This is a genomic window from Vibrio sp. D3 (assembly GCF_043995865.1).
Classification (GTDB): Bacteria; Pseudomonadota; Gammaproteobacteria; order Enterobacterales; family Vibrionaceae; genus Vibrio; species Vibrio diabolicus.
Window position 1 is genome coordinate 1,037,833 of sequence record NZ_CP171887.1, and the last position, 57,671, is coordinate 1,095,503.

Consider the following 57,671-nt stretch of genomic DNA (forward strand, 5'->3'; position numbering starts at 1 on the left):
AAGCAGCATGTTGAGCTCACGGTAGCCTTGTTGCTTTTCAGAAAGCTCCACATCAAGTTTTTGCTCTTTGCGGCATGTGGTTGCAAGGTAGTTAAGAGTCGCTAAGCCTGGACCAAGCTCAAGCGCATTTGAGGCCCAGCGTTCACCAAGTTCATACAGTTTTTTATCAAGAAGAGGAGGTAAATCAACGTGGTGGAACTCGCCGCGTGCGCCGAAGATAGTGAGGTAGTCAGCAATCGTAATGTGGTCTTCGACTTGAGTATCTTCTTTGCCATCTGGGTATAACCAGCAAAGCTTATCGCTACTTGGCTCAACCACAAAAATTGGCCAGCGATAGGTACGGAAAACCTCGTAAACAGACAATAAGCGATGACGAAGACCGCAACTGGCGTTCAATTTCACATCTTCGCCGCGTTCATGGAGATCTTTTGCCAGTTTTTGAATCGCTTGTTTGATCAGCGAAGTATTGACGGCGGATGGGATTTCAAAAAATTCGGAAGTAATGTCTCGTTGCTCTAAAACGGCACTCAGTCGGTCAAATATATCTAACTGGCTCTTGTCTCCGATGAAGACGATATGTGTGCTTAGCGTACGATTATCTAATAGAGGAGTGACCAATCTCACTGGGTCTTGGTCGATAATACCAACATGAACAGCCATAGATTTTCCTTTTTATGAGGCCGCTCGAAAAGAGATGTGCAAGGGGATGAGCTGGCCATATTAATCATATGTAGACATGGCTGATAAAAAACAAGGGCGACTTAACAAAAAGTCGCCCTTATATAGTTGATTGCACTGATTAATGCTCAAATTTATAAATTATTTATAACTTAAAGCGGTGAACCAATTCATTCTGTTGATGAGCCAAGTGAGTCAGGGATTCACTGGTCTGTGCGATGCTCGACATAGCTTGGAAGCTTTCATCGGCGATACTATTGATATCTTCAATACTGCGTGCAATGTCTGCTGAGGTTTCACTTTGCTCTGCTGCCGCTTGCGAAATATGCGTACTCATTTGGCTGATTTCGATGATTAGCGCTTGAATCTCTTCCATTGAGCTGTTCGCTTTTGATGCTTGCTCAACAGACATCTCCATATCGCTCATACAGCTTTGTATTACTTGATTTGCTGACTGAGAGCTGGATTGCAGATTACTGATCATCGATTCAATTTCAGTGGTGGACTGAGTGGTTCTGGATGCAAGCACACGCACCTCATCGGCCACTACCGCAAAGCCGCGACCTTGCTCGCCAGCGCGAGCCGCTTCAATTGCTGCATTCAATGCCAGTAGGTTAGTTTGTTCAGCAATATTACGAATCACATCGAGGATAGAACCAATTTGACCACTCATTTTTTGAAGTTCAGAGACAGCGGAAACGGATTCGTTCAAACGCGTTTCCAGTTGATTTATGGTCGAGATATTGCTGCTCATGACATTTCTGCCTTCTTCAGAGGCAGATTCGACACGCTGCACCATTTCTAGTGAACCTTGTGCACTTTGAGCGACTTCTTGCACTGAGTGAGACATTTCCGTCATTGCGGTCGCAACGTTTGCTGTTTGCTCGCGTTGTGAGCTTAATTTGCTTTGCGCTTGCGAAGACGTGCTTTCGTTTGTTGCTGCGGTCGAAGATAGGTTCTCTGACGCTTCGTTGAGTTTCACTAAGATCTCGTGAAGGCTGTCGGCGAGTGAGTTAATGTGTCCACTCACTCGGCTGAACTCGTTGTTATAGCGAATATCGATACGTTGTGTCATGTCACCTTCAGTCAGGCTTTCAAGCACTTTTAGAATACGAGTCAATGGTTCGCGAACGCTATGCGCGATGTGGTAGCCAATCGCTGTGGCAAGTAACACGACAACAACGCCAATGATGATTGCTTTCGTCACACCCGCAGAATAAATGTCACCAGCGTCTGCTAACGATTCATTAAGTTTATCCGTTGCGGTTGTCGTAAATTGCTCAAGAATCGCCATGGTTGAATCAACTTTATTCGCTAGGTTGGCGATGTTGTTGTATAGCGCTGCACGAGCATTGAGGTAATTATTGTGCTGGTCTAAGACACCTCCACGCATTCCCACATCGCGTGTGAATTGTTCTACCGACTCACCAAACGCTGTTTTTAGTTCAGGTAATTGAGTAACTAAACCACGGAAAGCATAGTTCAAATGAGTCACTGCTTTGCGGTTTTTGGTCACGGCTTGTGTAACAAACTCAGGATCAGAGCTGGCGAGGGCATCAGAGGTTATAACTTCGGCATCTTTTAGCTTAATGAAGTAACTCTTCGCCATGACTTTGACAGAAATGCTGGTTTGATCTGCCACATATTCTTTAAGGCCGACCGACAACTCGGTATTCAGCTTTTGGAAGCGACGTGACGATTTTTGCACTTTTTCTTGCGCAGCGAACATCGCTTCGTAGTTGTCCATGGCTTCAAGAGCTTCAGTAAAATAGCTCTGCTCTAACGTTTTTAATTGTGAAAACGGTTTGGCAAGAGAAGGGTAGATTTGGCTTGCTGTTTCCAATTGAGCCAAAGTGGATTCGAAACGTTGTTGAGATCTAGCAAATTCCTGACGCATTTCATCCATGCGTTGTTTATTCTCTGTCGTCAGAAAATCTTTAAACGATTTGTCGGCAGAAAGCAATTCAACACTGGTTTGGTTAGATAACGATACCAGTGGTAGAGATGATTTAGACACGGTGCCAAACTTCCCGTGAATATCACTCATTCCTCCCATCATAATGGCAATTGTGACGGCAAATAGGATGATGATCAGAGCAAAGCCTGCATACATCCTTTTAATAACTGAACCTCGCATAAGTGAGCTTCCTCTCCCAAAATAGACAAGCTACCCAAGAATTTTGAGCTTACTTGGGTATAAAAATAATAATTGTCTTAAAAAAGTAACAAAATTCATTGGATTGTATTGAGTTTGTGACGCGCATTTTATGACGCACACGACAAAAAAAGCTTCGTTAATTAGCGTTTGATTAATAATGTTAAGTGAACACTGTTTTTATTGAGCTCCGCTTTTGGTTGGCGCATACTAATTGGGGTCTAATTACCTTTATAAAATGGAGTCCTCATGGCGGAAGAAACGATCTTTAGTAAAATTATTCGTAAGGAAATCCCTGCCGATATTCTTTATCAAGATGAGTTGGTGACTGCGTTTCGCGATATTAACCCGCGCACACCGAGCCATATTCTCATTATTCCGAATAAATTGATCCCAACAACGAATGATGTTGAAGCTGAAGATGAAGCAATGATGGGGCGTTTGTTCACTGTTGCTAAAAAACTGGCGAAAGAGGAAGGCATTGCGGAAGACGGCTATCGCCTGATCGTTAATTGTAACCCGCACGGTGGCCAAGAGGTTTACCATATTCACATGCACCTATTAGGCGGTCGTCCTCTAGGTCCAATGGTATTGAGCTAAGCTTTAAAAAGTGGGTGGCGCAGTTCACCCACTTCTTTTTCCTGTCGAATGACACATTTGTGGAGATAAATGTGAAACTAGGTGTAAAGCTGTTAGGGCTGATGAGCTGGGCTTTAATGGCCTCTGGCTGCGCGAATTTGTCTGCGGGCAATCTGTTTAGTCACTACAGCAACCAGAATCAAGAAGTTTATCAAGCCGTTGTTGCAGGGGAATATGCGAAAGCGAAACAACTTCAATCGAGCGAAGTGGGTGGCGAGATACTTGGCAACTTTGAAAAGGGCCGTATTTCTTTTCTTGCTGAAGATTACCCGACAAGTTTGAAAGCACTGGAAAATGGTGAGCGTGCCGTTCGTGTTCAGCAAGATCGCGCGACTATTTCTGTGTCAGAGACGGCAACGAGCGTCGGCTCCCTCGCAGTGAACGACAATCTCCAAGATTATCATCCCGCCGATTATGAACTTGGCTTTCTGCACCTTTATCTCGGGCTAAACTATTTACAGAAAAACGATTTGGAAGGGGCGCTTGTTGAAGTGCGTCGAGCCAATCAAGTTCAGGAAGCGGCAAGAAAGGCGCGTGAAAAAGAACTAAAAGCAGCAGAAAAAGACCTGAAAAAGCAAGGCATGTCTGCCAATTTAGGCAGTGTGTTGGCGAGCTACCCTGATGCTGGTAAAAAACTAAGCGCAGTACAAAACGGCTATTTGTTCTATCTTTCTGGCTTGTTATATGAAGCGTCACGAGATTTAAACAGTGCTTATGTTGATTACCGACGAGCACTCGCTGTGATGCCAGACAACAAACAAGTTGTTGAAAGCACGTTGTACGCCGCTAAGAAACTAGGCATGCGTGAAGACTTACGCATGCTAGAGAGACGGTATGGTAAAGCACCTTCTGGGTTAGCTCAGTCTCAAGGTCGAGTCATCATTATTGATGAACAAGGCGTAGTGGAGGCTTTGAAAGGTTGGCGTATTGATCTACCGATTTACGACAGTCGCGATAATGGGGCCATTTATTCGTTGGCGCTTCCTTATTATCCGAATCGGGGTGCTCAACGTTTTAGCGATGTGGTTTTAAATGGTCAGGTATTGCCTTCTAGCACGCTGACTGATGTTAATGCGATGGCACAAAACGATCTTAATGAACGTCTGACTACAATGGTGATCCGTCAAGCTCTTCGCGTTTGGGCAAAAGATCGAATCCGAAAAGAGGCGGCGAAAAAAGGCGATGATGTGGGTAACATACTTTTCAATGTATGGAACACATTGACCGAGCAACCGGATACGAGAAGTTGGCAAACATTACCAGCGCAAGTGAAAACGGCATCAAAAGTCGTGAAACCGGGAACACAAAGTTTAAACTTGGGTGATCAAACCTATCAGTTTGAAGTGCCTGCACAGCAGACTACATTGGTATGGGTATCTCGTCAGGGAACACACTCAACCGTGTGGCATAAACAGCTAGGGAGACTGTAATGAAAGCATGGCTTATTTGTTTAGCAATGGCTATTGGTTTAGTTGGATGCGCCGAAAACACGGCTGGTATTCGAATTGATGGTCAAACGCAAAAAGTATTTTTTAATGATAACGTTTTGGGTAGTCGCTTATTAGTTGACAACATCACCACCACTTACGTTGATGATCGTCCACGTGGAGTGGTGCAACTAAGCAGTAACTATAAAGGTGACCAGCACATTCTTTACCGCTTCTATTGGTATGACAATAATGGTTTAGAAGTGAATACCAAGCCTGGCCCATGGCGCAAAATGATTGTGCGAGGGTTTGAGCAAGTCACGTTATCTGAAGTTACTGTGAATCCAAATGGCACCAAATTCCGTGTTCAAATTAGAGAAGCACAAGACAATTAATCTTAACGGCTTTGCCGAAGTTGCCGCGCTAACGATGCGCTGGTATTGAAAAACTAAGGAACTCTCATGAAAAAAAGTATTATTGCTCTTTTAGGTCTTGCCGTCATTTTGGGTGGCTGTTCTAACAAAGTCTCTTACGGCGATGCGCAAGCAACAGAAACCACAACTATCGATTTTGGCTCAACAGATTTACAAAAAATCGCGGCTGAAATGGTGGATAGCATGATGATGTCGGGTTCTGTAGCAGCAATTACTCGTGATCAACGTCCTATCGTTTTTGTTGAGCGAATTAAGAACAAGACCAGTGAACACATTGACACTGAATCCATTACCGACACTATTTCTACTAAGATGCTGAACTCTGGTAAGTTCCGCTTTGTTGATATGGACCGTGTTGAGTCTGTGCGTGAACAGCTTAACTTCCAAAACACGGATGAGCTGGTTAACCAAAGCACAGCGATCCAATTTGGTAAAATGGTGGGTGCGCAATACATGCTTTACGGTAACCTATCTAGCATCGTCAAAAATGCAGGTAGCGATAAAGATGTATACTACAAGATGACCATGCGCCTAATGGATCTAGAAACAGGTTTGATTGAGTGGGCGGATGAAACGGAAATTCGTAAAGCGCAATCGAAGAGCTTATTCGGTCTTTAATCGATACTGATGGAGAAGTCATCAATGGCATGGTTTTCTTGGCAACAAGCAAAACAGTTAGATCCGAGTCTTAATGCTCTCGATGGCTTCTTTACTGAGCCTCCGGTAAAAGTTCAAACCGTTACCGGGGGGCTAACCAACCGTTGTTGGCGGTTGGAATCCTCTCAAGGCCTTGTATACATCTGGCGACCGACCAGTAATGTTTGCAAGGCTTTTTCAATTTCTCGCCACAATGAATATCAAGTTCTGAATGCTATCTCTTCATTAGAAATTGGTCCTAAGCCAGTGTTTATCCACGAGCAAGGTTTACTGGTGGAATGGATCGAAGGGCAAGCACTTTCGGATGTAGGGCTACCAGTAAGAGATTTATTATCCATTGCGGCGACCATTCATCAGCACCCGATCAGCGCGCTCCCTTTGGTTCCATTTTCTTATATTTCTCGCATCGATCATTATTGGCTTGAGCTTGATGGTCAGTATGCGGATACGGAATTTGAGGCTCTATACATGAAGTGGCGCACGGAACCGAGTGTAGCGCCGGTTCCACTAGCTCTTTGTCACTTTGACCTGGGGTGTTACAACCTCGTTCGGGGAGATAGTGGGGTGAAAGTCATTGATTGGGAGTATGCTGGTATTGCTGACCCTAGGCTTGATTTGACCTTGACTATTCAAGTCGCGGATGCGCCTGTGGAAGAGGCGGTGAAACAGTATTGCCAAATTCGAGGTATCGACGATACGTCTCTTTGGTTAAGTGGTGTACAGGCGTGGCAGCCAAGAACCCTAGTGATGGCGATGCTTTGGTATCTACTGGCCTATAAATTGTGGGGAGATGAACAATACTTAAACAGTGCGCATGAGTTGAAAGGCTCATTGTGTATGGAAGATCACTGTTTTGAGAACTCGTGATATTTTCCCCTTTAACAGTAAGGAAATAGTGGTAGTTTTAATAAAAGTACCAGATACACACAGGGAGAGGTACACATGATTATTTACTTACACGGCTTTGACAGTACAAGCCCGGGTAACCACGAAAAAGTTCTTCAACTGCAATTCATCGACGACGACGTTCGTTTTATCAATTACAGCACCCTTCACCCAAAGCACGACATGCAACACTTGTTAAAAGAGGTGTCTAAAGTTATCGATCAATCGGCTGATCCAAACCCGTTAATCTGTGGGGTTGGTTTAGGTGGTTATTGGTCTGAACGAATTGGTTTTCTATGCGGTATCAAGCAAGTGATGTTTAACCCGAACTTGCACCCAGAAAAAACGATGGCTGGTCGAATCGATCGCCCAGAAGAGTACGAAGATATCGCAACAAAATGTGTTGATCAGTTTCGAGCGAAAAATCAGGCGCACTGCTTGGTGATTTTATCCAAAGATGATGAAGTGCATGACAATGCGAAAACTGCAGCTGAGTTAGAAAAATACTATCAAATCATTTGGGACGAAACGCAGTCCCACAAGTTCAAAAAGATCTCTCACCATTTACAAGCGATGAAGGCATTTAAAAATACTTAAGAGTGTTTGAGTGTGAACAGTAAAGCGGCATTTTTTATCGGCTGCTTTGCTGCGACCCCCTCTTGTGAGTATGCCGAGTCACTTTCTCTTTAAAGGCCTCATTTTCTTGGTTTAGCGCTCAGAATATTGTGTTCTCCTTACCGTTTTCTTACTTCCATCCTATGTGGCACGAATACCTTGTTGTAGAGTAGTCGAAAAGTAGTCAATCCGTACTCGTCACACGGATTTTGGTTGCCTTCAAAGTACGTCTCTATATAATGAACCAGACTAAAATAATTTGATAAATATCAAAAAAAATTGAGAGCGAGTAATAAACTTGCCCAAAAATCTCTGGCGTCGTATGCGTACCAGACAAATATGCTGATTCCTAACAAGTTATTGATAGATAAAGAATAAAATTAGGCAGCAGTTTTTAATCCAAATAAATTGAGACACCTCTAAGAACCAAGAATTCATCGGTTGGATGTATGGCACAGCATGTCTGTGAACCATGCATCGAGCTGAACCCCATATATTCATTTTTGTAGAGGAAAATCATTGTGACACGCATTATCGTTGTAGGCGGCGGTGCTGGTGGTCTTGAGTTGGCAACTAAGCTTGGCCGAACTCTAGGTCGCAAGAACCGTGCGCAAATTACGCTAGTAGATCGTAAAGCGAGCCACTTGTGGAAGCCATTATTGCATGAAGTTGCAACTGGCTCTTTGGACGAAGGGGTGGATGCTCTGAGTTATCGAGCTCATGCAAAAAACCACAGCTTCGACTTCCAAATGGGTAGCCTTCAAGACATCGACCGCGAACGTAAAGTGATCATCTTAAGTGAGCTTAAAGATGAGCATGGTGAGCTTCTGATGCCAAGCCGCGAGCTAGAATACGACATTCTGGTCATGGCGATTGGTTCAACATCAAACGACTTCAACACTCCTGGCGTTCGTGAGAACTGTATTTTCCTAGACAGTCCAGAACAAGCGCACCGTTTCCGCACAGAAATGAACAATGAGTTCCTAAAACTGCACGCGAAAAACGGCAACGGTACGGTGGATATCGCCATTGTTGGTGCTGGTGCAACTGGCGTTGAGCTATCTGCAGAACTACACAATGCCGTTAAAGAGCTGCGTACTTACGGCTTTGGCGATCTTGACTCTAGCAAGCTGAACGTCAACCTGATTGAAGCGGGTGAGCGTATTCTACCTGCGCTTCCTCCACGTATTTCGGCTGCTGCTCATCAGGAGCTGGTGAAGTTGGGCGTAAATGTACGCACGGCAACCATGGTGACTAAAGCTGAAAAAGATGGCCTCACCACGAAAGATGGTGAGAAGATCCCGGCACAAATCATGGTTTGGGCTGCGGGTATTAAAGCACCAGATTTTATTAAAGATATCGCTGGTTTAGAAACGAACCGTATCAACCAGCTGGTAGTGAAAAATACACTACAAACGACGCGTGATGATGACATTTTCGTTATTGGTGACTTAGCACAATGTACTCAGGCTGATGGTTCGTTTGTTCCACCACGTGCGCAAGCTGCGCACCAAATGGCAAGCCAAGCATTCAGCAACATCGTTGCGAAGATCAACGGACGTGAGCTGAAAGACTATGTGTATAAAGATCACGGCTCATTGGTGTCTCTAAGCCGTTTCTCTACCGTTGGTAGCTTGATGGGCAACCTAACCAAAGGGTCGATGATGGTAGAAGGCCGTATTGCACGTGTCGTTTATATCTCATTATATCGAATGCACCTGATGGCGTTGCACGGCGTATTTAAAACCGGACTGATGATGCTCGTGGGCCGTATCAACCGAGTACTGCGTCCAAACCTTAAGCTTCACTAAGACGCCAAATTCACATCTACGCGGATTGCGCGGATGCTGTATCTTCGAAATATAAAAAGCCACCGCAAGTCGGTGGCTTTTTATTTATGTTAGATCTGCCGGTAAAAGTGAGTACACAACGCCATCCTTAGGCTTACCATGAAAAATAAACCGATTTCTGGCGATGGTTTCTTTTTGTGCACCGACTGACTCAATTAAGGTTTGGCTTGCTTCGTTGTCGGGGTCACAGACAATTTCCAGTCGAGTTAAACTCAGCTTTGCGAAGCAGAATTCAGCCAAGGCTCTAACCGCTTCTTGAGCATAGCCCTGTCGTTGATAGCGGTCAGCAACCCAGTAGCCAATACTTGCCATATTAAACGTGTGATATAACTCGTTTACGGCGGCCATTCCTACTAGAGTGTTACTTTGTCGCTCATAGATACCGAAACCGAAAGCTTCTGTTTTTACCCAGTTAAGTCGGGTTGCCAACAGGAAGTCCTGTGCATCTTTCAACGTAATGTTTTGATTACACCAATCTAGCCACTGGTGTAGGGAAGGGGATTCTGCAAGCAAACGTTGTAGTAAGTGAGCTTCTTCAGAAGGGATGAGCTTGAGCGCTAAGCGGGGCGCAATGATTTCAAAATCTGGACTCATGAACTGATACGACTTCCATGTTGAGTGTAAGTAATTTGAAAACTGTCTATTTCATACTGTAACGCAGTTATTTTCCTTGCTCTGCGTTGGTTAGGAATAACTGAGGACATAACAGATAAAAACAAAGCGCAGCAAATGCTGCGCTTTGTTGAATCACTCGTGCTTATCGAACGCGACGAACTTGAATGATCATGCCCATCAATGGGTTGTCTAGGTAATGAGTCTCACTACTACGCATACGGCGTTTTTGATCCATTCGGTAGCTCTTGAGAAACTTTTCTTCTGTTATTGTAGGGGAGATTTCCGCTAAGTTACCCACTTGAACATTACCATCGACCTCACCTAAATCATCCGCCAATTGATCGGTTGAAGTTGGTTCAAAACGCACTTCTCTAACACTTGGCTCGCGCAGGTCTAGTGTCGTTTCAGCGAATAGATAATGCTGCACGTAAATTTGGAATCGACCGTCTAGTTCATACAAAGGACCGTTGACTGTCTCCTCACTGTAACCGTCAGTGGAAAATGTCTGAGTACTGCCATTGATTGGACTACCATCTGCGTGATAAGAATCAGAGAAATCTCGTCCACCAACAATACGGAAAATTGGGGCGCTAGATTTGCCTCGGTCACCTTGACGCCATGCAACGTGTTTAAGCACTTTAAACCCAGCATGGTTGTTTAATGCCGCTTCTTGCGCATTCAGGCGGAAAGATGAGCGTGGCAGTAGTGTTACACCTTTAGAGCGACGGTATGATTCACTCTCTAAGCTGCCGACATTTTCCATATCGATTTTTGGCAGTTGATTCGGCCAAGATTCAGTGGTGCTTTCAGCGTCGACTGCTCGCTTGAAAATGATCACTTCAATATCAAATTGACGCTGTGCCCAGGAAGGCATTGAGACACATAGAAGCAATAACGGGATCAGTATTCTCATTCGACTATTAGCTCGTTGGTAATAAATTCTGTTTAAAATCATTCAGTAAGTCTTGAACAAACTGAATGCGTTTACGTCGGTCCGCCAATGGTACGCTAAACTTGAACTTAGTTGGACCTTCCATTGCAAATTTTTGCGGCTGTGATTGCAGCAGTTTAACCAAATACGCTGGATTTATGTCAGCATCAGGGTAAAACTCGATAAATCCACCCTTATCATGGGCTTCTATCTTTTTCGCTTTTAGGCTACCAGCCGAAATTTTCAATTCTGAGACAGCAAGTAAGTTCTTCGTCGCGTCTGGAAGCAGTCCAAATCGATCGATAAGTTCCACTTTGAGCTCTGAGAGTTCTTCACCACTCGTAACGCTCGCAATACGTTTGTACATCGACAGTCGTGTATTCACATCCGGGATGTAATCGTCTGGCAAGAGCGCTGGGATTCGCATTTCAACTTCAGTTTGTTCACGAAGCAGCTCGTCCAAAGAAGGTTCTTTACCTTCTTTCAATGCTTGGACTGCTTGTTCCAGCATTTCCATGTACAGTGTAAAACCAACCGATTGAATTTGCCCACTTTGCTCGTCACCAAGCAGTTCACCAGCCCCACGGATTTCCAAGTCGTGAGTTGCTAGAGTAAAGCCTGCGCCTAAGTCTTCCAGTGAAGCAATCGCATCAAGACGCTTGATAGCATCTTTGGTCATGGCTTTTGGATGTGGCGTTAATAAGTAAGCATAGGCTTGATGATGAGAGCGTCCAACACGGCCACGCAATTGGTGCAGTTGCGCTAAACCAAGGTTGTCTGCACGATCCATAATAATGGTATTCGCCGTTGGTACGTCGATACCGGTCTCGATAATAGTTGTACACACCAACACATTAAAGCGCTGATGGTAGAAATCATTCATGATGCGCTCCAGTTCGCGCTCACGCATTTGACCATGTGCCACGGTAATTCGTGCTTCAGGAATCAGCTTTTGCAAGTCTTCCGCGGTTTTCTCGATAGTCTCTACCTGATTGTGCAGGAAGTAAACCTGACCACCACGCATGATTTCACGCAGTACCGCCTCACGGACCACAGATTCTTCTCTTTGACGAACAAAGGTTTTGATGGCTAAACGACGCGCTGGAGGTGTCGCGATGATCGACAGATCGCGCATGCCACTCATGGCCATATTAAGAGTACGTGGAATTGGTGTTGCGGTGAGGGTAAGAATATCCACATCCGCACGCATTGCTTTGACTTTTTCTTTTTGACGAACTCCGAAGCGGTGTTCCTCGTCAACGATCAACAAACCTAAATCTTTGAATTTAATATCGCTTGAAAGCAGTTTATGCGTACCGACGACAATATCGACTTTACCATCTGCAACGTCTTGCAAAATGACTTTTTGTTCTTTGGCAGACTTAAAGCGAGACAGTACTTCAACTCGGATTGGTAAGTTGGCAAAACGGTCACGGAAGTTTTCGAAATGCTGCTGAGCAAGCAGGGTTGTCGGTACGAGTACGGCGACCTGTTTACTGTTATCCGTTGCGACAAATGCTGCGCGCATAGCGACTTCCGTTTTACCAAAGCCCACGTCACCACACACTAGGCGATCCATCGCTTTTGCTTGGCACATGTCAGACAAGACAGCATTGATGGCCATCGCTTGGTCATCCGTTTCTTCAAATGGGAACGTTGCTTTAAACGTTGCGTATTGCCCACGATCTAGCTCAAATTTGAAGCCCGGTTTTAATTCTCGTTTAGCGTAAACATCCAGTAACTCAGCCGCGACATCACGCACTTTTTCTGCCGCTTTACGACGTGCTTTTGCCCAAGCCTCGCCACCCAATTTATGCAGTGGTGCACTTTCTTCAGCACCGCCTGAATAACGGCTAATAAGGTTTAGTGATGAAACTGGTACGTAGAGCTTGGCATCGTTTTGATACTCAAGGGTGACGTATTCCGTTTTCATGCCACCGGCTTCAAGTGTTTGTAAACCGATGTAGCGGCCAATACCGTGATCAATATGAACCACGGGTTGACCGGGTTTCAATTCCGCAAGGTGGCGAATAACGGTGTCACTGTTGACTGCTTTTTTATCTTTGCGGCGTCGCTGGATAACGCGGTCACCGAGAAGATCACTTTCACAGATCAGAGCGAAGTTCAGCTCTTCGTGAATGAAACCATGCTCTGCAGCGCCTAAGATCAAACTGAAGCGATCACCCGAATCTAGAGCTTGGTAAAGTGAACCATGTACGACTGGGCGAACTTTGATGCCTTGCAACAGTTCCGTTAGTGCTTCGCGACGACCTTCTGACTCTACCGAGAAAACAATTTTGCCGCTGAATTGCTCACTGAATTGACGAAGACGCGAAAGCGGTTCTTTATTTTGTTGCTGAACGCCAAGCTCGGCTAACGATTGTACTGGTAGGTTTTGACGACCAGCACGCTTAACCACTTTCTCTAGGCTCAATTGAGCCATAGGGAGCTGTTTTAGTTGGCTGAAGAGTTCGTCTTTTTTCAGCCAAAGTTGTTCAGGAGTCAAAAGAGGACGTAGTGGATCAACTTTTTTCTGGTCGTACCGATATTCGACATCGGTTAAGAAAGTATCGACCGCAGATTCAATATCACCATATGTGATGACTTGAGAGTCTTCTGGCAAATATTCAAATAAAGTCTCGGTATGGTCAAAAAACAGCGGTTGCCAATACTCAATACCCGCGGGCCAAGTGCCTTTGGTCACTTGCATGTAGATCGACTCTGGCTCTCGGCGTGCTTCAAATTGGGTGCGCCAACGTGTACGAAAATCCTCAATCGCTTCTTTAGTGGTTGGGAACTCATGCGCAGGCAGCAATTGAATTTGCTGAATATCGTCGATAGAGCGTTGGTTCTCTGGATCAAACGTGCGAATGGTATCTATCTCATCATCAAAGAAGTCGATGCGATACGGGTCATCGCTGCCCATAGGAAAGAGATCCAGAATCGACCCACGGCTCGCGTATTCACCTGGCCCAAATACTTGGTCTACGTGGCGGTAGCCCGAATTTTCAAGTTGTACACGTAGCTTCTCAAGCGAGAGTCGATCACCAGTTTTCACCATTAAAGTGTGTTGCAACAGAAAATCACGTGGCGATTGGCGTTGCAATACTGTACTGACCGGGACGATGGTTATGCCATCACGTTGGCTTGGCAGTTGGTATAGGCGCGCGATACGTTCAGAGATGATTTCTTGATGCGGAGAAAAGTTATCGTAAGGCAGCGTTTCCCAATCAGGGAACAGGCTTACTGTTTGGTCGGTGAATTGTTCAATCTCCGCTTGAAGTTTTAAAGCGATTTGCGGGTCAGGCACGACGAGTAGCGAGTGACTCGAATGCTGCTTGGCTAGCTCAGCAATAGCTAGAGGTAGAGCCGCGCCCGGTAAATTACCTAGCTGTTTTTTGTCGCCACGCTCAGAAGGATTGGTGACGGAAAGAATCGTTGCTTTTGTCATAGGAGTTATTTTTTATCTCGCTCCATCGAGCGCTGACGTAAAAGTTTTTGTTGTTGATATAGTGCCGCTTTTATCAGCAAATCTTGGTCAGATTCACGTAGCATCTTATATCTAAGAGTGATAATGAAATCTTGCTCTGAAGCCTCACATTCTTCTACTTGAGCGTAACCGTAAATCGCTGCAGCAGGATGATCGAGAAACAGTTTAACACGAACGAGTTGTTGGGCAGATAGCGCTGTATCTGAACGGTAACTGAGTTGGCTGGCGCCAAACTTTGTGGTTTGGTATCGAATGGAGGCGTCATCTTGTTGTGAAAGCATAAAGCTCAACAAGAGGTTAAGTTTCGCGTTTTGCGTATCAAGCAAGTTAATCACATGCTTTAAATCTTTGTTTTTTAGCTCTAGACGTGCATTGTCTGCCAACATATCTAGATGGCTAAATTCGCTGGCAACAATAAACGGTGCTGGAATTTCGGAGACAAAGGTTTCTTCATCTGGCAAAGCAAAATCCGCACTCAACGTTTCGACGTTGATAGTGAGATTATGATGGACGGTAAAGTATTCTTGCTCTGTCATATAGTCGGTCCTTTTGCCAGCGAGCGCTCCCTGTTCACTCAACAAACAAAGAGAAGTAGGGCACTGATTATCGCTAACTGAATGAAGTTATCAAGTTTACCTGATTTGTCCTTGAACTTTTTGCCCTAAATACAGACTTATTGCATGTCGTTGACAAATTTAGCGATTCTCTTGTCTTCTTAATGAGAAGAGTAAGGTAAGATAATCTGCTAAAGCTTTATATCAAAACAACCAGTTGGTTTGTCTTATATGTATCATCCTATCTCATTATTTATTGGTTTGAGATATCTTCGGGGACGCTCTGGAGATAGGTTCAGCCGATTTGTTTCTTATATGTCGACGGCGGGTATTACGATCGGTGTAATGGCGTTGGTGACGGTTCTTTCTGTGATGAATGGGTTCGAATCGCAGTTAAAAGAGCGCATTTTAGGTGTGCTGCCTCACGCTGTTGTTTCACAACATGATGGAAAAACGCCGTTGACCGAGTCTGCCCCTTCATTTGTTCAAGCGATGTCGAGTGAATCTGAACCGGAGCCTATCGTGCGTGGAGAGGCTGTAATTCAGAGTTCTGCGCAACTGACGGCAGGTTACCTCATTGGCATTGAACCAAAGAAAGGCGACCCGATTAGCAACCATTTGATTGCTGGGCGATTATCGTCACTTCAAGCGGGCGATTACAATGTCTTTTTAGGTCATAGTTTGGCGCGCTCTCTAAAGGTATCAATGGGGGATAAAGTGCGCTTAATGGTGACCAACGCGACGCAGTTTACCCCACTTGGCCGTATTCCTAGCCAGCGCAATTTTACTGTCGCTGGTATTTTCAATACGGGATCGGACGTTGATGGTCAATTAATGATTGTTAACATGACGGATGCATCTAAGCTGATGCGTTTTCCGAAAGACACGGTTTCTGGTTGGCGTGTCTTTTTCTCTGATCCATTTATGGTGACGGATTTTGCTGATCAACCCATGCCTGACGGGTGGCAATGGAGTGATTGGCGCGAACAGCGTGGTGAGCTTTTCCAAGCGGTGAAAATGGAAAAGAACATGATGGGACTCATGCTAGGTCTGATAGTGGGCGTTGCTGCATTCAATATTATCTCCGCCTTAATCATGGTGGTGATGGAGAAGCAATCAGAAGTCGCAATATTGAAAACTCAAGGCATGACTCAATCTCAAGTGATGACCATTTTCATGGTACAAGGGGCGAGCAGCGGTGTAATTGGCGCGATTGTCGGTGGCGCTGCGGGCGTGATCTTGTCACTTAACCTGAATGCGATTCTTGAATCTGCCGGTGTGGCGCTATTCAGTTTCGGTGGCCATCTACCTATTTTGATTGATTCACTGCAAATTCTTTTAGTGGTGGTGTTGGCGATTGCTCTTAGCCTCGCTGCTACGCTTTATCCTTCTTATCGAGCATCTTCTGTTAAACCTGCTGAGGCACTTCGCTATGAATAAGCTATTAGAATGTCGTGATATTCGTAAAGTCTACCGAGAGGGTTCGTTAGATACGGAAGTGTTGAAAGGCGTAAGTTTCGATATCGACAAAGGGGAGTTGGTTTCTATTGTTGGCTCTTCTGGTTCGGGAAAAAGTACCTTATTGCATATTTTAGGGGCGTTAGATGACGCAACTCATGGTGAAGTTGATTTTCTAGGGCAAAACCTATCGGCTTTAAGTTCGAATAAACAGGCGGCTTTACGCAACAAGCACCTTGGTTTTGTATACCAGTTCCATCACTTGTTAGCTGATTTTACTGCGCTTGAAAACGTGGCGATGCCACTGATGATTGGCGGCGCTAAAGTAGCGGATGCAAAACAGGCGGCTAAAGCGTTGTTAGATAAAGTTGGTTTGAGTCATCGGATGCAACACAGGCCTTCTGAGTTATCGGGCGGTGAGCGTCAACGTGTTGCGATTGCACGTGCATTGGTGAATAAACCTGATCTGGTTTTGGCCGATGAACCTACGGGGAACTTAGATCACAATACGGCACTGTCTATCTATGATTTGATGCGCGAGCTCAATAAAGAGTCAAACATTGCATTTTTGGTTGTCACGCATGACAAAGAGCTGGCAGCGAAAATGGATCGTCAAATGCACATGCAAGATGGTTTGCTCGTAGATCGTTTTGTGACTGATACTGCGTCTGCGGAGGGCTAATTTTGTTTTCATCTTTAGCATTGATGATTGGTGGTCGCTTCAGTCGAGCGAAAAAGCGCAACAAGATGGTGTCTTTCATTTCGCTTTCTTCAACGATTGGTATTGCGGTTGGTGTAGCCGTGATCATTATCGGTCTTTCTGCAATGAATGGCTTTGAGCGCGAGCTGCAATCGCGTGTGTTGTCAGTTATTCCACACGGTGAGTTGGAAGGCGTTAATGGTCCGCTTCATAACTACACCAAAACGATGAATCAAGCCCTAAACCATGAAGATGTTGTTGCGGCAGCGCCGTACGTTCGTTTTACGGGGTTAGCAGAAAAAGGCAGTAAGCTAAAAGCGATAGAAGTTCGTGGCGTAGAGCCTACTTTCGAGCAAGCGGTGTCGAGCTTATCGAATTTTATTGACCAAGAAGCTTGGCAAAACTTTTATGCCGGTCAGAAGCAAGTGATCTTAGGCCGAGGTGTTGCAAACGAGCTAAATGTCGCAGTGGGGGATTACATTACGTTGATGATTCCGCAAACAGGCGGCGCAAACAAAGTGCAGGCTCCCAAGCGTGTGCGCGTGAAGGTGTCTGGGTTCTTAACGTTGAATGGCCAAATAGACCATTCTTTAGCGTTAGTGCCATTAGCGGATGCTCAGCAATACGCGAGGTTAGGGGAAGGGGTCACTGGCATTTCACTAAAAACGGATGATGTTCTCAATGCGCCTTCTATTGTTCGTGAGGTAGGTAGCATGGTGGATGTTTACGTGTATTTGAAAAGCTGGCAGCAAAAGTTTGGTTTTTTGTATCGCGATATTCAGCTCGTACGCACCATTATGTACTTGGTGATGGTACTCGTGATTGGTGTGGCATGTTTTAACATTGTGTCTACGCTGATGATGGCAGTGAAAGATCGAGCCGCAGAAATTGCAATTTTGCGAACAATGGGAGCAAAAGATAGCCTAATCAAACGTATCTTTGTTTGGCAAGGCGTGTTCTCTGGTGTATTTGGCAGTCTCGTCGGCAGTGTTATTGGTGTCTTAGTGGCGTTAAACCTGACTCCGTTAATTAAAGGGTTAGAGAGCTTAATCGGTCATCAGTTTTTATCGGGTGATATTTACTTCGTCGACTTCTTACCATCACAGTTACACTGGCCAGACGTAGCATTGGTGTCGGTGACGGCGATCGTTTTGAGTTTGCTTGCAACGTGGTATCCCGCTTCTCGCGCCGCGAAGTTAAATCCGGCAGCGGTGCTGAGTTCTAAATAACCAACCGTTTTACAATACGAGAAAAGCAAAAAGGACCGAATTCGGTCCTTTTTTGTATTTATCCAACTTGAGCGACATCGTGTTTCATTCTAACTGTTAGGTGCCCCTCAACTGATAGCGCAAATGCTGATTTTTATGCAGTAACGTCTTATCTTATTTTGCGTTTTTGCCAGCTCCGAACCACTGAGTAGCGCCAAAGTCCTCTAATGCCGAAGTAGCCAATAATCGCGGATACAACACCACAGATAGCACAGCCTAATAAGAATGGAGGGCCAATAGTGCTCATCTGTTGCATGATGAATTCCCATGAAAGTTCAAAGTGGAAAGGTTGCGGAGGAACATGCATCACTAAAGCGCCAAGCTTATACGCAAAATAAAATAACACAGGCATGGTAATAGGGTTGCTTATCCATACCAAAGCGACGGAGAGAGGTAAATTGACGCCAAGCATGATTGCCAAACCTGCAGCCATGATCATTTGGCTTGGTAGCGGAACAAATGCCATAAATAACCCGACAGCAAAAGCCCCAGACGCCGAGCGACGATTTAAACACCACAAGTTCGGGTTGTACAACACATTGCCGAAGACCTTCAATGCTTTTTGGCGTTTGATCAATTCATGATCTGGCATGAAGCGTTTTATCAGCTTTCTAGGCATAGGACAGCATGACTCTCTCAGAAAAAAGTTGGACCTTGGCGTTATTTGTAGCGAGCGTAATTTCGTCAGCTTGGTGGCCGACAATACCAGATTGGCGTTGGCTGCTGCTGGGAATAATAACCACTGGCTCAATAATCAAATTACGTCGTGGCTTAATTAGCATAGGCGCAATTGCGGGCTTTATGGTTGTCATCGTCCACGGCAATGTATTGGAGTCTCAGAGACAAGCCCTTTTTCAAGCAGGGGAGAATATTACCATAATTGGTAAAGTTGACAGCCCTTTTACGCAAATAAGTCACGGATATGAAGGCATTGTGGCTCTAAAAAAGGTAAATTCTCAAACTCTGTTACCTTTTCTTAAACCTAAAATCCGTCTTATTACGCCTTTTCCACTCGATGTTAACAGTGAGTTTACGACATCCGTCTCGTTAAAGCCGATTACAGGCCTACGCAACGAAGCTGGTTTTGACGCCGAAAAGCACGCAATGGGTAAAAGCATTATCGCACGCGGTGTTGTTAACAAGGATGTTACCTGGATTATTCGCTCTACCACATCTTTGCGCCAAGCCATTATCGCTGATGTTTCGGAGGATGTGTCCTCCCTTCATCATTTCTCGTTAATAAATGCGTTAGTTTTTGCCGATCGCTCTTGGTTATCTAAGGAGGATTGGCAAGCACTCAGAGACAGTGGTTTACTGCACTTGGTCTCGATTTCGGGCTTACATATTGGTATGGCGTTCACTTTTGGGCTAGTGGTGGGCGGTGCCATTCGTTATACGTTACCTCAATACCAGCTATTGCCTAGCTTATGTGGGCTGATGTTTGCCGTTGCCTATGCTTGGTTAGCGGACTTCTCATTACCTACTACCCGCGCGGTGTCGGTATGTGTTATTTACGTCGTTCTCAAGTATACCTTAGTGCACTGGGCTTCCTGGCGAGTACTTTTGCTCGCGGTAGCGCTACAACTGCTTGTTCAACCTTTTGCATCGTATAGCATGAGTTTTTGGTTATCGTATTTGTCAGTTTGCGCAGTGTTGTTCGCAATCAATTTGATTCGGCATCAAAACGGGGGCTGGAAGGCGAAGTTAAAAGTGCTATTGCTTACTCAATTGATGTTGAGTGTGTTAATCGTGCCTATTAGTGGCTATTACTTTTCTGGTTTCAGTTTGTCATCAATTGCATACAACTTGGCGTTTATTCCTTGGTTCGGATTTATCGTTGTGCCTTTGATGTTTCTGGCCCTGTTCTCATCTTTATTTCTTGAAATGATAGCAAAGTCTCTGTGGCAGTTGGTGGACTGGTCATTGCAGCCATTGAGCACGTCAATTCAGTACGCGATAGGCTCCTGGCAACCCATTAGTATAGAAATGACAGGGTTGATTCTGGCGGGAATTGTTTGCTTGGTGTTTCAACGATTCATGTTTCAGTACGCGTGGTGTTTGTTACTTGGCATTGTAATTAGTATTAAGCTCACATCGGAATATGATCAGCAACATTGGCGCATTGATGTACTAGATGTGGGCCATGGCCTTGCGGTGATTGTAGAAAAAGACGATAAAGTGTTGCTCTATGACACAGGTAAAGCATGGCAAAATGGCAGTATTGCGGAGCAGGTCGTCACTCCGGTCTTGCATCAACGAGGTTATGAAAGCATCGATACGATGATCCTCAGCCATTCCGACAATGACCATGCAGGAGGGCGCTTGTTCATTGAAGATGCCTTTTCGCCACAGCGCAAACTCAGTAGCCAAAACTTTATCGGATATGAGTCTTGTACTCGCGGCGATCATTGGAAATGGCAAGGGTTAAATATAGAAGTACTTTGGCCTCCTGCTCTTGTTCAACGTGCATATAATCCGCACTCCTGTGTGCTACGTCTTACCGACCCTATTTCTATGTTCAGTATGCTTTTTACTGGTGATATTGAGACCATTAGCGAGTGGATCTTGCTCAGGGAGCCTGAAAAGTTAAAAAGTGATGTGATGTTGGTCCCTCATCATGGTAGTAAAAGTTCGTCGAATCCTCGCTTTATTGAGGCGGTAAAACCGAGTGTGGCCGTTGCTTCTTTGGCAAAAAATAATCAATGGGGAATGCCGGCAGAACATGTTGTTGCAGCATATCGCAAGCTTGACATTACTTGGCTTGATACTGGGGAATATGGTCAGGTAAGCTTCTCTATTCACCGTGATAATTGGCGCTCAGAAACCAAACGTAGCGATACATTTGAGCCTTGGTATAGGCAGATGCTGCGTAAGGGAGTAGAATGAGAGTCTTAATGTAAGAAAATAAAGCACTTCTATGTCGATAAATACTGATGAAACGACTTGGCAGACGTTTAAGCGTCTATGGCAATTTATTCGCCTTTACAAGTCAGGTCTTGTCGTTGCAGTCATTGCATTAGTTATTAATGCTATATCAGATACCTATATGATTTCCCTATTAAAACCATTACTAGATGAAGGTTTTGGGAACGCTGAATCTGATTTTCTACGCACGCTTCCATTGATTATTTTTGCCATGATGTTTGTCCGTGGCATAAGTGGATTTGTCTCCACATACTGTTTGAGCTGGGTATCCGGCAATGTGGTTATGCAAGTCCGCCGTATGGTATTCAATCACTTTATGCATATGCCTGTGTCTTACTTCGATAAGGAAAAGACGGGCAATTTATTGTCACGTATTACCTACGATTCAGAGCAAGTATCTGCGGCAACTAGCCAAGCGTTAGTGAGCATCGTTCGCGAAGGTGCAAGTATCATTGGCCTGTTAGTCCTGATGTTTTACAACAGCTGGCAGTTGTCGTTAGTGCTGTTTGCTGTTGCTCCTGTTGTCGCATGGGGTATTGGTGTCGTTTCTAAACGTTTTAGAAAAATATCTAAAAATATGCAGACAATGATGGGCAACGTGACTGCGTCAGCAGAGCAGATGCTGAAAGGCCATAAAGTCGTGTTGAGCTACGGCGGCCAGGATATCGAACGTAAACGATTTGAGAAGGTCAGCAACCAAATGCGTCAACAAAGCATGAAGTTGGTGACGGCTCAAGCGGCGGCTAACCCTATCATCCAAATGATTGCGTCACTTGCTATTGTTGCCGTTCTTTACTTAGCAAGTATTGACTCGATTAAAGAGCAACTGACTCCAGGTACATTTACCGTTGTCTTCTCTGCGATGTTTGGTTTGATGCGTCCGCTTAAAGCGCTTACTAACGTTACCTCTCAGTTCCAACGTGGTATGGCCGCGAGCCAAACGCTCTTTGCGTTGATTGATCTTGAGCCTGAGAAAAACGAAGGTAAGTTGACAGTTGAACGCGCAAATGGCGATGTTTCAGTTAAAAACGTAAGCTTTACTTATACTGGCGCAGAAAAGCCAGCATTGGAAAATGTCAGCTTCGATATTCCAAGAGGGAAGACCGTTGCGCTGGTTGGTCGTTCCGGTTCCGGTAAAAGTACCATCGCGAACTTGTTCAATCGTTTCTATGATGTTGATAGTGGCTCTATCACATTAGACGGACATGATATTCGTGAATACGAGCTAAAGAACTTGCGTCAGCAGTTTGCGCTAGTATCACAAAATGTTCATTTATTTAATGACACGATTGCAAACAATATTGCTTACGCAACGGATGGAAAATACGAGCGTAGTGATATCGAGAAAGCGGCAAAACTCGCGCATGCTATGGAATTCATCAGCAAAATGGATGATGGACTTGATACCATGATTGGTGAAAATGGCGCGAGTCTATCTGGCGGTCAACGTCAACGTGTCGCTATTGCACGTGCTCTATTGCGTGATGCACCGGTATTGATTCTTGATGAGGCGACCTCTGCTTTGGATACGGAATCTGAACGCGCTATCCAAGCTGCATTAGATGAGCTGCAGAAAGACAAAACGGTACTCGTGATTGCGCACCGCTTATCCACAATCGAGAAAGCCGATGAAATTCTTGTGGTTGATGATGGCGCCATCATTGAGCGTGGCAACCATGCCGATCTTATTGCAAAAAATGGTGCGTATGCACAATTGCACCGTATTCAGTTTGGTGAATAGACGCGGTGGTTGAAAAAATCTGGTTTGAAAACCATCCAATAAAATACCTATTGTGGCCGCTTTTGTGGCCACTGAGTGTATTATTTGGAGCAATAAGTAAGTCTAAGCGAAAGCAATATCAAACAGGCCGTAAGCAAGCCTACAACGCGCCTATCCCTGTTATTATTGTCGGCAATATCACGGCTGGTGGTAATGGCAAAACACCAGTTGTGGTTTGGCTTGTTGAGCAACTGCAACAGCTTGGGCTTAAGCCAGGGGTCGTTTCTCGTGGCTATGGAGCAAAAGCTCCTGTCTATCCGTTAGTGCTAAAAGAAGATACGCCTGCGAAACATTGTGGTGATGAACCTAAGTTGATTCATCGCCGCACAGGAGCGCCTGTTGCGGTAGACCCGGTGCGTTCAAATGCAGTGAAAGCACTGCTAGAGTCAGGTGTGGATATCATTATTACGGACGATGGGTTACAACATTATGCGTTAGGCCGTGATATTGAGTTAGTGATTGTGGATGGGAATCGCCGATTTGGGAATGAAAGCCTCATTCCGCTTGGCCCACTTCGTGAAGGGGTCGAGCGTCTTGCTGAAGTCGACTTTATCATCACCAATGGTGGTCAAGCACATACGGGCGAAATCGCAATGACTTTAGCGCCATCTAAAGCCATTAACCTCAAGACTAAGCAACTTGTGGACGTTTCTGAATTAAAAGAGCTAGTGGCATTTGCAGGGATTGGGCATCCACCACGATTTTTTCATACACTAAACTCGATGAACGCAGATGTTAAAGTCACAAAAGGTTTTGCTGACCATCAAGACTTTAACCAACAAGAATTAGAAGCATTGGCTCAACAAGGAGCCAATGTGATTATGACCGAGAAAGATGCCGTCAAGTGCAGCCATTATGCGCAAGATAATTGGTGGTATCTGCCTGTATCTGCCCAGTTTGAACCAAACGATGCTGAGCAAATTTTAAATAGAATAAAAGAGGTTAAAGCGGCTTATGGATCACCGTCTGCTTGAGATTGTAGCTTGCCCTGTTTGCAAAGGTAAGCTGACGTACGATAAAGAGAATCAAGAGTTGATCTGCAAATTGGATCGCCTCGCTTACCCGATCAAAGAGGGTATTCCCGTTCTGCTCGAGCCTGAGGCTCGTACTATGAGTATGGACGAGGGACGCTAATGTCTTTTACGGTTGTCATTCCTTCGCGTTACGCATCGAGCCGCTTGCCTGGTAAACCGTTAGCGGATATTGGCGGTAAGCCTATGGTTCAGTGGGTTTACGAGCAAGCGCTACAAGCGGGTGCGGAAGATGTTATCGTGGCAACTGATGACGAACGTGTTGCTGATGCTGTCTCGTCGTTTGGTGGTAAAGTCTGTATGACCTCTCCCAATCACGAGTCAGGTACTGAACGCCTTGCTGAAGTTGTTGAAAAGATGGCTATTCCTGCAGACCACATTATTGTTAATGTGCAAGGGGACGAGCCTTTGATTCCACCGTCTATCATTCGTCAGGTTGCTGATAACTTATCGGGATGTGATGCTCCGATGGCGACATTAGCCGTAGAAATAGACTCAGAAGAAGAAGTGTTCAATCCGAATGCAGTTAAAGTTGTGGCTAATGAGCAAGGCTATGCGATGTACTTTAGCCGAGCAACTATCCCTTGGGATCGCGATAACTTTGCCAAACAAGACAAAATCATTGCCAACCCATTAATGCGTCATATTGGTATTTATGCTTATCGAGCTGGTTTTATTAATACGTATGTAAACTGGGCTCCGAGCGCATTGGAGCAGATCGAGTGCCTTGAGCAACTACGAGTGCTTTGGTACGGTGAAAAAATTCATGTAGCGGTAGCGAAAGAAGCGCCAGCAGCCGGCGTTGATACGCCAGAAGATCTAGAGGCGGTGCGCGCTATTGTGGCGAAGCAAGCATAACTAAAGGTCACATTGAATTAAGAACGAGAAAGGCTCCTGAATTAGGAGCCTTTTTGTTGCTTATATCCAAGTATTAGTTAGATGTTTGTGTCATATTGGTTCCGTTTAGGGCAGGTCGCTAAGACTTCTCGGTGACCTGTGTCTTTTACTTCTTGCAGAATGACATCAAATCCCCACAATCGGTACACGTGTTTCAGAACTTCTTCATAACTGTCATCAAGCGGGATTCGGTTATGAGGTACGTATTGCAACGTGAGTGAGCGATCACCACGAACATCGACATTAAATACCTGAATGTTTGGCTCAAGATTAGATAAGTTGTACTGAGCGGCTAAGGTTTCTCTAATGCGTTTATAACCCATCTCATCGTGTATCGCGGCAACTTCAATAAAGTTTTTGTGGTCATCATCGTTGATCGCAAACAGCTTGAAATCACGCATTAATTTCGGAGAAAGGTATTGGCTAATGAAGCTTTCATCTTTGAAATTATGCATCGCGAAATGTACCGCATCTAACCAATCCGTTCCTGCCAAGTCCGGAAACCACTCCTTGTCCTCATCAGTTGGTTCTTCACAGATACGTTTAATATCTCGGAACATGGCAAAGCCCAAGGCGTATGGATTAATACCATTAAAGTAAGGGCTATTATAAGGCGGTTGAGCTACCACACTGGTATGGCTATGTAAGAACTCTAGTATGAACTTTTCGGATACCAAACCCTCATCGTAAAGATGGTTGAGAATGGTGTAATGCCAGAATGTTGCCCAGCCTTCGTTCATGACCTGCGTTTGTTTTTGCGGATAAAAATACTGACTGATTTTGCGTACAATCCGCACGACTTCACGTTGCCACGGCTCTAGTAGTGGGGCATGCTTTTCGAAAAAGTAGAGCAAGTTTTCCTGAGGCTCGCTTGGGAAACGCTCTTTAAGATCTTCCTCTTTGGTTTTGGCTCTTGGTACTGTGCGCCACAATTCATTCACTTGAGACTGTAAGTATGCCTCGCGTTCTTCTTGTCGCGCTTTCTCTTCGGTAATGGAGATTTTCTCTGGTCGCTTGTAACGATCCACACCAAAGTTCATTAAGGCGTGGCAGGAGTCGAGCAGTTTTTCCACTTCCTGTACTCCATATCGCTCCTCACATTCAGCTAAATACTTTTTGGCAAACAGTAAATAATCGATGATGGAGCTAGCGTCCGTCCAGGTTTGGAACAGATAATTACCTTTGAAGAAAGAGTTGTGCCCGTAACAAGCGTGAGCAATCACTAGCGCTTGCATTGTCACGGTATTTTCTTCCATCAAATAGGCGATACACGGATTGGAGTTAATGACAATCTCGTAGGCTAACCCCATTTGACCATGCTTATAGTTCTGTTCCGTTTGGATGAACTTTTTACCAAACGACCAGTGGTTGTAATTGATGGGCATACCAATACTTGAGTAGGCATCCATCATTTGTTCGGAAGTAATCACTTCTATCTGGTTAGGGTAAGTGTCTAGGCGATAGTGTTGTGCGACACGCTTAATCTCTTTGTGGTAGCGTTCCAACAGCTCAAATGTCCAATCCGGTCCATCTGGCAGCATTTTACTATTACGCTTCTTAGGCGCCTCTCCTGAGAGGTTTTTCGTTGCGGTACTCATCGCTAGCCTCCTTACGCCGTTTCTTTTTGGAATAGTTCACGGAAGACTGGGAAAATATCCTCCACAGAGCGAATGTTTTTCATTGCGAAGTTCGGAAATTCATCGGTAAGCTTTTCGTACTCATGCCATAGAGTTTGGTGCGAACGTCGTGTGATCTCTATGTAGGAGTAGTACTGACAGTTTGGCAGTAGTTTGTTCACTAACAGATCGCGGCATCTTGGCGAGTCATCTGCCCAGTTATCGCCATCGGATGCTTGCGCAGCATAAATGTTCCATTGACCAATTGGATAGCGCTCTTTTACGATTTCGTCCATCAGTTTCAATGCGCTGGATACAATGGTGCCCCCGGTTTCTTGCGAGTAGAAGAACTCGTGCTCGTCCACTTCTTTCGCTTGGGTGTGGTGGCGAATAAAGACAACGTCTACATTCTCGTAAGTACGAGTTAAGAACAGGTATAACAGAACGTAAAAACGTTTTGCGATGTCTTTCGTTGCTTGATCCATCGAGCCCGATACGTCCATCAAACAAAACATCACAGCTTGACTAGATGGTACAGGGCGTTTTTCATAGTTTTTAAAGCGTAAGTCGAAGGTGTCAATAAATGGAACCCCCTCAATTTTCTTACGCAGCTCTTCAATTTCAGCCTTCAAGCGGTTCTCTTCAAACTGCTGAGCGGGTTCAATGTTTTTGATGCGAGCAAGTTCATCTTCTAGCTCTTTGAGAAGACGTTTCTTACCCGCGGTCATTGCCGTACGTCGTGCAAGAGATTGTTGCAGCGAACGTACTACCGCAATGTTTGAAGGGATACCAGCAGTTTGAAAGCCTGCGCGGTGCGTTTTCCATTCAGTAATTTTGGCAATTTGGTTTTTTTCTAGATTAGGCAGCTCGAGATCTTCGAACAAAATATCGAGGTACTCATCTTTTGATATTTGGAATACAAATTCGTCTTGGCCTTCTCCATCTGGACTGGCATTGCCTTCTCCCGAGCCACTACCTTGACCGCCACCTTTAGGACGCTCAATTTTATCACCAGTAATGAACTGGTCATTGCCGGGATGAACTCGTTCGCGAACACCACCTTTGCCTTGATGAAAGATCGGCTCATTGATGTCTTTGTGAGGGATAGAGACGTCTTCGCCCGTTTCCGTATTCGTAATCGAGCGTCGATTCACTGCGTCTGCTACCGACTCTTTTATTTGCTCTTTGTGGCGCTTCAAGAAGCGCTGTCGATTAACAGCGCTCTTGTTCTTGCCATTGAGCCTTCGGTCTATAAATTGCGCCATGAAATAGCCCTCTTCATGTTTCACAAGCGACCTAACTCAATACTGGGTTAGGATGACTTACGTACTCGTAGGTACCACTCAGAAAGTAGGCGAACCTGTTTCTCGGTATAGCCTTTTTCCATCATGCGAGCGACAAAGTCGTCATGCTTCTTCTGATCTTCAGAAGAGGTTTTCGCATTAAATGAGATAACCGGAAGTAGCTCTTCGGTATTGGAGAACATTTTCTTCTCGATTACTGTGCGCAGTTTTTCGTAGCTGGTCCAAACCGGGTTTTGACCATTGTTATTCGCTTTCGCACGAAGCACAAAGTTAACGATTTCGTTTCGGAAATCTTTCGGGTTAGAAATACCAGCGGTTTTCTCGATCTTCTCTAGCTCAGCGTTGAGTGAAGATCGATCAAATAGCTGACCAGTTTCTGGATCTCGGTACTCTTGGTCTTGAATCCAGAAGTCTGCGTAGGTGACATAGCGGTCGAAAATATTCTGACCGTATTCAGAGTAAGACTCGAGATAAGCGGTCTGAATCTCTTTACCGATAAATTCAACGTAGCGAGGCACTAGGTAGCCTTTCAAGAACTCGAGATATTTCTCTGCCGTTTCAGCAGGGAACTGCTCTCGTTCAACCTGTTGTTCAATTACATAGAACAGGTGTACAGGGTTGGCTGCCACCTCGGTTTGGTCGAAGTTAAATACGCGTGACAAAATCTTAAAGGCGAAACGTGTAGAGAGACCATTCATGCCTTCATCAACACCCGCATAATCACGATACTCTTGATAGCTTTTTGCCTTCGGATCGGTGTCTTTGAGTGTTTCACCATCGTAGACGCGCATTTTTGAGAAAATAGAAGAGTTTTCAGGCTCTTTCAGGCGTGAAAGAATACTGAATTGCGCTAGAGTTTCGAGCGTGCTTGGAGAACAAGGAGCCTGAGACAGCTCACTGTTTTCAAGCAGTTTTTGGTAAATTTTCACTTCTTCGGATACGCGGAGACAGTAAGGTACTTTTACAATGTATACACGGTCGAGGAAGGCTTCGTTATTTTTGTTGTTACGGAAAGTCTGCCACTCAGATTCGTTCGAGTGAGCCAGAATCATACCGTCGAATGGAATAGCAGATAGACCTTCAGTACCGTTGAAGTTACCTTCTTGCGTTGCCGTCAATAGTGGGTGCAGTACTTTGATCGGCGCTTTGAACATCTCAACGAATTCCATTAAACCTTGGTTTGCTTTACACAGCGCACCGGAGTAGCTGTAGGCATCTGGGTCGTCTTGCGAATAATGTTCGAGTTTACGGATATCGACTTTACCAACCAGTGATGAGATATCTTGGTTGTTTTCATCCCCTGGTTCTGTTTTAGCAATACCGATCTGATCGAGAATTGAAGGGCGAACTTTCACTACTTTAAACTTAGTGATATCACCGCCAAATTCATGAAGGCGTTTAGCGGCCCATGGCGACATAATTGAGCGAAGATAACGTTGCTCGATGCCATATTCTTTTTTCAAAATATCGCCGTCTTCCGTGGCTTTGAATAGACAGAATGGATGGTCATTCACTGGGCTACGTTCGCCATTGGCAGTAAGTACATAGATAGGCATCTGTTCCATCAGAGCCTTAAGCTTTTCAGCAAGTGAGGACTTACCACCGCCGACAGGACCGAGTAGGTAAAGGATCTGCTTACGTTCCTCTAAACCTTGCGCCGCGTGTTTTAGGTAAGACACAATTTGCTCTATGGCATCTTCCATACCATAAAAATCTTTAAAGGTTTCATAACGAGAGATAACACGATTCGAGAAGATGCGGCTCAATCTCGGGTCTTTTGCCGTATCGATTATCTCTGGTTCACCGATCGCCATCAGTAGGCGTTCTGCTGCATTAGCATAAGCGCTTTTGTCATCCTTACACAGGGCTAGAAACTCCTGTAACGACATCTCTTCATCTTTTGCAGCTTCATATCTTGATTGATAGTGGTCGAAAATACTCATGTCGCTTTCCCCTTTAATAGTCAGTCTACCGACGAACGTTGATTCAGGCTTTCCCACCTATTGTTATGCTCCTTGTTGTTTGAATATACGTCCTGTTATCACATTTGGTTCGTACAGAATGTAAGATTGGCGACACCAAAGACTTTGCTTTATGGACAGTTTTTTCATTACAACGGTGAGCGGTGGGTATGAATCTTTCAATCACAGCCTTTCTCTACTTAAGCCTAGTCGGGGATTTGCAATTTTGCTTAACAATTATGAATTTATTGCAAAAGTGACATTTGAATCACTCTTTCACTGAAGATGAATTTATGTCGTGAATAGGTGCAATAGAAATCAAATATTTGTCAAAGACAGAAGGGTCTTAGTGATTCATTGCTCTACATCGCACAAGGGAAGTGTAAGAAGGTGAAAAAGCAGCGGTAAGGTTGTGACAGGGCAAATAAAAAAGGAAAGCGAGTGCTTTCCTTTTCGTAGACGAATATTTTATGCGCTGAAGATTTGTGCAAGCTCGTTTTCGCATAAATGGTACTGACGAGGGCAGTTGCGCCAAGTTTGTAGCATACGACGGTATTTATCCAGCATTGGCATTTGGCTGTTAAAGTGATGGTCTGCTTTATCAAATTGAGGGTACAGACCTTCAGAATCAATAAGGAAGCGTACGTAATGGACTTGTTGGGCCTCCGAAGCAATATCAAACCCAAGGAACTGCAAGCGGCGCTGATCCACTTTGTTACGATCTTCGGTATCGAGCATGTTGTAAGATTCTTGCATCGCGTGATACATCTCCATAACGTCGATGATCTCACGACACTCCGCTTCTGACAGACAGCCGAAATCTTTATTCAACTCACGCATTTGTAGCTCATAGCCACGTTCAACGATCGTTTGTAAGCGTTTGTATTTGGCCGCATTACTTGGATCAAGTTGAGACATAAGGTTGTATTGGTTTGATAGAATCAAACGTTGAGCGTTTGACATTTCCATGATGACCTCACTAGATATCTAATACATTTTTAATGTGCTTAGGTTAACGCTTAAGACATGAGTGAAACATGATCTCAACACATATTTAATACTAAAAAATGGCAAGAACTGTCACTTTTGACCAGTTTAAAAACACTTATTTATGGTAATGATTGTATATGTAGTCTCGGTCTGAAAATACTCTTAGCCACTCTGGCTTGAATACGGTTAAAACCGCCAGTGACATACCATTTAATAGGCCCTCAGGGAAGGCAAGCAACGGTACAAAAATAAAGTAGTTATGTTGAATGGTTTCCCAATCGTAATGACCAACCGATAAATGGTAAAAGGAGTTAATCAGCAGATGCAGGCTTCCTGTTATCGCGCCGTTGAAAAAACCTGCAACGAAGATGAACACAAAAATGTTTCTTGGCAAGTAGTGATAACTCAAAAGAAAGACGAGGTAACTAATGAAGATAGGAAGCAGGGCAGACAATACTAAAGACGTGGGTAACTGCAACAACGACACATCATGTAGCAGGTGGTTGACCAGCATTGCGGGGATACTGATTAGAAAGGCCATACGCCAACCATACATCATCGTCAGCGTTGTTAGCGCGAGAAAATGAATCTGTAGTCCTTCTTTTACGCCTGCTTGAGTTGCCCATAGGATGCTGAAAAAAAAGAGTGTTGCAAAAACGAGGTGCTGAAATGCTTTTTCCTTTTCAAGCTTGGGCCAAACTACTTTTTTCCAATCTGGTAGACAGTAGGCGAGCACTATCCAAAGTATGACAACCAGAGAGCCCAAGTTAAACCAATCCATGTTACTTCCTTCCTATGCGATCATGACGCAATCATTTCTATTGTTCTTTTTATACCTAAATCAACTCATAGAGATTCATTGAAGGTACTTAGGTATAGTTAAAAAAATACCAGCAATATGCTGGTATTTTAAAGAGGTTAGTCTTGCTGTTCACTTAGTATTTTACGTTATCGTTGTACTGCGCAAGAATGGATTGAATCTCGTCCATAGTTTCTTTCGGTGGAGGGTTTACCCCTTCGAGTGGGTATTCTAAGCCCAATGCTTCCCATTTATGGGCACCCAATTTGTGATAAGGAAGTAACTCGACCTTTTCGATGTTATCCATATCTTTAATAAACTCACCAAGCATGTGTGCTGCTTCAGGGTCATCTGTGTAACCAGGCACGACTACATAGCGAATCCAAGTTTTCTTTCCGATTTTTTGCAAGTAACGAGCAAAGTCCAATGTACGTCGGTTCGATACGCCGATGAGATCTTGGTGCACTTCATCTTTCATGTGCTTGATATCAAGCATTACTAAGTCTGTTGCATCCAGTACTTCATCAATAACATCAGTGTGTTTACGAACATAACCGTTCGTATCTAGACACGTATGAATACCTTCTGCTTTAGCTGCGCGGAAAAAGTCCCGTACAAATTCAGGTTGAAGCATCGCTTCGCCGCCAGAACAAGTAACGCCACCACCTGATGCATTCATGAAGTGGCGGTAACTTTTCGCTTCGGAAATGATCTCTTCAACCGTAACTTCTTTGCCATCATGCGTATCCCATGTATCGCGATTGTGGCAATACTTACAGCGCATCAAACAACCTTGCAAGAAGACGATAAAACGAATACCAGGTCCGTCTACGGTACCACATGACTCAAATGAGTGAATACGACCAGTTGTTGACATCTTTTGCTCTCATTACTAGTAAATTCTAGCTGTTATTTTATTACAAAAAGCAGGGTTAAAACAGCTTTGTCGGTACTAAAGGCAAGGTTATGTGAAGAAAGAAAATAGATAGACCAATCTAAATAAATGCTTGATCACAGGGTTGGTTAATACCAAACGAGAGAACTTGCCTTGTATTTAGATTGGTACGGATACAGGGATAAGTCAGCTTTTAGAAAAAGGCGAACACAGAGAAGGAGCCTGTCCCATAAACATCAGTTTGGGATTCTTCATAATCTGGCGTTTTTATCGTAAAGGTTAGGCTTGCACCGTAATTTTGGTTATACCAAGTTGCACCCGCTACGGCGCTTGCTTGCCAATTTTGCAGTGTGACGTCGTATGGCGCGGATGGCTCAGAAATACCAGGGCGATCGCCTTCGATGGTCATGTCATTGAAACGGTAACGACCTTCAAACCCCGTAAATAAGAACCAGCTTGAAGTATCCTGTGCGAGCATACTCGCTGAGAACGGGCTCTCAACACTAATATTGGCGGCTCCGATGCTGCTTGCTAGGTTTGTACCCCAACGAAACATGACGCCTTGAGAGACATCACTACGGAAGTTACCTGCATTGATGTCGTTAATGTTGGTGATTTCCCATTGCGTTTTTTGTTCTTCGCTGCGCATCAATTTATTAAATACGCGGTAGCCAAGGCTAAACGCCACTTTATCGTCGATCTGGTAATCCCAACCTTGTGGGTCAGTCGAGCCTGTTATGCCGTGAACGATTTCTTGCGCTTTTTCTGAAAGCGAACTTTCACCTGTTGCACCGATGGTGAAGTTGTAGCGGACGGCCTTATCATCAGTCAAAGAAAGATAGTTGATCTCAGTATGTAGATAACCCGCATATGGGCGATCATTGACCAGTGGATAATCCGCTTCAATGTCGCTCGGAGTCCACATTTTGTGGCCAAGAACCAACTCTATTTTATCGATATTGGCGTGTTCTGAGTCAGCCAGACTCAGCCATTTCCATTGGCTTTCTTGTTTCAGTTGGCCTGTTGCGTAGGAAAGAAAAATACCATTTGTGTAGTCTTGGTCGACGCCGAAAATACCATCATTGTCGAGTGTAAAAGAGACCGTAGACTTAGTGGATGCCATCGCAACTGGAGAAAGAAGAGTAAGAACAATTAATTTACTGAGTTTCATATACTTTATTTACTAACTTTTTTCGCATCATACGTAAGAATGTGGGCAAAATCTTTCGTAATATCACAACTTTCATTCAAGAAATAAAAAAGGCTGATGCTTAGAAGCATCAGCCTTTGTTGTATCACTAAAACGTTATTTCACTAAAGTCTTATAGAGACTCTGTGAATGTACGTGCGATTACGTCAGCTTGTTGCTCTGCAGTTAGAGAGTTAAAGCGAACAGCGTAACCAGATACACGGATTGTTAGCTGAGGGTATTTCTCTGGGTGCTTAACGGCGTCTTCTAGAGTTTCGCGGTTAAGAACGTTCACGTTTAGGTGTTGACCACCTTCGATACCCGCTTCGTGGTGGAAGTAACCATCCATCAGACCGGCAAGGTTAGCGCGTTGTGAACCCTCATCTTTACCTAGTGCATTAGGTACGATAGAGAATGTGTAAGAGATACCATCTTGTGCGTCAGCAAACGGCAGTTTTGCAACGGAAGTTAGTGATGCTACGGCACCTTTCTCATCGCGACCGTGCATTGGGTTAGCACCTGGAGCAAATGGAGCACCAGCACGACGACCGTCAGGTGTGTTACCAGTTTTCTTACCGTAAACCACGTTTGAAGTGATAGTAAGAATTGACTGAGTAGGGATTGCATCACGGTAAGTCTTAAGCTTACGGATTTTGCCCATAAATACAGAAACAAGTTCACATGCGATATCATCAACGCGTGGGTCGTTGTTACCAAATTTAGGGTAATCACCTTCGATTTCGAAGTCGATTGCTAGACCGTCTTCGTCACGGATTGGCTTAACTTTTGCGTATTTGATTGCAGACAGAGAGTCAGCCGCAACAGATAGACCAGCAATACCACAAGCCATAGTACGTTTAACGTCACGGTCATGTAGAGCCATTAGTGCCGCTTCGTAGCTGTACTTGTCGTGCATGAAGTGGATAGCGTTTAGTGCAGTCACGTACTGCTTCGCTAGCCAATCCATGAAGTGGTCCATTTTCTCCCACAACTCATCGTAGTTCAGTACATCGCCTTCGATCTTCGGCATTTGTGGACCAACTTGGATTTTTAGCTTCTCATCCACACCACCGTTGATGGTGTAAAGCATAGTTTTCGCAAGGTTAGCACGAGCACCAAAGAACTGCATTTGCTTACCAACAACCATTGGAGATACACAACATGCGATTGCGTAGTCGTCAGAGTTCATGTCTGGACGCATTAGGTCGTCGTTTTCGTACTGGATTGAAGAAGTATCGATAGACACTTTCGCACAGAACTTCTTGAAGCCTTCCGGTAGTTGCTCAGACCAAAGAACAGTGATGTTTGGCTCTGGAGAAGGGCCCATTGTGTATAGTGAGTTTAGGAAACGGAAGTTTGTACGAGTAACTAGCGTACGACCGTCAAGACCCATACCACCCATAGACTCAGTTGCCCAGATAGGGTCGCCAGAGAATAGATCATCGTACTCAGGAGTACGTAGGAAACGAACCATACGTAGTTTCATTACGAAGTGGTCGATCATTTCCTGAGCTTGTTCTTCTGTGATGCGGCCAGCAGCGATATCGCGCTCGATGAAGATGTCTAGGAACGTAGAAGTACGGCCTAGAGACATTGCCGCGCCGTTTTGAGATTTAACAGCAGCTAGGTAACCGAAGTAAGTCCACTGGATAGCTTCTTGTGCAGTTTCAGCAGGACGAGAAATGTCACAACCGTATTTTGCAGCCATTTCTTTGATTTGACCTAGAGCACGGTGTTGCTCTGCGATCTCCTCACGAAGCTGCATTGTCATTTGTAGGTCTTCGCCGTTCTCGAAACGCTCTTGTAGAGAAGAGAACTGTGCGAATTTATCCTTCATTAGGAAATCAATACCGTATAGAGCAACACGACGGTAGTCACCGATGATACGACCACGACCGTATGCATCAGGAAGACCAGTCAATACGCCAGACTTACGACACGCCATGATTTGTGGAGTGTAGATGTCGAAAACGCCTTGGTTGTGAGTTTTACGGTATTCTGTGTAGATTTTCTTAACTTGTGGGTCAAGCTCGCGGTTGTAGGCTTTGCATGAACCTTCAACCATACGGATACCACCGTTAGGGATGATCGCACGTTTTAGAGGAGCGTCAGTTTGAAGACCTACGATAGTTTCTAGATCTTTTTCGATGTAGCCTGCATCGTGAGCAGTGATGGTAGAGATAACTGAAGTATCAAAATCAACAGGAGCGTGAGTCGCGTTCTCTTGTTTGATGCCTTCCATTACCTTAGCCCAAAGCTTGTTAGTCGCTTCAGTACCTTCAGAAACTAGGAAAGATTCGTCGCCTTCGTACGGAGTGTAGTTCTTCTGAATGAAATCACGAACGTTTACTTCGTTTTGCCAGTCGCCTGCAGCAAAACCTTCCCAAGCTTTAGCAAATTGCTCTGCCATGACATACCTACCTTTTTAGTAGAAAAAAATACGTACTGCTTCGCCGTTGAGCCAGCTATCCCCAAGTTAAAGAGGGGAACAGTACACTCTTATGAATAACAATATTTATAGTCTTAAATTTAAATGTTCGAGTTACAAAACTATAAATATTGTCACTAGTTTTAACGTTTCTCTTTTTAAGCAACAGTTAGAGGTTAAACTAAAATTTTTTTGCAAACCTTAAACTAAATCAATAAATCCTCAAAAATCTCGATAAAAATGGGGTAGCGACTAGCGCTACCCACACATTTTCTGAACTGTCAGCTTTACAGCCAAGCTTGGATGCCATATTGGCCTTCAAGCATACCAACTGCAAGCATAGCAACTAAACAGATAATAAGTACGCTTACTGGGATCACAATCTTGTCTACAAACGACAAGCGAGACGCGCGCTCTTTATCACCAATTAAGCCGTTGTTATCTAAAAGCATAGTTAGTGCCCAAGCTAGAACAGGGTTAACGACTGCTGAACCAAAGATACAGATGCCTGCTGCTTGTGAATCTTTTGAGTCTTTCACCATCTGCATGCCTGCTTCAAGTAGTGGTAGAGAGACACCAACGAGAAGAGCAACGCGCATAACTGGTGGCCATACAGCAACATCCATAGGGAAACCAAGGATTGCAACAATAATACATAGAGAACCTAGTAAGATTGCACCGCCAGGAATAGGGCGCTTCGCGATTGCTGCAGGGATCATGTAAGTCCCCCAAGATGATGTGATGTTACCACCACCGACAGCGGTACCGACCATTTGGCGCACAGAACACATTGTCATTGTGTCATCAACGTCCATCAGTACTTTTTCACTCTTACGTGGGTAGTTCATTTCTTGGAAGATGCGGTGACCCAAGAAGTCAGGAGACCACATTGCTACAGCAAGAATTGCGAATGGTAGAGAAGCGATGAAGTGTTCCATATTAGGAAGACCAAGCATCCAACCTTCTTCTGTTGAACCCCACCAGTAGATTGGGTTTAGGTTTGGAAGACCCGTCTCGGTTACGAATTTAATATCGAAGCCAGCGCCAAGAACAAGTGCGATTGCAAGGCCAGTGAAGGCACAAACAGGGATTGCTAGCCAGCGTTTGTTCACTTTAGCAAGAAACGCGTACAGGCCAATGGTAACCGCAAGAACGATTAGACCGATGTAACCCATGCTACCTGCGGCAACTGTGTCGGATTGCAAACCAACAGCCCAAGCTTGAATGGAATTAATTTGGCTCATCGTTCCGGTTAAACCCAAGAAGATGAGAAGGCCACCAGCCGTACCTTCAGAGGTGAGGTTAACCAGTTTTGAGCCACCTTTTAACAGGCTCAGAATTAAACCAAACACACCAATGAGAATTGCCAATGCAAGAGGGTGAGCACCAGCAAGCGCGATGGTACCAATAAGAGGGATCATTGGGCCGTGGTTACCAGCTAGGTTGGCTTTAGGGTTAATAAAGCCAGAAGCAAGTACACAGAAAAGAAGTGCAGGGATGAGCATCTCTACACGGGCAACTTCGATGGCGAAATCTTTGCCCAGATTAACATGGTCCCATGCGGCAGTTAGGCCTTCAGCCCAAGACATCATTACCGCAGAGTACATCGCGATAATACCAATCGTACCGGCAAGTGCTGGAACAAGATCTTCAAGTTCAAAACGGAAGTCACGACCTGGCAAGTTTAAGCCGAAACGACGCGGCTTCATAATTTGTAGTTCGTGGTCTAGGTAGTCTGAACGGCTTGCGAACTCAGATGCTGGACGATGAAGCTCACGGTAGCTCTTGGTCTCGATATCTGAATCAGAGTGAGTTTTGTTAACTGCGTCTGACATAGATTCCTCATATATTTAAAAGTTATGAATTCTTCATTCAATTGTGTTAATCCGCATCCTGCGGCACGCTTATGCTAGCTATTATTAGATTTGTTACACGTCGACATTGTGCCTAAGCATAGCTAATAACTTATTGTGTTGAGGCACAAAAAAATCCTCATCTTTTGGCAGGAGTCTAGCAAGATAGCCATTTAGGGTGATTGATTTAGATCACTTTAAGAATGGTTGTGAAATAAAACTACAGAAAGTTTCAGGCATGCGAATGAGATGGTGAAATCTTGTGTAATTTCATTACACAAGTTGCATAAAATTAGAATTTGTTGCTCTTATCGTTCGGGGATGCGGGGTAAATATCAATATTCATGATGATTATATAAAGCTGGCTTTATTCTTGCTTTCTACAGGGCAAAGACGATTTTTTTGGCTAATCATTGCCGCTCAGTTTAGGAAAAAGACATGAAACAGCTTAAAGTACTGCCACTAGTGGCAATCATCTCAGGGTTAATGGTCGGTTGTGGCGGCGGTGGCGGTGGCGGCGGTGGTGCTGCGCCGAAAACAGCGTTTACTTTTGATTTTGCTATACCAGCAACAATGACTGAAAGTGAAGCTACTGCGAAAGGTTGTACGGTGTATGACCACAAAACTGAGCTAAACGGTGATAAAACGGTTTTAACCTATAGCGCAGCGTCAAAAGAGCAAGTGACTAACTATGTTATCGGTTACTACTCTGATGCAGATGGCAAAAGAGCCGGAGACATCATCAAACCAACCACTGATAACTTTAAGTTTTATCTTGAAGATATTCCTGACGGCGGCTTTGTAACGTTTCAAGCAATAGAATTTAACGGTAGAGAAGCTCGCGTAAATACGTTTTCAAAAGAATTCTTACAAGATAAGAAACTACGTAATGCCACGTTTGCCCTTAACCGAGACTCTTTGAACAAGTGCTTTACTGGCGGTAACTTAGCAAGCAATAAGTTTACTAACCTAGATTACCGAAATGCTGAATCAGGTGGTGGAGACTACAACTTTGTCTCGCAAACCGATGTTTTCACGTCACCTAACCCTGATATGTTGCCTACCGATGAGCTTATGGGGCTTAAAGGTGAGCCTACGGCGTTGTTCCAGTATGAATCTGGTTCAAGCGACAAAGCGCTTTACCAGTATGGTATTGGTTCGTGGGGGACTGGTGAGATCGCCTTAGTCAGAGCGGATAATACGTCAAACATTTATTCGTCTTCTGATTATACTTACGACACTCTCCACATTGGTTTTATTACTAACGGCTTTGCGTATGATGCGCTGAAGCTAGATAAAACGGCCGTTGAATATAATCGTCCTAGTGCAACGAATAAAGAAACTTGGGTCTACATGGCGTTCTCAGAGAATCAAGTTAATGGTTGGGACTCTCTACTTAACGAAACGGTCTCTGATGGATGGGATATTGACGTTGATCCAAGCTCTTACTTAAATATTGATAACCTGCCAAACACAAAACCAAGTGTATCAACACAAGGAAGTGCAGACTCGGTGATTGATCTGGACATGGGTTTAACATCGTCTACAGAAGGCTTTACTCGTGTCGCTTACTTTGCGGCTTCAGGCGACTATAAAGTCACACATCGTATTTTCACAAAGAGCGACAGTGACTCTGTTGTTGTTCCTGAGCTCCATTACTACAATTTCCCAACATCAGCCGTTAACGGTTTGAAAGTTTCAGCTTCGGACGATTTTAATCGCACTGCTTTGGTATTGAGTGACGATAGCAATATCGACTCTAAAGTTTTCATGAGCTTCTTTTCTAATGGTGAAGCGTCAGAGCCTGAGCTAGATGAAGACTTGGATGGCATCATTACTTCTGAAAAAGAAGGCCTAGAAAATGAAGTGACATTACGTACTTCAAACTCATTGGTAGTCAGTCGTTTTAATTAATTCATTACGACCCTAAATAAGTTTCAATTAACACTTTTGTAAATTTATTAAGCCCCTTCTAAAGGGGCTTTTTTATATTTAATATTCAGCTTTTGAAGAATAAGTTGCTATATATTGCATATTAATTTGGCTATCGTATCTTTCTATTCGAATTATTTAGGTTAATAATTTGTTGCAAGTTTCAGGGCGTGGTGCTAATTTGTTCCGAATTAGAGAGGGCGGAGTCCCTTAATTGCAGTGACAAAAACACAGGGAGTAGAGCGCATGAATGATGTACCAGCGCTAGATATAAAAGACCTGCACAAAACATTTGGACAAAATGAAGTTCTCAAGGGAATTTCTCTTGCCGCGCACAAAGGAGATGTCATCTCCATCATTGGCTCTTCCGGTTCTGGTAAGAGTACCTTTCTTAGATGTATCAACTTGCTAGAAACGCCTACCGCAGGCGAAATTTGGGTGAATGGTGAATTAATCCAAATGAAGAACAACCGAGCAGGGGAGTCCGTTCCTGCTAATGAAAAGCAAGTGCAACGTATTCGCTCACGTCTAGCGATGGTGTTCCAAGGTTTCAACTTATGGTCACACCTGACAGTACTAGAAAACGTGATTGAAGCCCCTGTTCATGTTCTAGGCGTGCCAAAAGCCCAAGCGATTGAAAACGCAGAAGTCTTGCTTAAGAAAGTAGGCCTATATGAGCGTAAAGACTATTATCCTGGACACTTATCTGGCGGTCAGCAGCAACGTGCCGCTATTGCCCGTGCGCTAGCAGTTGACCCTGAAGTGATGTTGTTTGACGAGCCAACCTCTGCGCTTGACCCAGAACTAGTTGGGGAAGTATTAGGGGTAATGAGAGATTTGGCAGATGAAGGACGAACCATGCTGGTGGTCACGCACGAAATGGCGTTTGCGCGAGACGTATCAAACCATGTGATGTTCTTGCATCAAGGCTTAGTGGAAGAACAGGGAAATCCAGCTAAGCTATTTACAAACCCGGATTCGGAACGATTACAGCAGTTTATCTCATCCATTTACTAATATTTTTAGGCGGCAGACTATTGCCTCCTAAGCCAGCACAACAAACAAAACGAAATAAAATAGCAATCACAGGAGTATGGAAATGAAAAAGTGGTTATTAGCAGCAACGATCGCTGCAACGGCAGTATCTGGTGTCGCTCAAGCGAAAGAATGGAAAACAGTTCGCTTCGGCATTGAGGGTGCTTACCCTCCGTTTAGCTGGACAGAAACGGATGGTTCTCTTAAAGGCTTCGACGTAGACATGGCCAACGCGCTTTGTGAAGAAATGCGAGTGAAATGTAAGATTGTCGCGCAAGATTGGGATGGCATCATTCCTTCTCTATTAGCGCGTAAGTACGACGCAATCATCGCTGCGATGTCTATTACAGAAGAGCGTAAGAAGAAAGTCGATTTCACTGGCAAATACGCACTGATTCCAAACAAATTTATTGCCAAGAAGGGCGCGAATCTGGATTTTGACAACCTAGATGGCAAGAAAATCGCCGTTCAACGTGCAACAACACACGACAAATATCTGACAGATAACTATGGCGATAAAGTAGAAATTGTTCGTTACGGTTCTTTTGATGAGGCTTACCTAGATTTAGCCAATGGTCGTGTTGCCGCTGTATTGGGCGACGCCTCTGCTCTAGAAGAAGGTGTGCTTAATAAAGCGGGCGGCGACGCGTACGAGTTTGTTGGTCCGTCATTGACCGATCCTAAGTGGTTCGGTGAAGGTTTTGGTATTGCCGTGCGTAAACAAGATAAAGATCTAACGAAGAAATTGGACGCGGCGATAATTTCACTACGTGAGAAAGGTGTTTATCAAGAAATTGCTGGTAAATACTTTAACTACGATGTGTACGGTGAATAAACCGTAATTAAGCGACCGTTGGCTTGTTCCTAGAAGTAGTCAACGGTCGATTTTTTGAGTTTAGGGATTAGGAACTCACCTATGCTAGATTTACAAGGATACGAAGCTTCGATTTTAAAAGGGGCTTTAGTAACGATAGAAGTTGCAGTGCTTTCACTCCTTCTTGCGGTGATCTTAGGTATGCTTGGCGCATTAGCTAAGTTAGCGCCTTACAAATGGGCAAGGGCGATTGCCACTCTTTACACCACCGTCATTCGCGGCATTCCAGATTTGGTTCTGATGATGCTGATTTTCTTTGGTGGACAAATACTTTTAAACAATAGCCTGTACTCCATTAACGAAACGCTCAATGAGTGGTTTGCTTCGAGTGATCCAAACCATGAATGGACGTCTTACTTACCCGACTATATTGATGTCAGCCCATTTATTGCAGGTGTACTCACGATTGGTTTTATCTTTGGTGCCTACATGGCGGAGACTTTTCGCGGAGCGATCATGGCGGTGGACAAAGGTGAACTAGAAGCGGCGAAAGCTTATGGTATGAGCTCAGCCTTATCGTTTAGAAGAATCTTACTGCCTCAGATGATTCGTCATGCATTACCTGGATTTGGTAATAACTGGTTAGTGTTACTCAAGACCACTGCGTTAGTTTCCATCATCGGCCTGGATGACATGGTGAGAATGAGCTCGTTGGCGGCAGGTACGACGAAAATGCCGTTTACCTTTTACATGGCTGTCGCGCTCATCTTTCTATTTTTTACCAGCGTTTCGACCGGGCTACTCAAGCTTGTTGAGCGTAAGTTCAGTATTCATGCGAGGTAAGTTATGGATTTTTCTTTGATTATTGAAAGCTTCCCAACTTATCTTCAGGGACTTTGGACGACAGTTTGGCTGGTAGGATTAGCGTTGGTTATCGGTTTGTGTGTCTCGATTCCATTAGCTGTGGCACGTAATAGTGCGAATTATGCCTTTAGCTTACCTTCTTGGGGATTCATTTACTTTTTCCGTGGAACACCGTTGTTGGTCCAGTTGTATTTGATTTATTACGGTATGGATCAGTTCTTTCCTGTGAAAGATACCTTGTGGGAAAACGCCTGGTTTTGTGCTTTAGTCGCTTTTATTCTTAATACGTCGGCTTATACAGCAGAAATTATTCGTGGTGCGATTAATGGCTTGCCCAAAGGTGAAGTAGAAGCTGCCAAAGCGTATGGGATGAGTAAGTTTATGACATACAGACGTATTATCTTGCCGAGTGCACTGCGTCGAGCATTACCAGCTTATTCAAACGAAGTGATTTTCATGCTGCACGGTAGTGCGGTCGCGGGTATCGTTACCATTATGGATCTAACTGGCGCTGCGCGCTTAGTTAACTCACGTTACTATGCGCCATTTGAATCTTTCCTTACGGCGGGGCTGTTCTACATGGCACTGACGTTTATGATCTTGTGGTGCTTTAAAGTGGCAGAGAAGCGCTTCTTGGCATACCTACGTCCTTTAAGTTAATAATTAGTGTCAGCAATGGTATCGAAATGGGTACCATTGCTTTTTGATGATTTTGTTATCTTCATTCCTATTTTTCCTACCGATACAAAAGACTATTTCTTTTTATTCATGCACTTACATTAATATTTGATAAACCCATTGTTTAGTAAGTAAAAAATGAAAAAAACAATTCTATCGTTGGGCCTTGCCGCCGTTGCCACTGGATGTGGTGGGGGAGAGGGAGAGTCACAATCTAATGCTCAAGTAAAACCAACGCCAGCTCCAGTTCAACAAGCTCTGGAAACTGGTAATGCTCTGCTCGTTTCTGACCCGAACGATTTCATTCGAGAAAGTCGGCAAGTTGTGGAAGGGCACAAGAAACAGTCGAATACGATCAAATCTGCAATTGCGAAAAACCTTTCTGGCCTTTATTGGGATCCAACCTATGATGCTGCGATCTTGGCACCTCAGTATGGGTTCAACGACACAATCTTGATGACCAACAAGGCCATGGTTAGCGGTTATAAAGATCAGGCGTTGTCAATTGGCGTTGCTGGAGAAAAAGCTCATGGTCAACGTTATGCGCTATTAGGTAGTAACCCATTTAGAACGGCACAACGCTTTCCCGAGTCTTCGAATGCAGCGATGACTCAATGGCTAAGCAACCTGGTCACTTGGTTGTCAGGCGGAGCTACTTCAAACGTTGTCATCGCGCAAATGGATCAGTCTTATTACTTCCCTGATGAGCAAGCGACTCGGAATTGGCTGAAAGACAATGTTTCACAAGAGTTGGCGTTTAACGAGGCCAACCTATGCGATGGTTCGAAGCTACTTAGCTGCTTGCAAACCAATACTCCAAACTTATTGATCTTGTCACAGCATCTGCAATCTGGCGACACCAACCAACAAGTACTCGATGCTCTGGCATACGCTGAGCAAGCCCAAATTCCTGTTCTATACCTGCATTGGGATGGAGGACTAACTGAACTTGGCCGAGACATTTTGGAAAAATTCCATGTTGATTATGTGGGAGATAACTATTGGCGTAAGTTAGGCTTGGTTGATTGGGCGCCTTCATCACTCATGAACTTCGTGCCAGACTCTGTTGCTACGCAACAAGCGCTGTTGTCTCGTTTTGAATCTCAAAACTTCAATGTTGACTTGTCACAGTGTGATGACAAATCTTGTCCTGACACTGCGAATATGGAAAGTCAATTTTATGTAGGGGCAAACAGTATTCGCCATCGGTTGAAAAAGCTTGATGAACAAAAAGTAGATTTGTTTAATCAAGATGGCTACCAATACGAAAAACTCATGGTATTGCTGGCTGATCACTATCGTCAAACGGCTGTGTTCCCAATGGACAAACAATCAACCCAAACGACCGAATTCCTAAAATCGTATTTTGCCGATTACGTACAATACAACAGCCGAAGCGTGAACCCAAAACAACCAAATATGGGGAACTTCAGCCGTAGTGAGTTTAGCCCTGAAGTAAAGAGAATCAGCGCAACGATTAATATGGAATCAAAGCGTAACTTCCGCTCTGCTGGTGTGTATGCGCTTCCTGGGGAGACCTTTACGGTCACGCGCAATGACAGTAATGAAGTGACGACTAAAATTGTCATCAACAGTTTAAGAAGTGGCGCAACTCATGAGTTCAGCAAAGATGGATACACGCGACCAAAAATGCTGACTTCTTTCGCCTATGAGGTGAAGCAGGGTGAAACCATCACGCTGACTTCACCTTATGGCGGGCCTATCCAGGTTCACTTTAACAATAATGATGTACCAGTAGCTCTAACATTTAGCCATGTAGCGCAACACCCTGTATGGAGAAGTGAAAAGGATAACGATGCGTTTATTCAGGAGCTTGAAGCGAATTTGTTCGATTGGGCTGAACTGATCACGCCTGGATTTGAGGTACACTCTAAACGCGACAAAATGCTTGAATCTGTCAACGATGAGATGTGGTCGACACCAGCTGAAATGGCCCTGGCGACAGAAGAGTATGTTCATAACTACCCACATGTCTTGGCTGGTTTCCAAGGGCCGGGTATCGATGAGGTTCCGGAAATTATCCAGTATGCCAAAAATCAAGGTTGGGAAATCGCCAATATTGATATGGTGAAGCATATGAACGCTGACCAAGCGACGTGTGGTTACGGCTGTTCTGGTAACCCATACGATGCTTACTGGTCATTCAGCCCACTCGGTCACGGTGATTTACATGAGCTTGGTCATGGCTTGGAAAAAGGTCGATTCCGATTTGCAGGCTGGGAAGGGCATTCAACGACCAATTACTACTCGTATTACAGTAAGTCTCGTTTCTTCCAGAATACGGGGAAAGTTTCAACTTGCCAAAGCTTGGATTTCAAAGGCCAGTTTGAATTATTGCAAGCAAGCCGAACTCAAGCGGATCCAAACGCTTACATGGCAGCGCAAAATCAAACTGGTTGGAGTTGGGGAGCTCGCGTTTACATTCAAATGATGATGGCGACGCAGCATGAAGGTGTACTGCAAAATGGTTGGCATTTATTGGCGCGATTGCACCTGATTGAACGTGAGTTTAACCGCTTGAAATCGGATGATGCGCTTTGGAATGAGAGACGATTGAGTATTGGTTTCGCCAACTACTCTCGTGAAGAGGCAAATAGCATCTCAAACAATGACTGGTTGCTTATTGCTCTGAGCTACATCTCTCAGCGAGACATGACGAGCTATTTAGATATGTGGGGCTTCTCGTTCACAGAAAAAGCGAAACAGCAGGTTGTGGCGCTGAATCTACCACCGATGCCTCTCACTTACTTTGCAAGCAGCAATACCGGCTACTGTCTGAACGAATTTGCTCAAACGCCAGTCAGTGTTGATGGTCAAACGGTTTGGCCGCTGAACTAGCTGAGTAGAAAGTAACTTGCATGAAAAAGGGAGACAGAGTCTCCCTTTTTCATGGGTTAAGCTTAGCGTTGAGTCCCGCTTATTGCTCAGTTATGTATTACTTGAACGTCGACCAAATTGGAGCGTGGTCTGAAGGTTTTTCAATACCGCGCAATTCATAATCGATACCCGACTCAATACATTTTTGCGCGAGAGAAGGGGTCGCCAAAATGACATCAATTCGTAGACCTCGGTTATCATCAAACCCGCGAGAGCGATAATCAAACCACGAGAATTGATCGTTCACTTCTGGATATAGCTTGCGGAAGGTGTCCTCAAAGCCCCAATCTAGCAAGGTTTTCAGCCATTCGCGCTCTTCCGGTTGGAATGAACATTTACCTGTTTTTAGCCAACGCTTACGGTTTGGTTCGCCGATACCGATATCTGCATCAATAGGGCTGATGTTGATGTCACCCATAACAATCAATTGCTCGTCACTATTGTGATGATCGTTTAGGTAGGTCATCAGATCTTTATAAAACTGACGTTTGTATGGGAATTTTGTTTCGTGGCTGATGTTATCCCCTTGAGGGAAGTAGCCGTTTAGCACCGTGACCTTTTCGCCGTTTTCATTTAAAAACGTTGCCATGATCATGCGCTTTTGGTGCTCTTCGTTATCCGTCGGGAACCCTTTTTGTACGTGTAGAGGTTCTTGCTTACAAAGCATTGCGACGCCGTAATGCGCTTTTTGACCATGGAAATACACTTTGTAGCCCATGGCTTCGACAGCTTCAATCGGGAATGCTTCATCGTGAACTTTAATTTCCTGAAGGCCAATCACATCTGGTTGGTGTTTGTCGATTAGCGCTTGGAGTTGGTGCAGTCGCGCACGTAGTCCATTGATGTTAAAGCTGATTACTTTCATTGTTTATCCTTTTTGAGGGCGTACTTTTTTATGAATAGTATCATTGTGCAAGAGCACTGAAAACGAGTCTCGGTGAAAGGAGCGAAACGTTGGGCTACTTTGCTTTTAATTTGTTTTCTAAGTCGTTTTGCACGATCTTCAAAGCGTTAAGCGCAACTTCTGGATCTATCTCATTGCTCTCAAGTAAATAGATCAAATCGACAGCCAATTTGATCTCTTCAGGTGCGTCATCTAAAGGCGAGGTTGGTTGATCGGCCATTATTGGTGTTTTTCCCTATGTGTAATTTGGTTCTCTAGTTTCAGAAGCGCTGCCTCACAACGTGCCAAACGTTGCTCGGTCGCTAGTAACACTTTCTGAGCCTCGGCACGCATAAAACTAGGAGCGGTTTCGACAGCACGTTCTTTTTCTAACACCATTTCGCGCAAGCGTCTTGCCCACTCTTGGTGTTGAGCGAGTTCCTGGTAAAGCACGTTAATAGGCTTGCGGAAATGGCTGCTATGTTTGATCTCATTCTTGCGAATTTTGGTGGTAGAAATCTCGCGTTGAATCGCACCGATTTGCGCTACTAACCGTTCAGTGAGGTACTCAGCACGCAAAGCGGTGAGCTTACCTTCATTTTGCTCACGCACAATCGCATCCAGCGTAGCTTTTGCTTCTTTTACGCAAGGAGTAAGTAAGCGAGAGCGACAACCAAATAAGCGCTCATCAAAAAGCGGAACATGGTGTTCGCCTCTTTGACGGTCAAGAACAGCGGCTTGCTTCGCCATTTGTTCTAGGTTTTCCTGGAGTTGAGAAATGTTCATGACAAACCTACAAACCATGCGTCATAAGCCAATTTTATGGCCAGTATACTGACGACAGTAACAAATACAGGGCGAATGAATTTAGAACCAAACCGAATGGCGGAATGTGCGCCAACAAAAGCCCCAGCCATTAAACATACCCCCATTGTTAAGCCTAGCACCCAGTTGATATGACCGAGGACTGCAAACGTGATCAAAGAGGTAAAGTTGCTGGTAAAGTTCATTGCTTTTGCTAAGCCAGAGGCGAGCAAGATATTCAGCCGATACAGAGCCATTGAACTTACCGTCCAAAAAGCCCCAGTTCCAGGCCCTGCGAGCCCATCATAGAACCCTATGGATAATCCTTGCATGTACTGTTTTCTATGAAGTTTTGGGCAAGGCTCGGGAATTGGACTTTGATGAGGAGAGTGCGGTGTTTTATGGAAGACGGTGTATAACGCCGCCGCTAAAATAACAAGAGGTAACCCTTTTTCTAGCCAATCCGTGCTAATCGCGTCCACAAGTAGGGTACCTAATGTTGCTCCGACAAGCGTCGCAACAAATGCTCTTCCCCAGCATTGAGGCTTGAATAAACGTTTCTTGTAGTACGTAAATGCCGCAGTAGAAGAGGCAAAGGTAGCCGCAAGTTTATTGGTGCCTAGTGCAATATGAGGCGGCAAGCCCAACGATAGTAGCGCAGGTACGGTTAGCATGCCACCACCACCGGCAACTGCATCAATAAATCCAGCGACAAAAGCGACAAGCGCCAACACCAACAGCATAGTTGGCTCAATCATTTCCATAAATGGTGATTCTTCTAATATTCTATTTTACGTTTAAATGGAGGTAGTGAGTCGATTAAGGCTTGTCCGTATCGCTTAGTGACTAGGCGTCGATCAAGAATCGTTACTCTACCAGAATCTCTCTCTTTACGCAGTAAGCGACCTACGCTCTGGATCAGCTTTTTGCTTGCGTCAGGTACAGTTATTTGCATAAACGGGTTCCCTCCTTTTTTCTCGATATACTCGGAGTGAGCCTGTTCGACAGGGGAGGTTGGAACACCAAATGGAATTTTTGTAATCACCAAGTTTTCAAGTAATGCGCCAGGTAAATCTAGCCCCTCAGAGAAACTGCCAGTACCAAATAAGATGCTGGTTTTATTTGATTCTATTAGCTTTTTATGTTTTTTTAGAATTTCTTGACGTGAGCTTTCACCTTGAACTTGCAACGCCCAGCCTTTTTTTATGAACTCCGAAGACAGCGCCTTCGCAACTTGGTTCATCTGCCAATAGGATGAGAATAATACTAAGTTGGCTTTCTTGTCTTCCAAGTACTTAGGCAATATCTCAATAAGATATTCAGTAAATTGAGGCGCTGGTGGTTCATATTTCATCGCAGGGATGAGCAATTCTGCCTGGTTTTGGTAATCGAATGGTGACGCAAGCGCTAAAAACTGTGTGCCTGATTCTGGTTTTCCATCAATACCAACCTGATGGCAAAAGTAATGGAAGGAGTTTAATGCACGCATCGTTGCGGAAACTAAAATGGCGCCAATGCACCTGCTCCAAATTTGTTGGTCGAGTTGCCATCCAATTTCAAGCGGAGAAACACTCACAATGAAATCACCCTCGCGATCGGGGTGGGTTTCTAACCAGCGAGCTAAAGGCGCACCTTTTTCACGAGTTGGCTCAGCCATCAAGTGCCAGACTTGCGCTAGGTTTTCTAACCTTTGAATGTAGAAGCCGAGCTCTGCAAGCGCTGGTTCAGCCAATCTTGTCGCAAGCTCCCCATCTTTTACTCTTTCCGCAATAAGGTCGGCAATTTTTGCCACACTTTGATTTGCTTTTTTACTGAACTGCTTTAACTCTTTGGATTGGTTCTCTAGCCATTCTGGTAGTTCACCGTGCTCAAAGCGGTAGATGCCTTCTTCAAATTGAGCTGGATCGAACTGTTTAGGCAGTTGAGTCAGTGCTGGTATCAAGTTCTGAACCGCGTCTTGAAGGTCGTTGCGAAATCGAGCTACGCGTTTCTCGTCTGCGAGCGATGAAAACTTGCTAATCGACTGATTTAACTTCTCAAGCCACGCTGCCGCACCTTTTAAGCTCGCAGATGCTGAAGCATGATCGCGGGCGACATGAGGCAAGTGATGTGCCTCGTCAAAGACGTATATCGTGTTTTCTGGCTCAGGTAAGATTACTCCGCCCCCCAAGTCTGCGTCTGCCATGACGAGAGAGTGGTTCGCAATGATGACATCATTCTTATCCAACTCTGAGCGCGCTTTTTGGAATGGGCAGCCGCGATGGCCGGGTAAGCTGTTATTACAACTGTGTTTATCACTAACAATCAGTTGCCAAAGCTTATCATCGATGGTTTTAGGCCAAGAATCACGGTCACCGTCCCATTTACCTTGCGCAAGAGAGCGATGCATTGTTTCCAACAGCTCTATATCTTTTTGCTTAGGCTTGGTTTCGAACATGGCTAACTGACCACCATCAGCACCACAAGCTGAAGCAAGTTTTTCTGCACAACAATAGCGTTGACGGCCTTTTGCCAAAATAAAAGAAAACTCTCGGTCGGTAATCCGACGAAAAAGAGGGAGGTCTTTATTTATGAGCTGCTCTTGCAGAGCTACGGTCGCCGTTGAGATAACCACTTTTCTATTGTTATGTACGGCCACGGGGATGGCGGCCATTAGATAGGAGAGCGACTTACCAATTCCAGTCCCTGCTTCTGCAACCAGTATTCGGTTAGATTTGTGGTACTGACCGCACAGCGTTTTTGCAATCTCTGCAACAAGGTAGTTTTGTGCTCTTCTAGGTACAAAGTTATCAAGTTGATCTTGCAGGTTTTGATAGCTATTACGAATCGATTTTTGAATGTTACTGGTCAGCATACGGGCCTCAAATGCGTTGGAGGCGAATAGTAGCACACATCACTAGTTGTACAGTAGTTCACAAAACGGAATGCTTTTATGAGGAATGTAGATCTTCTTCACAAAAAAATATTGAACCTTATCTAAATGAAATTAATTTCATTATATGAAAAATATAAAACTCCAAATATGATATTTGTATGGTTTTTTATTCTATATGTTGTGTTTTTTAGTATTTGTTTTGGGTTTAAAATCTCATTGTTAATGGTTTTATAAATTATGAAAAATCAAGAGGATTGATTAGATGTTCATCGAATAAATAAAGACAAACTTTTCAAGTTATTGTTTTTAAATGTTATTTTTGTTTTTTTACATTGGTATTTAGAAAATTTGACAGCCAGAATAATCTTTTGCACTCTTAGCTCCAGATTTTGAGAAGGCGCTGTATAACGTTTTGTTAACGCTCTATCTCAAACATATAAAAAAAGGGAACCGGACAAGGATATCCCGAACTAAGAAAAGGCAGTGGATTAATTATGAAAAAAACTCTAGTAGCTCTTGCAGTAGCTGGCATCTCTACGTCTGCTCTAGCAGCAGGCAACATCTACGACAACGGTACAACTTCTTTCAACCTTAAAGGTGAGATCGATACTTACGTAAGTACTGTTGAACGTAAAGAAAACGGTAAAACTTCTACTAAGCGTGATGTAGACGTTGACCTTTGGGCTAAAGTCCAAGTCGATGCTGAACACAAACTAAACCAAGACGTTAAAGTATTCGGTTCATTTGAACTAGAAAACGGTGAATTCTTCGATAACGACAACAAACTTACTGGTGAAATTGACGGAGAACACGCACGTGTACGCACAGATGATCTTTACTTCGGTGCTTACTTCGGTGACAACTGGGGTGTAGCTGTTGGCGAAGTTGGTGACTTTGGTGATTCTCTGGACGCAATCACTATCGACAACACTAACGAAGGTCTTGGCTACGTTGATGACTTCGTAAAATCAAAAGAAAGTGCTGGTCACGCTGTTTCTGTTAAAGGTAGTTTCGATAAGCTAACTGTTATCGCTGATGCATACTTAGATCAAGACGAGAAAATCGATACTGCATTCGGTCTATCTGCACAATACGCAATCAACGAAATGTTCACTGTTGGTGCTTCTTACCAAGATCAAGAAAACCGTAACCTTGCTGGTGATGACTACCAAGTAATGGGCGCAGCTGTTCGTTTCAACATGGACAACTTCTCTGCTGCAGTTAACTACGTTGCTGAAGAGCTAAACAAAGCTGACCAAGATACATGGTCTGCAGTAGCAGCTTACCAAATGAACGAAGCTCGCGTTTACACTTCATTCGGTTTCACTGAGTACGAAGGCGACCACGACCAATCTTACTACACGTTTGGTGCTGACTACGCTGTAACTGGTAACGTTCTAACGTTCATCGAATACACTGCAAGCGAAAACGATAACAAAGATGCTTCTATGAAAACTGAAGGCGATATCGTTGTTGCTGGTGTTTACTACACGTTCTAATCGCAGAACTTAAGTAGATATAGTAAAGGTCGCATTTATTGCGGCCTTTTTTATATTAATAGCTTGTATCTCCTTAGGCACCTGAAAGCATTGACCAAGTGAGTACATGAAGATTTTTGAGAATTGAATGCGCTTACCAGTTATCTACAGTCAATGATGTAGAAATGATTGGCTTTTCAGCAATGATTTCCTCAAACTGTGATGAATCGTAAGCGATATTTAACTCTTTTGATGTAATTAATTGAATTTTAAGGTTATTAGGATATGAGACTAAAAGCTTGGACAGTAGCATTTGTGCTTGGGTTGTTTGGTACAACAGCGAACGCAGACACAACAAATAAAGCTGATACTTCAGCAACCCTAACTACCGCTCAAGGCGTTCAAGTGCTATTTGTAAATGGCGTTAGTGCGGATGATTTGAGTGAACCGTTTGGTCTTGTTGATGGCTCTAACCAAGTAGTTGTAAAAGTAAACAAAGCGATTGGGCGTGGTGATAAACGTACTCAAGTTTACTCTGCACCATACATTCTTGGCTTTAGTTCTGGCACGGGTGAGCTTTATATTGATGCGCCACCTTTTAGAGAAAAACGTCAGGCAGACAAGCTGTTTGAGCAAGATAAAATGGACTGGAAAGTAAGTTTCAACGATAAGTCTATTGATTACTCGCAATATAAAATGCCAGGTGAGAAAGGCGCGTTCCCATATTCAAACCTTGATGAGCAACTAGCGGAGTACAATGAAGCTCATGGCGTTTTCTTTGCAAACGGTAAGAGAGTCGAATTGTCTGAGCTACAAGCAGCGACGGCTGAAATTGTAACCAGCAAAAGCGCGCAAAGAGTAAAATCACCCGTAACAAAAGCGAAGATTGCCTACCTAGAAATGACAGACGAAGAACGTCAGGCATTCAAGAAGTGGGTTGCTCAACAATAATCGTTATTGGTAACGACAAAAACTAAAAAAGCAGGCGATTGCCTGCTATTATGTTTTTTGAGGTTTAAGCCTAGAGCTTTATTTCTCGCCACTCCCCTGGCTTTAAATCGTCAAGAACAATGCCGCCCATCGAGTAACGAACTAAACGCAGCGTTGGGAAGCCAATGTGTGCAGTCATGCGACGCACCTGGCGATTTCTTCCCTCAATAATGGTAATGGCTAGCCACGTTGTTGGGATATTTGCCCGAAAACGAACAGGAGGGGTTCTATCCCAGACTTGTGGTTCTGGAATCACTTCAACTTCGGCTGGTAGAGTCATACCATCTTTTAGCTCTACTCCCTTTCTCAATTTTTCAAGATCTTGCTCCTGAGGAGCGCCATCAACTTGAACCCAATAAGTCTTCGGCGATTTTGACTTTGGCTGCGTGAGCTTCGCCTGCAAGATGCCATCGTTAGTGAGTACCATCAAACCTTCGCTGTCTCGGTCCAATCGGCCAGCCGCATAGACATCTTTGATTGGGATATAGTCCGCTAACGTTTTGCGACCATCGCCATCGGTAAATTGACTGAGCGTATCGTAAGGCTTATTGAAAATAATGACTTTACGATCTTTGGGGGCCACTTTTGGCTTTTGGCTTTTTGTTGGGCGATTAGGGCGACGGTCTTGCTGAGTACGAGTCTTCGAGCCATTGCGAGCTCCTGAGTGTTTAAAATGGCCCGTTTTAGACTGGTTACGACTGCGACCTTTTTCCTGACCTGTACGAGATGACATGTTAACTACCCTGCAAAAATGTAAATGAACTGTGTTTGAAAGTTTTAAGTTTTCTCATGATCGGATATGATTTGCGCGCCTAAAACTAACAAACGCGCACAGAATGATAGACTAATTCGTGTTATTTGTTTAATTATATCAGTGCACTCATGGATTCAGAGCTTAGAGCTTCAAACTACAACAAAGAGTGCGAACCGCATGTGGCGTTAGTGAGGAGACATGTACTGCTAACGTGCAGCAATGCGTCAATTAAACCAACTCAGACGCTGAGTTGATCAGCCAACAAGTTGATTAAAAAATAGGGAAATTTCATGCCTACAGAAAAACCTACAATTATCTACACCATCACTGATGAAGCGCCGGCGCTAGCAACTTATTCATTACTACCAATCATTCAATCATTCACAGCATCGTCTGGCATCAATGTAGATACTCGTGATATTTCACTAGCAGGTCGAATTATCGCTAACTTCCCAGAGCATCTAAAAGAAGAACAGCGCATTGGCGATGCGTTGACTGAGCTTGGTGAACTGGCTCAAACTCCAGAAGCAAATATCATCAAGCTGCCTAACATTTCAGCTTCAGTTCCTCAGCTTAAAGCGGCGATTAAAGAGCTTCAGGCGAAAGGTTACGATTTACCAAACTACCCAGAAGAACCGAGCACGTACGAAGAGAAAGCGATTAAAGCGGCTTACGACAAAATCAAAGGTAGTGCGGTTAACCCAGTACTTCGTGAAGGTAACTCAGACCGTCGTGCTCCAACTTCGGTTAAGAACTACGCGAAGAAAAATCCACATTCAATGGGTGCGTGGTCATCAGAGTCTAAGTCTCATGTTGCGAGCATGTCAGACAATGACTTCTTTGGTAGCGAAAAGTCTACGACTATCTCTGGCGCAACAGAGGTCAAAATCGAGTTCGTCGGTAATGACGGTACAGTTAAAGAGCTTAAGCCGGCTTTCCCATTACTAGATAAAGAAGTCATTGACACTTCAGTCATGAAGAAGAAGGCGCTGGTTGAATTTTTCGAGAAAGAGATTGCTGAAGCGAAAGCACAAGACGTGCTGTTGTCTCTTCATATGAAAGCGACGATGATGAAGGTTTCTGACCCAGTCATTTTCGGCCATGCAGTAAAAGTTTACTACAAAGACGTTTTCGATAAATACGGTAAGCTGTTTGAAGAACTGGGCGTTGATGTAAACAATGGCATTGGTGATGTTTACTCGAAAATTGAGTCTCTACCTGAAGCACAAAAAGCAGAAATTGAAGCGGCAATTCAAGCGGTTTACCAAACTCAACCAGAGCTTGCGATGGTTGACTCTGATCGTGGTATCACAAACTTACATGTACCAAGCGACATCATTGTAGATGCTTCTATGCCAGCAATGCTTCGCTCTTCTGGTCAAATGTGGGGACCAGATGGTAAACAAAAAGACACCAAAGCGATGATACCAGATCGTAGCTACGCAGGTATTTACCAAGCGGTGATTGATTTCTGTAAAGAGCACGGTGCATTTGACCCGACCACTATGGGTAGCGTGCCTAACGTTGGCTTAATGGCTCAAAAGGCAGAAGAGTATGGTTCTCACGACAAGACATTTATTCTAGACGCAGCGGGTACTGTTCGCGTTGTTGATACTGCGGGTAACGTATTGTTAGAGCAAGCGGTTGAAGAAGGCGATATCTTCCGTATGTGTCAGGTGAAGGACGCACCAATCCAAGATTGGGTTAAGCTAGCAGTGACTCGCGCACGTGCAACAGGTGTTCCAGCCGTATTCTGGCTAGACGAAAACCGTGCGCACGATGCTGAACTCATTAAGAAAGTAAATACGTACTTACCAGAGCACGATACTGACGGTCTAGAGATTAAGATCCTATCTCCTGTTGATGCTTGTAAGTACTCGCTAGAGCGTATGAAAGCGGGTCTAGATACTATTTCTGTAACGGGTAACGTTCTTCGTGACTATCTAACAGACTTGTTCCCAATTTTAGAGTTAGGCACGTCAGCTAAGATGCTATCTATCGTTCCACTGATGAATGGCGGTGGTCTATTTGAAACAGGTGCTGGTGGTTCTGCTCCTAAGCATGTTCAACAAGTAGAAAAAGAGAATCACCTTCGTTGGGATTCTTTAGGTGAGTTCTTAGCACTAGCTGCATCCCTAGAACATCTAAGTGTGGTGGCAAACAACCCGAAAGCACAAGTTTTGGCGGATACGCTAGACAAAGCGACTGGTGAGTTTTTAGATACCAACAAGTCTCCGTCACGTAAAGTGGGCGAATTAGATAACCGCGGTAGTCATTTCTACCTCGCACTTTACTGGGCGAAAGCACTTGCCGAGCAAACAGACGATGCTGATCTCGCTGCTGAGTTTGCACCGATTGCGAAAGCGTTGTCAGAGCATGAAGAAAAAATCGTCGCTGAGCTAAACAACGCACAGGGTGTGAAAGGAGAACTGGGCGGTTACTACCTGCTAGACGATGCATTGGTTTCTAAGTTGATGCGCCCAAGCGAAACCTTTAACGCGATCATTAACAAGTAAAATAGATGAAAAGAGCACGTCGCTTTCGATGTGTTTCTTATTTTATCAATACTTTGTATGTGGTCTATCTGCATTTCATAAGCTACAAATAGTAAGAAACCCGCTATCTTGGCGGGTTTATTTTTCTCTTCAGAACATCAAAATGATGTTTCGAGAGCAATATTTTTATTTTTCGACAGCGCTCTAATTATTTGGCTTGACCTTCAAGAGGCACGACGCTACTCGCGTGACAGCCTTTGGGACCTTTTTCAATCTCGTATGAGACTTGTTGGCCTGCTTTCAGTGTACGATAACCGTCCATCTGGATAGTTGAGTAGTGGGCAAAGATATCTCCCTCTTCTTCATCTGAACAAATAAACCCAAATCCTTTGGCATTGTTAAACCACTTTACTGTACCTGTAGCCATGCTTTTACATCCCTCATGCATTTTTTACTGAGTTGTTACAACAACCAAGTTATACCTTTAACCTGGTACTACTATTGTCAGCGAACGCTAACAAACATCTAGTCAATGAGAAATCACATTCACCAAGCTGCTTAAAAACAAATGGATTCAAAATGACGATTTATGCATCAACACTTTCCACTGTAGTCAATGAATCCCGACAGTCAATAGCATTAAGCAACAAACAGAAACATAATTGAAAACAAATCACTTTTGAGATTAACAAATTTGCAAACAGTTTTTCGTATATACGCGGAAGTTTGGTCAATTAGCCTGCAAAGTAGTATTCACTGGAAAAACCATACTGTTCGTGTTGCTTATGATAGATGAATCCTCTAACTGAATAAAAAATGAAGTTTTCGTGATAATTACCCCATTCTCAGTTAGGAAGTGTGATCTCGGTAGAAGACTGAGAGATGTTTCGCAATAGCTCGGAGGGGGTAAAAAGAAAGTTATTTTATAAGTAAAAATGTGTAACTTATCGACAAGCATCTTTTATTTGCGCCCCCTCAAGACCTGCATTAGTCTCTATATTAGGTAGCAACTTTTATCGATCAAAGATCGAATTCGGTGCCATATCTCACTACACCGCGCTGCACGCTTGTGGTAGATTGTTTTTATAGGTCGAAAACATCAACCCTTTGATACGATATCTTTGAATTGCCATGAGTAAAAATTTTG

48 protein-coding genes (2 of these 48 only partly in view) are annotated in these 57,671 nt (G+C 44.2%); 25 read left to right on the forward strand and 23 right to left on the reverse strand.

The features are described 5' to 3' along the window. On the reverse strand, positions 1 to 660 hold the 5' portion of the coding sequence (locus ACHFJ9_RS12900; RefSeq protein ID WP_005390608.1) for a DUF1887 family protein. The gene continues 501 nt to the left of window position 1, outside the view; the window shows 660 of its 1,161 coding nt (coding positions 1–660); the start codon lies at positions 658 to 660; its stop codon lies off the left edge, out of view. Between the two features lie 163 nt (positions 661 to 823). Continuing rightward, the gene (locus tag ACHFJ9_RS12905) at positions 824 to 2,815 is read right to left on the reverse strand and encodes a methyl-accepting chemotaxis protein (protein WP_395357035.1); all 1,992 of its coding nucleotides are present in this window, start codon (positions 2,813 to 2,815) and stop codon (positions 824 to 826) included. Positions 2,816 to 3,082: 267 nt separating this feature from the next. On the opposite strand from ACHFJ9_RS12905, the gene hinT reads away from it, so the two are divergent. The 7 genes from hinT (at position 3,083) to ACHFJ9_RS12940 (ending at position 9,301) form a co-directional block, all read left to right on the forward strand. Next, positions 3,083 to 3,433: a purine nucleoside phosphoramidase gene (hinT, locus tag ACHFJ9_RS12910; RefSeq protein WP_005390611.1), complete on the forward strand. Its 351-nt coding sequence runs from the start codon at positions 3,083 to 3,085 to the stop codon at positions 3,431 to 3,433. A 71-nt stretch (positions 3,434 to 3,504) separates the two neighbouring features. After that, positions 3,505 to 4,902, forward strand: a complete 1,398-nt coding sequence (locus ACHFJ9_RS12915) for a COG3014 family protein (RefSeq protein ID WP_395357037.1) — start codon at positions 3,505 to 3,507, stop codon at positions 4,900 to 4,902. Continuing rightward, positions 4,902 to 5,294: a YcfL family protein gene (locus ACHFJ9_RS12920; RefSeq protein ID WP_005390620.1), complete on the forward strand. Its 393-nt coding sequence runs from the start codon at positions 4,902 to 4,904 to the stop codon at positions 5,292 to 5,294. The genes ACHFJ9_RS12915 and ACHFJ9_RS12920 overlap by 1 nt, the downstream gene beginning before the upstream one ends. A gap of 66 nt (positions 5,295 to 5,360) precedes the next feature. After that, positions 5,361 to 5,951, forward strand: coding sequence for a penicillin-binding protein activator LpoB (gene lpoB / locus ACHFJ9_RS12925; protein WP_005378467.1), 591 nt, complete (start codon positions 5,361 to 5,363; stop codon positions 5,949 to 5,951). Positions 5,952 to 5,975: 24 nt separating this feature from the next. Beyond that, positions 5,976 to 6,857 carry a thiamine kinase gene (gene thiK / locus ACHFJ9_RS12930; protein ID WP_012842004.1) on the forward strand — a complete coding sequence of 294 codons (882 nt, stop codon included), beginning with the start codon at positions 5,976 to 5,978 and terminating at the stop codon, positions 6,855 to 6,857. Positions 6,858 to 6,932: 75 nt separating this feature from the next. Beyond that, entirely contained in the window at positions 6,933 to 7,472 is a 540-nt protein-coding gene (gene ycfP / locus ACHFJ9_RS12935; RefSeq protein WP_395357039.1) for an alpha/beta hydrolase YcfP, read from the forward strand. Between the two features lie 539 nt (positions 7,473 to 8,011). Further along, on the forward strand, positions 8,012 to 9,301 hold the full coding sequence (locus ACHFJ9_RS12940) for an NAD(P)/FAD-dependent oxidoreductase (RefSeq protein WP_006742157.1): 1,290 nt from the start codon (positions 8,012 to 8,014) through the stop codon (positions 9,299 to 9,301). Positions 9,302 to 9,385: 84 nt separating this feature from the next. Here the strand turns inward: ACHFJ9_RS12940 and ACHFJ9_RS12945 are convergent, their stop codons facing one another. The 4 genes from ACHFJ9_RS12945 to ACHFJ9_RS12960 form a co-directional block, all read right to left on the reverse strand. Continuing rightward, complete coding sequence (locus ACHFJ9_RS12945; RefSeq protein ID WP_005390628.1) at positions 9,386 to 9,934, reverse strand: GNAT family N-acetyltransferase; 549 nt, start codon at positions 9,932 to 9,934, stop codon at positions 9,386 to 9,388. A gap of 163 nt (positions 9,935 to 10,097) precedes the next feature. Continuing rightward, positions 10,098 to 10,868 (reverse strand): peptidoglycan binding protein CsiV, encoded by a 771-nt coding sequence (locus ACHFJ9_RS12950; protein WP_185090753.1) that lies wholly within the window; start codon positions 10,866 to 10,868, stop codon positions 10,098 to 10,100. 7 nt (positions 10,869 to 10,875) lie between these two features. Further along, complete coding sequence (gene mfd / locus ACHFJ9_RS12955) at positions 10,876 to 14,337, reverse strand: transcription-repair coupling factor (RefSeq protein WP_114322530.1); 3,462 nt, start codon at positions 14,335 to 14,337, stop codon at positions 10,876 to 10,878. Between the two features lie 5 nt (positions 14,338 to 14,342). Continuing rightward, a complete protein-coding gene (locus ACHFJ9_RS12960; RefSeq protein WP_114322529.1) occupies positions 14,343 to 14,912 on the reverse strand; it encodes a PilZ domain-containing protein in 570 nt (189 codons plus the stop codon). A gap of 249 nt (positions 14,913 to 15,161) precedes the next feature. Between ACHFJ9_RS12960 and lolC the strand changes: the two genes are divergently transcribed. Genes lolC through lolE form a run of 3 tightly spaced genes read left to right on the forward strand, consistent with a single transcriptional unit; the run spans position 15,162 to position 18,317 of the window. Further along, positions 15,162 to 16,370, forward strand: a complete 1,209-nt coding sequence (gene lolC, locus ACHFJ9_RS12965; RefSeq protein WP_065645406.1) for a lipoprotein-releasing ABC transporter permease subunit LolC — start codon at positions 15,162 to 15,164, stop codon at positions 16,368 to 16,370. Continuing rightward, a complete protein-coding gene (gene lolD / locus ACHFJ9_RS12970; protein ID WP_005378457.1) occupies positions 16,363 to 17,070 on the forward strand; it encodes a lipoprotein-releasing ABC transporter ATP-binding protein LolD in 708 nt (235 codons plus the stop codon). The genes lolC and lolD overlap by 8 nt, the downstream gene beginning before the upstream one ends. Before the next feature lie 2 nt (positions 17,071 to 17,072). After that, positions 17,073 to 18,317 (forward strand): lipoprotein-releasing ABC transporter permease subunit LolE, encoded by a 1,245-nt coding sequence (gene lolE / locus ACHFJ9_RS12975; RefSeq protein ID WP_048626175.1) that lies wholly within the window; start codon positions 17,073 to 17,075, stop codon positions 18,315 to 18,317. Between the two features lie 148 nt (positions 18,318 to 18,465). Here the strand turns inward: lolE and ACHFJ9_RS12980 are convergent, their stop codons facing one another. Continuing rightward, entirely contained in the window at positions 18,466 to 18,975 is a 510-nt protein-coding gene (locus tag ACHFJ9_RS12980) for a DUF2062 domain-containing protein (protein WP_005390643.1), read from the reverse strand. 8 nt (positions 18,976 to 18,983) lie between these two features. On the opposite strand from ACHFJ9_RS12980, the gene ACHFJ9_RS12985 reads away from it, so the two are divergent. From ACHFJ9_RS12985 to kdsB, 5 genes are read left to right on the forward strand one after another with little or no spacing between them, the layout of a single operon-like run. Next, positions 18,984 to 21,242, forward strand: a complete 2,259-nt coding sequence (locus tag ACHFJ9_RS12985) for a DNA internalization-related competence protein ComEC/Rec2 (RefSeq protein ID WP_395357044.1) — start codon at positions 18,984 to 18,986, stop codon at positions 21,240 to 21,242. Positions 21,243 to 21,273: 31 nt separating this feature from the next. Next, on the forward strand, positions 21,274 to 23,022 hold the full coding sequence (gene msbA / locus ACHFJ9_RS12990) for a lipid A ABC transporter ATP-binding protein/permease MsbA (RefSeq protein ID WP_005390646.1): 1,749 nt from the start codon (positions 21,274 to 21,276) through the stop codon (positions 23,020 to 23,022). Positions 23,023 to 23,027: 5 nt separating this feature from the next. Further along, positions 23,028 to 24,035 (forward strand): tetraacyldisaccharide 4'-kinase, encoded by a 1,008-nt coding sequence (gene lpxK / locus ACHFJ9_RS12995; protein WP_395357047.1) that lies wholly within the window; start codon positions 23,028 to 23,030, stop codon positions 24,033 to 24,035. After that, positions 24,016 to 24,195: a Trm112 family protein gene (locus tag ACHFJ9_RS13000; RefSeq protein ID WP_005390649.1), complete on the forward strand. Its 180-nt coding sequence runs from the start codon at positions 24,016 to 24,018 to the stop codon at positions 24,193 to 24,195. The genes lpxK and ACHFJ9_RS13000 overlap by 20 nt, the downstream gene beginning before the upstream one ends. Next, positions 24,195 to 24,950: a 3-deoxy-manno-octulosonate cytidylyltransferase gene (gene kdsB, locus ACHFJ9_RS13005; protein ID WP_005390653.1), complete on the forward strand. Its 756-nt coding sequence runs from the start codon at positions 24,195 to 24,197 to the stop codon at positions 24,948 to 24,950. The genes ACHFJ9_RS13000 and kdsB overlap by 1 nt, the downstream gene beginning before the upstream one ends. A gap of 77 nt (positions 24,951 to 25,027) precedes the next feature. Here the strand turns inward: kdsB and ACHFJ9_RS13010 are convergent, their stop codons facing one another. From ACHFJ9_RS13010 to ACHFJ9_RS13050, 9 genes are all read right to left on the reverse strand, one after another. Further along, positions 25,028 to 26,587, reverse strand: a complete 1,560-nt coding sequence (locus ACHFJ9_RS13010; protein WP_006742146.1) for a SpoVR family protein — start codon at positions 26,585 to 26,587, stop codon at positions 25,028 to 25,030. Positions 26,588 to 26,598: 11 nt separating this feature from the next. Beyond that, positions 26,599 to 27,870, reverse strand: a complete 1,272-nt coding sequence (locus tag ACHFJ9_RS13015) for a YeaH/YhbH family protein (protein ID WP_005390656.1) — start codon at positions 27,868 to 27,870, stop codon at positions 26,599 to 26,601. 47 nt (positions 27,871 to 27,917) lie between these two features. Next, positions 27,918 to 29,852, reverse strand: coding sequence for a PrkA family serine protein kinase (locus ACHFJ9_RS13020; protein WP_005390658.1), 1,935 nt, complete (start codon positions 29,850 to 29,852; stop codon positions 27,918 to 27,920). Positions 29,853 to 30,338: 486 nt separating this feature from the next. Then, positions 30,339 to 30,839: a YfbU family protein gene (locus ACHFJ9_RS13025; protein ID WP_005390659.1), complete on the reverse strand. Its 501-nt coding sequence runs from the start codon at positions 30,837 to 30,839 to the stop codon at positions 30,339 to 30,341. Between the two features lie 136 nt (positions 30,840 to 30,975). Continuing rightward, entirely contained in the window at positions 30,976 to 31,641 is a 666-nt protein-coding gene (locus ACHFJ9_RS13030; protein WP_006742143.1) for an energy-coupling factor ABC transporter permease, read from the reverse strand. Between the two features lie 154 nt (positions 31,642 to 31,795). After that, entirely contained in the window at positions 31,796 to 32,536 is a 741-nt protein-coding gene (pflA, locus tag ACHFJ9_RS13035) for a pyruvate formate lyase 1-activating protein (RefSeq protein WP_005390663.1), read from the reverse strand. A 211-nt stretch (positions 32,537 to 32,747) separates the two neighbouring features. Continuing rightward, positions 32,748 to 33,725, reverse strand: coding sequence for a lipid A deacylase LpxR family protein (locus tag ACHFJ9_RS13040; protein ID WP_395357051.1), 978 nt, complete (start codon positions 33,723 to 33,725; stop codon positions 32,748 to 32,750). Positions 33,726 to 33,876: 151 nt separating this feature from the next. Beyond that, positions 33,877 to 36,153, reverse strand: a complete 2,277-nt coding sequence (gene pflB, locus ACHFJ9_RS13045; protein WP_005390666.1) for a formate C-acetyltransferase — start codon at positions 36,151 to 36,153, stop codon at positions 33,877 to 33,879. A 305-nt stretch (positions 36,154 to 36,458) separates the two neighbouring features. Continuing rightward, complete coding sequence (locus ACHFJ9_RS13050; RefSeq protein WP_005390668.1) at positions 36,459 to 38,006, reverse strand: DUF3360 family protein; 1,548 nt, start codon at positions 38,004 to 38,006, stop codon at positions 36,459 to 36,461. Positions 38,007 to 38,462: 456 nt separating this feature from the next. Between ACHFJ9_RS13050 and ACHFJ9_RS13055 the strand changes: the two genes are divergently transcribed. From ACHFJ9_RS13055 to ACHFJ9_RS13080, 6 genes are all read left to right on the forward strand, one after another. Next, positions 38,463 to 39,938, forward strand: coding sequence for a 54K polar flagellar sheath protein A (locus tag ACHFJ9_RS13055; protein ID WP_085343553.1), 1,476 nt, complete (start codon positions 38,463 to 38,465; stop codon positions 39,936 to 39,938). Positions 39,939 to 40,202: 264 nt separating this feature from the next. Continuing rightward, positions 40,203 to 40,973, forward strand: a complete 771-nt coding sequence (locus ACHFJ9_RS13060; protein ID WP_005378438.1) for an ABC transporter ATP-binding protein — start codon at positions 40,203 to 40,205, stop codon at positions 40,971 to 40,973. Between the two features lie 82 nt (positions 40,974 to 41,055). Continuing rightward, the gene (locus ACHFJ9_RS13065; RefSeq protein WP_186437863.1) at positions 41,056 to 41,826 is read left to right on the forward strand and encodes an ABC transporter substrate-binding protein; all 771 of its coding nucleotides are present in this window, start codon (positions 41,056 to 41,058) and stop codon (positions 41,824 to 41,826) included. A gap of 81 nt (positions 41,827 to 41,907) precedes the next feature. Then, positions 41,908 to 42,648: an ABC transporter permease gene (locus tag ACHFJ9_RS13070; protein WP_006742137.1), complete on the forward strand. Its 741-nt coding sequence runs from the start codon at positions 41,908 to 41,910 to the stop codon at positions 42,646 to 42,648. 3 nt (positions 42,649 to 42,651) lie between these two features. Then, the gene (locus tag ACHFJ9_RS13075) at positions 42,652 to 43,329 is read left to right on the forward strand and encodes an ABC transporter permease (RefSeq protein WP_053807157.1); all 678 of its coding nucleotides are present in this window, start codon (positions 42,652 to 42,654) and stop codon (positions 43,327 to 43,329) included. A 156-nt stretch (positions 43,330 to 43,485) separates the two neighbouring features. Further along, complete coding sequence (locus ACHFJ9_RS13080; RefSeq protein ID WP_395357056.1) at positions 43,486 to 46,206, forward strand: ImpA family metalloprotease; 2,721 nt, start codon at positions 43,486 to 43,488, stop codon at positions 46,204 to 46,206. Positions 46,207 to 46,303: 97 nt separating this feature from the next. Here the strand turns inward: ACHFJ9_RS13080 and xthA are convergent, their stop codons facing one another. The 5 genes from xthA to dinG all read right to left on the reverse strand — a co-directional run bounded on the left by xthA (position 46,304) and on the right by dinG (position 50,786). Then, a complete protein-coding gene (gene xthA, locus ACHFJ9_RS13085; RefSeq protein ID WP_048626179.1) occupies positions 46,304 to 47,110 on the reverse strand; it encodes an exodeoxyribonuclease III in 807 nt (268 codons plus the stop codon). Between the two features lie 94 nt (positions 47,111 to 47,204). Then, positions 47,205 to 47,369, reverse strand: coding sequence for a pleiotropic regulatory protein RsmS (gene rsmS, locus ACHFJ9_RS13090; protein ID WP_005378432.1), 165 nt, complete (start codon positions 47,367 to 47,369; stop codon positions 47,205 to 47,207). Then, positions 47,369 to 47,914, reverse strand: a complete 546-nt coding sequence (locus ACHFJ9_RS13095) for a primosomal replication protein (protein ID WP_012841995.1) — start codon at positions 47,912 to 47,914, stop codon at positions 47,369 to 47,371. Before ACHFJ9_RS13095 ends, rsmS begins: the two co-directional genes overlap by 1 nt. Next, positions 47,911 to 48,696, reverse strand: a complete 786-nt coding sequence (locus ACHFJ9_RS13100) for a sulfite exporter TauE/SafE family protein (protein ID WP_005390688.1) — start codon at positions 48,694 to 48,696, stop codon at positions 47,911 to 47,913. The genes ACHFJ9_RS13095 and ACHFJ9_RS13100 overlap by 4 nt, the downstream gene beginning before the upstream one ends. A gap of 14 nt (positions 48,697 to 48,710) precedes the next feature. Continuing rightward, a complete protein-coding gene (gene dinG, locus ACHFJ9_RS13105) occupies positions 48,711 to 50,786 on the reverse strand; it encodes an ATP-dependent DNA helicase DinG (RefSeq protein ID WP_395357059.1) in 2,076 nt (691 codons plus the stop codon). 515 nt (positions 50,787 to 51,301) lie between these two features. On the opposite strand from dinG, the gene ACHFJ9_RS13110 reads away from it, so the two are divergent. Both ACHFJ9_RS13110 and ACHFJ9_RS13115 read left to right on the forward strand, forming a co-directional pair. After that, entirely contained in the window at positions 51,302 to 52,306 is a 1,005-nt protein-coding gene (locus ACHFJ9_RS13110) for a porin (protein ID WP_005390692.1), read from the forward strand. Positions 52,307 to 52,570: 264 nt separating this feature from the next. Continuing rightward, positions 52,571 to 53,236 carry a DUF2057 domain-containing protein gene (locus ACHFJ9_RS13115; protein ID WP_005390694.1) on the forward strand — a complete coding sequence of 222 codons (666 nt, stop codon included), beginning with the start codon at positions 52,571 to 52,573 and terminating at the stop codon, positions 53,234 to 53,236. Between the two features lie 70 nt (positions 53,237 to 53,306). Here ACHFJ9_RS13115 and ACHFJ9_RS13120 read toward each other — a convergent pair whose 3' ends face one another. Further along, complete coding sequence (locus tag ACHFJ9_RS13120) at positions 53,307 to 54,008, reverse strand: pseudouridine synthase (RefSeq protein WP_104969234.1); 702 nt, start codon at positions 54,006 to 54,008, stop codon at positions 53,307 to 53,309. Positions 54,009 to 54,319: 311 nt separating this feature from the next. Between ACHFJ9_RS13120 and ACHFJ9_RS13125 the strand changes: the two genes are divergently transcribed. Further along, positions 54,320 to 56,545 (forward strand): NADP-dependent isocitrate dehydrogenase, encoded by a 2,226-nt coding sequence (locus tag ACHFJ9_RS13125; RefSeq protein ID WP_053807162.1) that lies wholly within the window; start codon positions 54,320 to 54,322, stop codon positions 56,543 to 56,545. Positions 56,546 to 56,732: 187 nt separating this feature from the next. Here ACHFJ9_RS13125 and cspD read toward each other — a convergent pair whose 3' ends face one another. After that, positions 56,733 to 56,951, reverse strand: a complete 219-nt coding sequence (gene cspD / locus ACHFJ9_RS13130; protein ID WP_005378407.1) for a cold shock domain-containing protein CspD — start codon at positions 56,949 to 56,951, stop codon at positions 56,733 to 56,735. 704 nt (positions 56,952 to 57,655) lie between these two features. On the opposite strand from cspD, the gene clpS reads away from it, so the two are divergent. Continuing rightward, positions 57,656 to 57,671, forward strand: partial view of an ATP-dependent Clp protease adapter ClpS gene (gene clpS / locus ACHFJ9_RS13135; protein ID WP_031780157.1) — the 5' end (the start) only. It continues 305 nt past the right edge of the window; only the first 16 of its 321 coding nucleotides appear in the window; the start codon lies at positions 57,656 to 57,658; its stop codon lies off the right edge, out of view.

What these genes read in the sequence shown, in the direction of transcription:
- ACHFJ9_RS13015 (WP_005390656.1), bottom strand. Translation starts at nt 27,870, where the DNA reads ATGGCGCAATTTATAGACCGAAGGCTCAATGGCAAGAACAAGAGCGCT.
- lolC (WP_065645406.1), top strand. Translation starts at nt 15,162, where the DNA reads ATGTATCATCCTATCTCATTATTTATTGGTTTGAGATATCTTCGGGGA.
- ACHFJ9_RS13000 (WP_005390649.1), top strand. Translation starts at nt 24,016, where the DNA reads ATGGATCACCGTCTGCTTGAGATTGTAGCTTGCCCTGTTTGCAAAGGT.
- dinG (WP_395357059.1), bottom strand. Translation starts at nt 50,786, where the DNA reads ATGCTGACCAGTAACATTCAAAAATCGATTCGTAATAGCTATCAAAAC.
- ACHFJ9_RS13055 (WP_085343553.1), top strand. Translation starts at nt 38,463, where the DNA reads ATGAAACAGCTTAAAGTACTGCCACTAGTGGCAATCATCTCAGGGTTA.
- lolD (WP_005378457.1), top strand. Translation starts at nt 16,363, where the DNA reads ATGAATAAGCTATTAGAATGTCGTGATATTCGTAAAGTCTACCGAGAG.
- ACHFJ9_RS13050 (WP_005390668.1), bottom strand. Translation starts at nt 38,006, where the DNA reads ATGTCAGACGCAGTTAACAAAACTCACTCTGATTCAGATATCGAGACC.
- ACHFJ9_RS12985 (WP_395357044.1), top strand. Translation starts at nt 18,984, where the DNA reads ATGACTCTCTCAGAAAAAAGTTGGACCTTGGCGTTATTTGTAGCGAGC.
- ACHFJ9_RS12950 (WP_185090753.1), bottom strand. Translation starts at nt 10,868, where the DNA reads ATGAGAATACTGATCCCGTTATTGCTTCTATGTGTCTCAATGCCTTCC.
- ACHFJ9_RS13020 (WP_005390658.1), bottom strand. Translation starts at nt 29,852, where the DNA reads ATGAGTATTTTCGACCACTATCAATCAAGATATGAAGCTGCAAAAGAT.
- ACHFJ9_RS13070 (WP_006742137.1), top strand. Translation starts at nt 41,908, where the DNA reads ATGCTAGATTTACAAGGATACGAAGCTTCGATTTTAAAAGGGGCTTTA.
- ACHFJ9_RS13010 (WP_006742146.1), bottom strand. Translation starts at nt 26,587, where the DNA reads ATGAGTACCGCAACGAAAAACCTCTCAGGAGAGGCGCCTAAGAAGCGT.
- kdsB (WP_005390653.1), top strand. Translation starts at nt 24,195, where the DNA reads ATGTCTTTTACGGTTGTCATTCCTTCGCGTTACGCATCGAGCCGCTTG.
- hinT (WP_005390611.1), top strand. Translation starts at nt 3,083, where the DNA reads ATGGCGGAAGAAACGATCTTTAGTAAAATTATTCGTAAGGAAATCCCT.
- ACHFJ9_RS13065 (WP_186437863.1), top strand. Translation starts at nt 41,056, where the DNA reads ATGAAAAAGTGGTTATTAGCAGCAACGATCGCTGCAACGGCAGTATCT.
- ACHFJ9_RS13095 (WP_012841995.1), bottom strand. Translation starts at nt 47,914, where the DNA reads ATGAACATTTCTCAACTCCAGGAAAACCTAGAACAAATGGCGAAGCAA.
- ACHFJ9_RS13120 (WP_104969234.1), bottom strand. Translation starts at nt 54,008, where the DNA reads ATGTCATCTCGTACAGGTCAGGAAAAAGGTCGCAGTCGTAACCAGTCT.
- cspD (WP_005378407.1), bottom strand. Translation starts at nt 56,951, where the DNA reads ATGGCTACAGGTACAGTAAAGTGGTTTAACAATGCCAAAGGATTTGGG.
- ACHFJ9_RS13060 (WP_005378438.1), top strand. Translation starts at nt 40,203, where the DNA reads ATGAATGATGTACCAGCGCTAGATATAAAAGACCTGCACAAAACATTT.
- msbA (WP_005390646.1), top strand. Translation starts at nt 21,274, where the DNA reads ATGTCGATAAATACTGATGAAACGACTTGGCAGACGTTTAAGCGTCTA.
- ACHFJ9_RS13125 (WP_053807162.1), top strand. Translation starts at nt 54,320, where the DNA reads ATGCCTACAGAAAAACCTACAATTATCTACACCATCACTGATGAAGCG.
- ACHFJ9_RS13110 (WP_005390692.1), top strand. Translation starts at nt 51,302, where the DNA reads ATGAAAAAAACTCTAGTAGCTCTTGCAGTAGCTGGCATCTCTACGTCT.
- ACHFJ9_RS13030 (WP_006742143.1), bottom strand. Translation starts at nt 31,641, where the DNA reads ATGGATTGGTTTAACTTGGGCTCTCTGGTTGTCATACTTTGGATAGTG.
- ACHFJ9_RS13080 (WP_395357056.1), top strand. Translation starts at nt 43,486, where the DNA reads ATGAAAAAAACAATTCTATCGTTGGGCCTTGCCGCCGTTGCCACTGGA.
- lpoB (WP_005378467.1), top strand. Translation starts at nt 5,361, where the DNA reads ATGAAAAAAAGTATTATTGCTCTTTTAGGTCTTGCCGTCATTTTGGGT.
- xthA (WP_048626179.1), bottom strand. Translation starts at nt 47,110, where the DNA reads ATGAAAGTAATCAGCTTTAACATCAATGGACTACGTGCGCGACTGCAC.
- pflA (WP_005390663.1), bottom strand. Translation starts at nt 32,536, where the DNA reads ATGTCAACAACTGGTCGTATTCACTCATTTGAGTCATGTGGTACCGTA.
- ACHFJ9_RS12960 (WP_114322529.1), bottom strand. Translation starts at nt 14,912, where the DNA reads ATGACAGAGCAAGAATACTTTACCGTCCATCATAATCTCACTATCAAC.
- ACHFJ9_RS12945 (WP_005390628.1), bottom strand. Translation starts at nt 9,934, where the DNA reads ATGAGTCCAGATTTTGAAATCATTGCGCCCCGCTTAGCGCTCAAGCTC.
- mfd (WP_114322530.1), bottom strand. Translation starts at nt 14,337, where the DNA reads ATGACAAAAGCAACGATTCTTTCCGTCACCAATCCTTCTGAGCGTGGC.
- rsmS (WP_005378432.1), bottom strand. Translation starts at nt 47,369, where the DNA reads ATGGCCGATCAACCAACCTCGCCTTTAGATGACGCACCTGAAGAGATC.
- ACHFJ9_RS13040 (WP_395357051.1), bottom strand. Translation starts at nt 33,725, where the DNA reads ATGAAACTCAGTAAATTAATTGTTCTTACTCTTCTTTCTCCAGTTGCG.
- pflB (WP_005390666.1), bottom strand. Translation starts at nt 36,153, where the DNA reads ATGGCAGAGCAATTTGCTAAAGCTTGGGAAGGTTTTGCTGCAGGCGAC.
- ycfP (WP_395357039.1), top strand. Translation starts at nt 6,933, where the DNA reads ATGATTATTTACTTACACGGCTTTGACAGTACAAGCCCGGGTAACCAC.
- ACHFJ9_RS13100 (WP_005390688.1), bottom strand. Translation starts at nt 48,696, where the DNA reads ATGGAAATGATTGAGCCAACTATGCTGTTGGTGTTGGCGCTTGTCGCT.
- ACHFJ9_RS13025 (WP_005390659.1), bottom strand. Translation starts at nt 30,839, where the DNA reads ATGGAAATGTCAAACGCTCAACGTTTGATTCTATCAAACCAATACAAC.
- ACHFJ9_RS12920 (WP_005390620.1), top strand. Translation starts at nt 4,902, where the DNA reads ATGAAAGCATGGCTTATTTGTTTAGCAATGGCTATTGGTTTAGTTGGA.
- ACHFJ9_RS13075 (WP_053807157.1), top strand. Translation starts at nt 42,652, where the DNA reads ATGGATTTTTCTTTGATTATTGAAAGCTTCCCAACTTATCTTCAGGGA.
- ACHFJ9_RS12905 (WP_395357035.1), bottom strand. Translation starts at nt 2,815, where the DNA reads ATGCGAGGTTCAGTTATTAAAAGGATGTATGCAGGCTTTGCTCTGATC.
- ACHFJ9_RS13115 (WP_005390694.1), top strand. Translation starts at nt 52,571, where the DNA reads ATGAGACTAAAAGCTTGGACAGTAGCATTTGTGCTTGGGTTGTTTGGT.
- ACHFJ9_RS12980 (WP_005390643.1), bottom strand. Translation starts at nt 18,975, where the DNA reads ATGCCTAGAAAGCTGATAAAACGCTTCATGCCAGATCATGAATTGATC.
- thiK (WP_012842004.1), top strand. Translation starts at nt 5,976, where the DNA reads ATGGCATGGTTTTCTTGGCAACAAGCAAAACAGTTAGATCCGAGTCTT.